This window comes from Nocardia sp. NPDC059195 (genome assembly GCF_042754695.1).
Lineage (GTDB): Bacteria > Actinomycetota > Actinomycetes > Mycobacteriales > Mycobacteriaceae > Nocardia.
The window spans coordinates 175,652-231,155 of record NZ_JBHZBG010000003.1 but is presented as its reverse complement, the minus strand read 5'-3'; the positions used below and the strand labels follow the sequence as shown (position 1 = coordinate 231,155).

At 67.7% G+C, this 55,504-nt stretch carries 56 protein-coding genes and 1 pseudogene (2 of these 57 cut by a window edge); 24 read left to right on the top strand and 33 right to left on the bottom strand.

What is annotated here, in order from left to right:
* From ACFXKN_RS05840 to ACFXKN_RS05830, 3 genes are all read right to left on the bottom strand, one after another.
* Positions 1 to 160, bottom strand: the 5' portion of a protein-coding gene (locus tag ACFXKN_RS05840) for a ferredoxin family protein (protein ID WP_378950215.1). It extends 68 nt beyond the left edge of the window; 160 of the gene's 228 nt are visible here — the first part of the coding sequence; it begins with the start codon at positions 158 to 160; its stop codon lies off the left edge, out of view.
* The gene (locus ACFXKN_RS05835; RefSeq protein ID WP_378950213.1) at positions 160 to 936 is read right to left on the bottom strand and encodes a GntR family transcriptional regulator; all 777 of its coding nucleotides are present in this window, start codon (positions 934 to 936) and stop codon (positions 160 to 162) included. Before ACFXKN_RS05835 ends, ACFXKN_RS05840 begins: the two co-directional genes overlap by 1 nt.
* Positions 937 to 1,124: 188 nt before the next feature.
* A complete protein-coding gene (locus tag ACFXKN_RS05830) occupies positions 1,125 to 1,799 on the bottom strand; it encodes a PaaI family thioesterase (protein ID WP_378950209.1) in 675 nt (224 codons plus the stop codon).
* Between the two features lie 158 nt (positions 1,800 to 1,957).
* Between ACFXKN_RS05830 and ACFXKN_RS05825 the strand changes: the two genes are divergently transcribed.
* The 5 genes from ACFXKN_RS05825 (at position 1,958) to ACFXKN_RS05805 (ending at position 4,928) form a co-directional block, all read left to right on the top strand.
* Positions 1,958 to 2,614: an HAD family hydrolase gene (locus ACFXKN_RS05825; protein WP_378950207.1), complete on the top strand. Its 657-nt coding sequence runs from the start codon at positions 1,958 to 1,960 to the stop codon at positions 2,612 to 2,614.
* Between the two features lie 81 nt (positions 2,615 to 2,695).
* A complete protein-coding gene (locus tag ACFXKN_RS05820) occupies positions 2,696 to 3,193 on the top strand; it encodes a hypothetical protein (protein WP_378950205.1) in 498 nt (165 codons plus the stop codon).
* Positions 3,177 to 3,707 (top strand): MepB family protein, encoded by a 531-nt coding sequence (locus ACFXKN_RS05815; protein WP_378950203.1) that lies wholly within the window; start codon positions 3,177 to 3,179, stop codon positions 3,705 to 3,707. Before ACFXKN_RS05820 ends, ACFXKN_RS05815 begins: the two co-directional genes overlap by 17 nt.
* 19 nt (positions 3,708 to 3,726) lie before the next feature.
* Positions 3,727 to 3,936 (top strand): hypothetical protein, encoded by a 210-nt coding sequence (locus ACFXKN_RS05810; protein ID WP_378950201.1) that lies wholly within the window; start codon positions 3,727 to 3,729, stop codon positions 3,934 to 3,936.
* 56 nt (positions 3,937 to 3,992) lie between these two features.
* Positions 3,993 to 4,928 carry an ADP-ribosylglycohydrolase family protein gene (locus ACFXKN_RS05805; RefSeq protein ID WP_378950199.1) on the top strand — a complete coding sequence of 312 codons (936 nt, stop codon included), beginning with the start codon at positions 3,993 to 3,995 and terminating at the stop codon, positions 4,926 to 4,928.
* On the opposite strand, the gene ACFXKN_RS05800 is transcribed toward ACFXKN_RS05805, so the two are convergent.
* Complete coding sequence (locus ACFXKN_RS05800) at positions 4,895 to 5,677, bottom strand: ABC transporter ATP-binding protein (RefSeq protein WP_378950197.1); 783 nt, start codon at positions 5,675 to 5,677, stop codon at positions 4,895 to 4,897. The two genes, ACFXKN_RS05805 and ACFXKN_RS05800, sit on opposite strands and share 34 nt — an antisense overlap.
* Positions 5,674 to 6,345 carry a FadR/GntR family transcriptional regulator gene (locus ACFXKN_RS05795; protein WP_378950195.1) on the bottom strand — a complete coding sequence of 224 codons (672 nt, stop codon included), beginning with the start codon at positions 6,343 to 6,345 and terminating at the stop codon, positions 5,674 to 5,676. Before ACFXKN_RS05795 ends, ACFXKN_RS05800 begins: the two co-directional genes overlap by 4 nt.
* Positions 6,346 to 6,609: 264 nt before the next feature.
* On the opposite strand from ACFXKN_RS05795, the gene ACFXKN_RS05790 reads away from it, so the two are divergent.
* Complete coding sequence (locus ACFXKN_RS05790) at positions 6,610 to 8,271, top strand: 2-isopropylmalate synthase (RefSeq protein WP_378950925.1); 1,662 nt, start codon at positions 6,610 to 6,612, stop codon at positions 8,269 to 8,271.
* A gap of 24 nt (positions 8,272 to 8,295) precedes the next feature.
* Here ACFXKN_RS05790 and ACFXKN_RS05785 read toward each other — a convergent pair whose 3' ends face one another.
* Together ACFXKN_RS05785 and ACFXKN_RS05780 are read right to left on the bottom strand one after the other, a co-directional pair.
* Positions 8,296 to 8,556 (bottom strand): hypothetical protein, encoded by a 261-nt coding sequence (locus ACFXKN_RS05785; protein ID WP_378950193.1) that lies wholly within the window; start codon positions 8,554 to 8,556, stop codon positions 8,296 to 8,298.
* 85 nt (positions 8,557 to 8,641) lie between these two features.
* Positions 8,642 to 9,649: a YeiH family protein gene (locus ACFXKN_RS05780; protein WP_378950191.1), complete on the bottom strand. Its 1,008-nt coding sequence runs from the start codon at positions 9,647 to 9,649 to the stop codon at positions 8,642 to 8,644.
* A gap of 107 nt (positions 9,650 to 9,756) precedes the next feature.
* Here ACFXKN_RS05780 and ACFXKN_RS05775 point away from each other — a divergent pair, with 107 nt between their 5' ends.
* Together ACFXKN_RS05775 and ACFXKN_RS05770 are read left to right on the top strand one after the other, a co-directional pair.
* Positions 9,757 to 10,362 carry a YdcF family protein gene (locus ACFXKN_RS05775; protein WP_379432522.1) on the top strand — a complete coding sequence of 202 codons (606 nt, stop codon included), beginning with the start codon at positions 9,757 to 9,759 and terminating at the stop codon, positions 10,360 to 10,362.
* A gap of 36 nt (positions 10,363 to 10,398) precedes the next feature.
* Positions 10,399 to 11,319: a LysR family transcriptional regulator gene (locus tag ACFXKN_RS05770; RefSeq protein ID WP_378950187.1), complete on the top strand. Its 921-nt coding sequence runs from the start codon at positions 10,399 to 10,401 to the stop codon at positions 11,317 to 11,319.
* Between the two features lie 12 nt (positions 11,320 to 11,331).
* Here ACFXKN_RS05770 and ACFXKN_RS05765 read toward each other — a convergent pair whose 3' ends face one another.
* Positions 11,332 to 12,477, bottom strand: coding sequence for a glycosyltransferase (locus ACFXKN_RS05765; protein WP_379432521.1), 1,146 nt, complete (start codon positions 12,475 to 12,477; stop codon positions 11,332 to 11,334).
* Between the two features lie 57 nt (positions 12,478 to 12,534).
* Here ACFXKN_RS05765 and ACFXKN_RS05760 point away from each other — a divergent pair, with 57 nt between their 5' ends.
* Positions 12,535 to 13,128, top strand: a complete 594-nt coding sequence (locus ACFXKN_RS05760) for a TetR/AcrR family transcriptional regulator (protein WP_378950183.1) — start codon at positions 12,535 to 12,537, stop codon at positions 13,126 to 13,128.
* Between the two features lie 155 nt (positions 13,129 to 13,283).
* Here the strand turns inward: ACFXKN_RS05760 and ACFXKN_RS05755 are convergent, their stop codons facing one another.
* The gene (locus ACFXKN_RS05755; RefSeq protein WP_378950181.1) at positions 13,284 to 16,550 is read right to left on the bottom strand and encodes an arabinosyltransferase domain-containing protein; all 3,267 of its coding nucleotides are present in this window, start codon (positions 16,548 to 16,550) and stop codon (positions 13,284 to 13,286) included.
* A 313-nt stretch (positions 16,551 to 16,863) separates the two neighbouring features.
* Here ACFXKN_RS05755 and ACFXKN_RS05750 point away from each other — a divergent pair.
* The 4 genes and pseudogenes from ACFXKN_RS05750 to ACFXKN_RS05735 form a co-directional block, all read left to right on the top strand.
* Positions 16,864 to 16,977: pseudogene (locus tag ACFXKN_RS05750) on the top strand (MerR family DNA-binding transcriptional regulator); the annotation flags it as partial.
* Between the two features lie 94 nt (positions 16,978 to 17,071).
* Complete coding sequence (locus ACFXKN_RS05745) at positions 17,072 to 17,440, top strand: ketosteroid isomerase family protein (RefSeq protein ID WP_378950922.1); 369 nt, start codon at positions 17,072 to 17,074, stop codon at positions 17,438 to 17,440.
* Positions 17,441 to 17,470: 30 nt separating this feature from the next.
* Entirely contained in the window at positions 17,471 to 17,713 is a 243-nt protein-coding gene (locus tag ACFXKN_RS05740) for a hypothetical protein (RefSeq protein WP_378950179.1), read from the top strand.
* 77 nt (positions 17,714 to 17,790) lie between these two features.
* Positions 17,791 to 18,618 (top strand): IclR family transcriptional regulator, encoded by an 828-nt coding sequence (locus ACFXKN_RS05735; RefSeq protein WP_378950177.1) that lies wholly within the window; start codon positions 17,791 to 17,793, stop codon positions 18,616 to 18,618.
* Here the strand turns inward: ACFXKN_RS05735 and ACFXKN_RS05730 are convergent.
* Complete coding sequence (locus tag ACFXKN_RS05730; RefSeq protein WP_378950175.1) at positions 18,615 to 20,303, bottom strand: FAD-binding dehydrogenase; 1,689 nt, start codon at positions 20,301 to 20,303, stop codon at positions 18,615 to 18,617. The two genes, ACFXKN_RS05735 and ACFXKN_RS05730, sit on opposite strands and share 4 nt — an antisense overlap.
* Before the next feature lie 96 nt (positions 20,304 to 20,399).
* Here ACFXKN_RS05730 and ACFXKN_RS05725 point away from each other — a divergent pair, with 96 nt between their 5' ends.
* Together ACFXKN_RS05725 and ACFXKN_RS05720 are read left to right on the top strand one after the other, a co-directional pair.
* A complete protein-coding gene (locus ACFXKN_RS05725) occupies positions 20,400 to 20,612 on the top strand; it encodes a hypothetical protein (protein ID WP_358059451.1) in 213 nt (70 codons plus the stop codon).
* 183 nt (positions 20,613 to 20,795) lie between these two features.
* A complete protein-coding gene (locus ACFXKN_RS05720) occupies positions 20,796 to 21,449 on the top strand; it encodes a cutinase family protein (protein WP_378950173.1) in 654 nt (217 codons plus the stop codon).
* Between the two features lie 6 nt (positions 21,450 to 21,455).
* On the opposite strand, the gene ACFXKN_RS05715 is transcribed toward ACFXKN_RS05720, so the two are convergent.
* Positions 21,456 to 22,058 (bottom strand): TetR family transcriptional regulator, encoded by a 603-nt coding sequence (locus ACFXKN_RS05715; RefSeq protein ID WP_378950171.1) that lies wholly within the window; start codon positions 22,056 to 22,058, stop codon positions 21,456 to 21,458.
* Between the two features lie 149 nt (positions 22,059 to 22,207).
* Here ACFXKN_RS05715 and ACFXKN_RS05710 point away from each other — a divergent pair, with 149 nt between their 5' ends.
* The 5 genes from ACFXKN_RS05710 to ACFXKN_RS05690 all read left to right on the top strand — a co-directional run bounded on the left by ACFXKN_RS05710 (position 22,208) and on the right by ACFXKN_RS05690 (position 25,657).
* Complete coding sequence (locus tag ACFXKN_RS05710; protein ID WP_379432520.1) at positions 22,208 to 23,434, top strand: alkane 1-monooxygenase; 1,227 nt, start codon at positions 22,208 to 22,210, stop codon at positions 23,432 to 23,434.
* A complete protein-coding gene (locus tag ACFXKN_RS05705; RefSeq protein WP_379432644.1) occupies positions 23,431 to 23,607 on the top strand; it encodes a rubredoxin in 177 nt (58 codons plus the stop codon). Before ACFXKN_RS05710 ends, ACFXKN_RS05705 begins: the two co-directional genes overlap by 4 nt.
* Positions 23,604 to 23,786, top strand: coding sequence for a rubredoxin (locus tag ACFXKN_RS05700; RefSeq protein WP_379432519.1), 183 nt, complete (start codon positions 23,604 to 23,606; stop codon positions 23,784 to 23,786). The genes ACFXKN_RS05705 and ACFXKN_RS05700 overlap by 4 nt, the downstream gene beginning before the upstream one ends.
* A complete protein-coding gene (locus ACFXKN_RS05695) occupies positions 23,783 to 24,976 on the top strand; it encodes an NAD(P)/FAD-dependent oxidoreductase (protein WP_379432518.1) in 1,194 nt (397 codons plus the stop codon). Before ACFXKN_RS05700 ends, ACFXKN_RS05695 begins: the two co-directional genes overlap by 4 nt.
* A gap of 180 nt (positions 24,977 to 25,156) precedes the next feature.
* Entirely contained in the window at positions 25,157 to 25,657 is a 501-nt protein-coding gene (locus ACFXKN_RS05690) for a pyridoxamine 5'-phosphate oxidase family protein (protein WP_379432517.1), read from the top strand.
* A gap of 28 nt (positions 25,658 to 25,685) precedes the next feature.
* Here the strand turns inward: ACFXKN_RS05690 and ACFXKN_RS05685 are convergent, their stop codons facing one another.
* Complete coding sequence (locus tag ACFXKN_RS05685) at positions 25,686 to 26,906, bottom strand: globin domain-containing protein (protein WP_379432516.1); 1,221 nt, start codon at positions 26,904 to 26,906, stop codon at positions 25,686 to 25,688.
* Position 26,907: 1 nt separating this feature from the next.
* Entirely contained in the window at positions 26,908 to 27,381 is a 474-nt protein-coding gene (locus tag ACFXKN_RS05680; protein WP_379432515.1) for an RrF2 family transcriptional regulator, read from the bottom strand.
* Positions 27,382 to 27,566: 185 nt separating this feature from the next.
* On the opposite strand from ACFXKN_RS05680, the gene ACFXKN_RS05675 reads away from it, so the two are divergent.
* Positions 27,567 to 28,451 carry an NAD(P)H-binding protein gene (locus tag ACFXKN_RS05675; protein ID WP_379432514.1) on the top strand — a complete coding sequence of 295 codons (885 nt, stop codon included), beginning with the start codon at positions 27,567 to 27,569 and terminating at the stop codon, positions 28,449 to 28,451.
* A gap of 57 nt (positions 28,452 to 28,508) precedes the next feature.
* Here the strand turns inward: ACFXKN_RS05675 and ACFXKN_RS05670 are convergent, their stop codons facing one another.
* From ACFXKN_RS05670 to ACFXKN_RS05620, 11 genes are all read right to left on the bottom strand, one after another.
* Entirely contained in the window at positions 28,509 to 30,521 is a 2,013-nt protein-coding gene (locus ACFXKN_RS05670) for an SDR family oxidoreductase (protein WP_379432513.1), read from the bottom strand.
* A 274-nt stretch (positions 30,522 to 30,795) separates the two neighbouring features.
* The gene (locus ACFXKN_RS05665) at positions 30,796 to 31,908 is read right to left on the bottom strand and encodes a glycosyltransferase (protein WP_379432512.1); all 1,113 of its coding nucleotides are present in this window, start codon (positions 31,906 to 31,908) and stop codon (positions 30,796 to 30,798) included.
* Complete coding sequence (locus ACFXKN_RS05660; RefSeq protein WP_378950149.1) at positions 31,905 to 33,245, bottom strand: glutamate-1-semialdehyde 2,1-aminomutase; 1,341 nt, start codon at positions 33,243 to 33,245, stop codon at positions 31,905 to 31,907. Before ACFXKN_RS05660 ends, ACFXKN_RS05665 begins: the two co-directional genes overlap by 4 nt.
* Complete coding sequence (locus ACFXKN_RS05655; RefSeq protein ID WP_378950147.1) at positions 33,242 to 34,579, bottom strand: GNAT family N-acetyltransferase; 1,338 nt, start codon at positions 34,577 to 34,579, stop codon at positions 33,242 to 33,244. Before ACFXKN_RS05655 ends, ACFXKN_RS05660 begins: the two co-directional genes overlap by 4 nt.
* On the bottom strand, positions 34,576 to 35,934 hold the full coding sequence (locus tag ACFXKN_RS05650; RefSeq protein ID WP_378950145.1) for a glycosyl hydrolase family 28-related protein: 1,359 nt from the start codon (positions 35,932 to 35,934) through the stop codon (positions 34,576 to 34,578). Before ACFXKN_RS05650 ends, ACFXKN_RS05655 begins: the two co-directional genes overlap by 4 nt.
* Entirely contained in the window at positions 35,931 to 37,211 is a 1,281-nt protein-coding gene (locus ACFXKN_RS05645; protein ID WP_378950143.1) for a GNVR domain-containing protein, read from the bottom strand. The genes ACFXKN_RS05650 and ACFXKN_RS05645 overlap by 4 nt, the downstream gene beginning before the upstream one ends.
* On the bottom strand, positions 37,202 to 38,500 hold the full coding sequence (locus ACFXKN_RS05640) for a hypothetical protein (RefSeq protein ID WP_378950919.1): 1,299 nt from the start codon (positions 38,498 to 38,500) through the stop codon (positions 37,202 to 37,204). Before ACFXKN_RS05640 ends, ACFXKN_RS05645 begins: the two co-directional genes overlap by 10 nt.
* 44 nt (positions 38,501 to 38,544) lie before the next feature.
* A complete protein-coding gene (locus tag ACFXKN_RS05635; RefSeq protein ID WP_378950141.1) occupies positions 38,545 to 39,561 on the bottom strand; it encodes a glycosyltransferase in 1,017 nt (338 codons plus the stop codon).
* Entirely contained in the window at positions 39,558 to 40,799 is a 1,242-nt protein-coding gene (locus ACFXKN_RS05630) for an oligosaccharide flippase family protein (protein ID WP_378950916.1), read from the bottom strand. Before ACFXKN_RS05630 ends, ACFXKN_RS05635 begins: the two co-directional genes overlap by 4 nt.
* Positions 40,800 to 40,938: 139 nt before the next feature.
* On the bottom strand, positions 40,939 to 42,075 hold the full coding sequence (locus ACFXKN_RS05625) for a glycosyltransferase family 4 protein (protein WP_379432511.1): 1,137 nt from the start codon (positions 42,073 to 42,075) through the stop codon (positions 40,939 to 40,941).
* Positions 42,072 to 43,133, bottom strand: a complete 1,062-nt coding sequence (locus tag ACFXKN_RS05620; protein ID WP_378950137.1) for a glycosyltransferase family 4 protein — start codon at positions 43,131 to 43,133, stop codon at positions 42,072 to 42,074. Before ACFXKN_RS05620 ends, ACFXKN_RS05625 begins: the two co-directional genes overlap by 4 nt.
* A 221-nt stretch (positions 43,134 to 43,354) precedes the next feature.
* Between ACFXKN_RS05620 and ACFXKN_RS05615 the strand changes: the two genes are divergently transcribed.
* Complete coding sequence (locus ACFXKN_RS05615) at positions 43,355 to 44,191, top strand: glycosyltransferase family 2 protein (RefSeq protein ID WP_379432510.1); 837 nt, start codon at positions 43,355 to 43,357, stop codon at positions 44,189 to 44,191.
* A 65-nt stretch (positions 44,192 to 44,256) separates the two neighbouring features.
* Here the strand turns inward: ACFXKN_RS05615 and ACFXKN_RS05610 are convergent, their stop codons facing one another.
* Entirely contained in the window at positions 44,257 to 44,889 is a 633-nt protein-coding gene (locus tag ACFXKN_RS05610; RefSeq protein WP_379432509.1) for an MspA family porin, read from the bottom strand.
* Positions 44,890 to 45,101: 212 nt separating this feature from the next.
* Positions 45,102 to 46,190 (bottom strand): methyltransferase domain-containing protein, encoded by a 1,089-nt coding sequence (locus ACFXKN_RS05605; protein ID WP_379432508.1) that lies wholly within the window; start codon positions 46,188 to 46,190, stop codon positions 45,102 to 45,104.
* A 14-nt stretch (positions 46,191 to 46,204) separates the two neighbouring features.
* Between ACFXKN_RS05605 and rfbC the strand changes: the two genes are divergently transcribed.
* Positions 46,205 to 46,768 (top strand): dTDP-4-dehydrorhamnose 3,5-epimerase, encoded by a 564-nt coding sequence (rfbC, locus tag ACFXKN_RS05600; RefSeq protein ID WP_379432507.1) that lies wholly within the window; start codon positions 46,205 to 46,207, stop codon positions 46,766 to 46,768.
* Here rfbC and ACFXKN_RS05595 read toward each other — a convergent pair.
* The 4 genes from ACFXKN_RS05595 to ACFXKN_RS05580 are packed head-to-tail and all read right to left on the bottom strand — an operon-like array spanning position 46,746 to position 50,480.
* Positions 46,746 to 47,780, bottom strand: a complete 1,035-nt coding sequence (locus ACFXKN_RS05595; RefSeq protein ID WP_379432643.1) for an NAD-dependent epimerase/dehydratase family protein — start codon at positions 47,778 to 47,780, stop codon at positions 46,746 to 46,748. The genes rfbC and ACFXKN_RS05595 overlap by 23 nt on opposite strands.
* 2 nt (positions 47,781 to 47,782) lie before the next feature.
* A complete protein-coding gene (locus tag ACFXKN_RS05590; protein ID WP_379432506.1) occupies positions 47,783 to 48,445 on the bottom strand; it encodes a PIG-L deacetylase family protein in 663 nt (220 codons plus the stop codon).
* Complete coding sequence (locus ACFXKN_RS05585) at positions 48,430 to 49,206, bottom strand: glucose-1-phosphate cytidylyltransferase (protein WP_379432505.1); 777 nt, start codon at positions 49,204 to 49,206, stop codon at positions 48,430 to 48,432. Before ACFXKN_RS05585 ends, ACFXKN_RS05590 begins: the two co-directional genes overlap by 16 nt.
* Before the next feature lie 8 nt (positions 49,207 to 49,214).
* Positions 49,215 to 50,480, bottom strand: a complete 1,266-nt coding sequence (locus ACFXKN_RS05580; RefSeq protein WP_379432504.1) for a methyltransferase domain-containing protein — start codon at positions 50,478 to 50,480, stop codon at positions 49,215 to 49,217.
* A gap of 487 nt (positions 50,481 to 50,967) precedes the next feature.
* On the opposite strand from ACFXKN_RS05580, the gene ACFXKN_RS05575 reads away from it, so the two are divergent.
* Positions 50,968 to 52,467, top strand: coding sequence for a sugar transferase (locus tag ACFXKN_RS05575; RefSeq protein ID WP_378950121.1), 1,500 nt, complete (start codon positions 50,968 to 50,970; stop codon positions 52,465 to 52,467).
* A 52-nt stretch (positions 52,468 to 52,519) separates the two neighbouring features.
* Here ACFXKN_RS05575 and ACFXKN_RS05570 read toward each other — a convergent pair whose 3' ends face one another.
* The 3 genes in view from ACFXKN_RS05570 to ACFXKN_RS05560 are tightly spaced (at most 3 nt apart) and all read right to left on the bottom strand, a layout consistent with a single transcriptional unit that may run on beyond the window.
* On the bottom strand, positions 52,520 to 54,151 hold the full coding sequence (locus ACFXKN_RS05570) for an ABC transporter permease (protein WP_378950119.1): 1,632 nt from the start codon (positions 54,149 to 54,151) through the stop codon (positions 52,520 to 52,522).
* Positions 54,148 to 55,077 carry an ATP-binding cassette domain-containing protein gene (locus ACFXKN_RS05565; protein WP_378950117.1) on the bottom strand — a complete coding sequence of 310 codons (930 nt, stop codon included), beginning with the start codon at positions 55,075 to 55,077 and terminating at the stop codon, positions 54,148 to 54,150. Before ACFXKN_RS05565 ends, ACFXKN_RS05570 begins: the two co-directional genes overlap by 4 nt.
* Before the next feature lie 3 nt (positions 55,078 to 55,080).
* A protein-coding gene (locus ACFXKN_RS05560; RefSeq protein WP_378950115.1) for a TetR family transcriptional regulator crosses the window boundary here: on the bottom strand, positions 55,081 to 55,504 show its 3' portion. 197 nt of this gene lie beyond the right edge of the window; the window shows 424 of its 621 coding nt (coding positions 198–621); its start codon lies beyond the right edge, outside the window — the gene reads right to left on this strand; the stop codon is at positions 55,081 to 55,083.

Genomic DNA, 55,504 nt, shown 5'->3' with positions numbered 1-55,504 from the left:
AGTACCAGCACTCGTCGACGTGCATGTAGGCCTTGCCCGAATCATTGTGAATGGCAAGGGAATCGAGCGGACACATGTCCACACAGAGAGTGCAGCCGGTGATGCACAGCGATTCGTCGATCGTTACCGGGACGTCGGCGCGCTGGGGGACCAGTGCCATTACAGGACCTTCCATTCGGGGGTGCTGCGGGTGAGGCTGCCGCGCATGGTGATGCGGTCACCGCGCATGCGGATGTATTCGAGGTCGACGGGGCGCCCGTCGTCGAGGTGGGTGAGGCGTTCGAGCATCAGCAGCGGCGCACCGGCCGGGGTATCGAGCGTGGTAGCGGTGTGTGGGTCGGCCGCGACGGCTTCCAGCGCGAGGTCGGCGGCACCCAGCGACTGGCCGGTGACTTGTTCGAGCAGCACGAACACGTCGGTGGTCTCGAGGTCGTGGGTGAGCAGTTCGGTGCCGATATCGGGTGCCAGGTAGGTGAGGTCCAGGCTCAGCGGCAGATCGGCGAGAAACCGCAGGCGTTCGATGTAGACGACCTTGTCGCCCGGGGCCAGCTCGAGCCGGCGCGCGACGGCCGGGGGAGCGGTGATGGTGGTGGCGGCCCGGACCTCGTTGCGGACTGTGCCGTGCCCTTTGAGCGTCTCCTGCAGGCCCAGCAGGGCATCGAGGCCGTGGTCGAACTTGCGGGCGGCGACCCGGGTGCCGAGTTTCGGGGCACGATCGATGAGCCCCTCGTCGCGCAGCAGCGCCAGCGCTTCGCGCACGGTATTGCGGGAGGTGCCGTGCTCGGCGGCGAGTTCCTGCTCGCCGGGCACCGTGCCCTGCACTGCGCCCGCCAGGATCTGGTGGCGCAGGATATCGGCGACCCGGCGTGCCCGATCGGCGCGCTGACCGCGGATCGGGGTGGGCTCCGGCGTCCCTGTTTTCTCGCTGACCTGCATGAACAGCGACGATAGCGGCGATTACGCGGCACTCGGCCCGCCGCGATTCCGGCGTGAATTCAGGGGATGTTTCTACGCCGGGCGGTGGTTCGCGGGACCTGCGGATATCGGCCGGGAAACCGCTATTGCGCCACCTCGGGTCTCGCGGCCGACATTGCGATCACGTCGATCGCAATGTCGGAACGGATTCAGGGCTGGCCGGGCTTGAGCACGATGAACAGTCCGTTCGCCTCGGCGCATAAACGTTCGTCGTCGTGCAATGTCGCACGGAGGTACACCTTGCGGCCCTCGACGCGTTCGGTCCACGCGCGGACCGTCAGTTCGCGATTGAGCGGTGTGATCGACCGGTAGTCGAGGGTGAGCGAGGCCGTGCGGGTCACCGACTTGGTGGACAGCGCGGCGGTCATGCCGATGATGTCGTCGAAAGCGAGCGCGATGTGTCCGCCGTGGGCGGCGCTGTTGCCGCCCAGGTGGAAGGTGCGGAAGGTGACCTTCGCGGTGACACCGTCGCGGTCACCGCTGATCACCGTGTAGGGCGGCAGGGTGATGTTGCCGCGCGCGGGCAGGTCGGTGCGCGACCAGCTGGGCGAGGACCACTCGTCCACCACCGCCTCGCTGAGACGGGCATTGAGCTGCTCGAGGGTGGCGATGGCGTCCTTGGCGAGCTCGTCGGACGGGTTCACCAGCCGTGCCCGGTCCATCAGCACGCGGACCTGTTCGATCAGCTCGCCGTACTGCGGCCCGCCCGCGGTCGACTCGCCGCTGCGATCCTTGCGTGCCTGGATCAGCTCGGCAACCGGCCGGAATCCGCCTTCGTGATGCTTCTCGTCCGGGAGCGAGTTGCCGACCTGTGTATCGTCCATATGCAACACGTTATCGCTGCCGAGCTGGCTGTTCGCGTCGGGGATCGGTGTCAGGTCATCTAGGCTGGGTGCCGATCACCGAGTAAGTCTTCTTGGTACCGGAGCGTCGGCGCACCGTCGGTGGTGCCCCTCCGGGTGAGCGGCGAAAGGCTGAGCGCATGGGTATCGCGGCGGTTGTGTTCGACATGGATGGCGTGCTGATCGATTCCGAACCCATCTGGGAGAAGGTCAGGCACGATTACGTCGTTCTGAATAATGGCCGGTGGCAACCGGATTCGCAGAAGAAGATGATGGGGATGAGCACCGTCGAGTGGTCGTCGTACCTGGCCGACGATCTCGGTGTGGCCGCACCGGCCGACAAGGTGGCTGCCGACATCATCGATCTGATGGCCGACGAATACGCCCACCACGTTCCGCTGCTGCCCGGCGCGGTCGACGCGGTGCGGCGGTGCGCGGGTTCCTGGAAACTCGGCCTGGCCAGCTCATCGCCTGCCGCGTTGATCAATCTGGTCCTCGCGAAGTCCGGGCTGCTCGACTCTTTCGCCGTGGTGCTGTCCACCGAGGAGGTCGGTCGCGGCAAGCCCGCACCCGATGTCTACCTCACCGTCGCGCAGCGCCTCGGCCTGGATCCGAATGTCTGTACAGCCGTGGAGGATTCGACCAACGGCCTGCGCTCCGCCCACAGTGCCGGGATGCGTCTGATCGCGGCACCGCGCCCGGAATTCCCGCCGTCGCCCGACGCGCTCGCCCTGGCCGACGCGGTCATCGACGACCTCGACCAGCTCACTTCCGACCTCGTGATCGGTACGACCTGACTCGCGACTCACCCTGAAGATGCGTCACCGATTCATCGGTCCGGCTCTCCGGTGTCCTTTCCGATCCGGCACACTGGCCCGATGGGTGAGCACAGCGACGACCAGCCCGAAGTCGTCGTCCACGTCGGTGACGGCTCGGCGGAGCCACACCCCGTCGATCCGGCCCGGCCCGGCGCCTCCGCCACCGATCCGGCACCGGAGCACCCCTTCCTCCTGCTGACGCGCACCCCGACCGATTACATCCAGGCGCGCTACCTCGACGACGGCACCTACGAACTCGAGCACACCACCGGCGCCGAGCAGCGCCAGTTGTTCACCACCGACGCCCTCCTCGTCCGCGACATCGTCTGGTCCTGGGTCCAACGCGACACCTGGTGGTCCGACACCGTCGCCTGGACCACGGTCGACCCCGACATCGCCGAACTTCACGCCCTGCACACCGAACTCTCCGACATGCTCGACGGCATCTCCGTCATGGACTCCGTCGCCGACGAGCTGGACCAAGCCCTCTCCCGCGCCGACGAACTCCTCAACGACTTCGATCTCGGATTCGGCGGGACCGATGACCGTGCACCCTGACGTTGTCGAGGCACACAATCTCATCCTTGTTCTGGGACTGGACATTTCGGCTGCGGTTCCCGAGGCGGAGAACGCTGACTACGGAGCGTTCGTGTCCGGGATCGGCCGCGGCGCGGTCCGGTTCCGGGTGGGCAAGCAGACCCCGACGAAGGTGGGCCTGTTCGTTTCCGTGTGGCGGCGTGCCCAGGACGGTTCGACGGAGCCTTTCGCCGCCGAAGACTGCGCCGACCTACTGGTGATCACCGCCCGCGCGGGACCGCGTTCCGGGCAGTTCGTGTTCCCGACGAGCGCACTTGTCGAGCACGGGATCGTGTCGGTCGCCGGTCGCGGCGGCAAGCGCGGGTTCCGGGTGTACCCACCGTGGTCGATGGCAGCGAACAAACAGGCGCGACGGTCGCAGGAGTGGCAGTGCGGCTACTTTCTCGATCTCGACAAGATCGATCCGCGGGCCGCGCGGGCTCTCTACGAACCGGTGCGGCCCGCTGGCTCATCGCCCACCGACGAGACACGCTGATATGAATTACAGTGGCGCGGTGGGGATTACCGAATATGGTCCGGGCGACGTCGTGTATTTCCCGGCGGGTCCGTTCAGTGGCATCTGCGGGGTTGTCCGGGAAGTCGATGCTCGGCGGGCGGAGTTGCGCATCGAATTCGGGGAGGGGACCGTTCACCGGGAAGGGAATGTCCTGCGGGAGCGGCGGCACAAGCTGACGGTCGGCTTCGACGAGGTCGAGTTGATGTAGCCGTTCGTACTTCGGGTTGCGGCGCCTGCTCCGGCTGGGCAATGATTGTGCCCAGCATGCTGAATTCCGATCCCTCGTTCGACAGCCTCGAAGGCTTATCCGTAGGGGATGCGCTGGGCGCTCAATTCTTCGTCCCCGGGCGCTCCGTCCCTGATCTGCTCGCCGGACGACCACCGGCCGCACCCTGGCAATGGACCGACGACACCGAGATGGCGTGTTCGGTGTACGCCGAAATCCGAGACCGCGGCAGTGTGGATCGCGATGCTCTCGCGGCCGCGTTCGCGCGACGTTGCGAGCCGTATCGCGGCTACGGACCAGGCACAGTGGTTGTGCTGCACGAGATTCGAGACGGGCGTCCGTGGGCGGAAGCCGCGGGTGCGGTGTTCGACGGACGCGGATCGTGGGGAAACGGTGCGGCGATGCGGGTGGCGCCGCTCGGGGCCCATTTCGCCGGAGACCTGGATCGGGCCGCAGCGCAGGCAGCGATGTCCGCGGAGCTGACCCATCGGCACCCGGAAGCGATCGTGGGTGCGATGGCAGTCGCGGTCGCGGCCGCACACGCCGCGATCACCCGTGAAAAGGGCTGTGCGCCTGATGAATTGCTGCAGGCGGTCGATCCGTATCTGGTTGACGGGCGCACCGCGCAGGGTGTCCGTCGCGCCCGGCAACTGCTCGGCCGAACGGTAGCCGAAGCGGCCTACGAACTCGGCAACGGCGCACGGGTCAGCGCTCAGGACACCGTGCCCTTCACGTTGTGGGCGGCCGCCACCTATCTCGACGACTATCCTGCGGCGGTCCTCGCCTGCGTCGAGGCGGGCGGGGACGCCGACACCACGGCCGCGATCGTCGGTGGAATCGTGGCAGCCCACACCGGTACCGGAAACCGGGAGCGCACCCGTGGGATTCCGGCGGAGTGGCTTGCCGCGCGCGAACCGTTGCCCGAATGGGCGCTGGGTCCTCAGCGGGCGCGGGCGCTCCAGCGGCCGTCGTAGCGGACTTCGATCGGGTGGTCGAAGGCGGTGGAGACGTGGTCGGTGGTGATGACTTCGGTGGCGGGGCCAGTGGCGACGGTGTGGCCGTCGGCGATGAGCATGGCGTGGGTGGTGGTGCTCGGGAGTTCCTCGAGGTGATGGGTGACCAGGATCGAGGCGACCTCGGGGTGGGTGTGATCGAGAGTGTCGATGGTGCTGAGGAGTTGTTCGCGGGCGGCCAGGTCGAGGCCGGTGGACGGCTCGTCCAAGAGCAGCACCCGGGGTTCGCTGATCAGTGCGCGGGCGATGAGGGTGCGGCCGCGCTCGCCCTGGGACAGGGTGGGCCAGATGTCGTCGGCCCTGCCGGACAGGCCAAGGGTGTCGATGATCGCGCCGGCCCGGGCGAGGTCCTCGGCGGTGGGTGACCAGCGCATCGGAGTATCGATCGTGCTGGTGACACCGGTGAGGACGACCTCGCGCACCGTGAGCGCGGAGCGCAGGGGGTGACGCGGGTTGACGTGGCCGATCGAGCGGCGCAGCCGGGCCAACTCCACCCGGCCGAACTGTTCGCCGAGCACCCGCACGGTTCCGGTGGTGGGGAAGGTGACCGCGCCGCAGAAGCCGAGCAGCGTGCTCTTGCCCGCGCCGTTGGGGCCGAGCAGTGCCCAGTGCTCACCGGCCCGCACGGTGAGCGAGATGCCGTTGATGATCTTCTTGCCGTCACGCCGGAAGGTCACGTCGTCGAGTTCGATCACGGGGGCGCCGGTCATGTGAAGGCCTCCTTCAAAGCGGCAAGGTGGGTTCGGCTGAATTCCGCTGCGGCAGTGGGGATTCGGTCGGCGATTGCCTGGGCGAGCTGCTCGTGCGCGCAGTGGTCGGCCTGCTCGGAGCGGACCGGGCGCAGCTCGAGCATGTCGATCATGGCCAGGCGCAGGCGCGGGAGGAAGCTGTCGAACAGCTGGGTGAGCACATCGTTGTGGGCGGCGACGATGACCGCGCGATGGAAGGCCATGTCGGCGTCGACGTGATCGGCGACGGTCTGGCCCTCGGCGCGGCGACCAGCCAGGGCGCGCCGGATGGCCCGCAGGTCGGCGGGGGTGCGTCGTTGCGCGGCGAGGGCGGCGGCCTCTGCCTCGATCGCGATGCGCGCCTCGATCACCGCGGCGATGGTGGCGCCACGCAGCACGACATCCCAGTCCTCGGACACGTCGAGAGCGGTGACGAACACCCCGGAACCCTGCCTGCTGTCGAGTAAGCCTTTGCCCGCCAGTTCCCGGATCGCCTCGCGCAGGGTCGAGCGGCCGACGCCGAGTTGGGCGGCGAGCAGCGTCTCACCCGGTAAACGATGGCCCAACGGCCACTCGCCCGCCCGGATCCGCGCGAGCAGAAGTTCGGCCGCTTGTGCGGCCAGCGGCTGACGTCGTACCTGCGATACCACCGGCAAACCTCTCTACTTGTCTGAGGAGTTGTGGTAGAAGTGTACCCATTATGACCTACACCGCGCTTCTTCTCGTCCGCCACGGCGGGGCCTGACCGACCGGCCGCCCCGCCGTGGGGCTCGGTCGTGGCCGGTCGCCGTCGTCTCGTGGCCCGTCGTGGTCAGGAAGCAGAGCAAGTCATGACCGAATTCCCCACCCTGGTAACTCCCACGGGCGCTGTCGCCGACGGTGCGCCCGCGTGGAATCGGCAGCGCCACTCGGCGATGCCGTCGTATCGATACCGCGACATCCATCGACGCGTGAATATCCCTGTCGGACAACGTCACTGGCCGAACGCGCGGATGACCGCCGCACCACTGTGGGTCCCGGTCGACCTGCGCGACGGCAACCAGGCGCTGGCCGAACCGATGGACCCAGCCCGCAAACGCCGATTCTTCGAACTGCTGATCGCCATGGGCTACAAGGAGATCGAGGTCGGCTACCCGTCCGCCTCGCAGACCGACTTCGATTTCGTGCGCCTGCTGGCCGGCACTCCGATCGCCCCGCCGGACGTGGCCGTCGTCGTGTTCACCCCGGCGCGTCGTGACCTGATCGAACGGACCGTCGAGTCGGTGCGCGGCATCACCAACGAGGTCGTGATGCACCTGTACACGGCCACCGCGCCGGTCTGGCGTGAGGTGGTTCTCGGCAAGGATCGCGCGCAACTGCGCGAGCTGATCGTCGCGGGCGCTCGCGATGTCCTCGAGTTGGCGGGTGACCTGCCGAACACGCGCTTCCAATTCTCGCCGGAGGTGTTCAACCTGACCGAACCGGATTTCGCCCTGGAGATCTGCGACGCCGTCACCGAGCTGTGGCAGGCGTCCCCGCGGCGGCCGGTGACGCTGAATCTGCCTGCGACAGTGGAGGTCGCGACCCCGAACGTCTACGCGGACCAGATCGAATACATGCACCGTAACCTGGCGCGCCGCGACGGTGTGATCCTGTCGGTGCACCCGCACAACGACCGGGGGACCGGTATCGCCTGCGCCGAACTGGCCGTCCTGGCCGGCGCGCAACGCGTGGAGGGCTGCGTCTTCGGAAACGGTGAACGCACGGGGAACGTCGACATTGCCACGCTGGCGCTGAACCTGCACGCCCAGGGCGTCGACCCGATGATCGACTTCTCCGATATCGACGAGATCCGTCGCACCGTCGAGCACTGCACCCGCCTGCCCGTCCACGAAAGGCATCCGTACGTAGGCGATCTCGTCCACACCGCCTTCTCCGGCACCCACCAGGACGCGATCCGCAAGGGCATGGCCGAACATCGCGAGCGGGCAGCGGCCGAGGGCATCCCCGAACGCGAATCACACTGGCAGGTGCCGTATCTGCCGATCGACCCCGCCGACCTCGGCCGCTCCTACGACGCCGTGATCCGGGTCAATTCGCAGTCCGGCAAGGGCGGCATCGCCTACCTGCTGCACACCGAATACGGACTGGACCTGCCACGCCGCCTGCAGATCGACCTCGCGAAGCGGGTACAAGAACGCGCCGATGAGACCGGCGCGGAGATCACCGCCAAGGAACTGCGCACGCTGTTCGAGCAGGCCTACACCGCCCCCGATCAACGAATCACGCTGGTGCGGTGGGAGATCGCCGACGGCACCACCGAGATCGTCCTCGACGCCTACGGCACCGAACGGCGCTCGGTACACCACAGCGTCGGCCCGATCGACGCCCTGACAGCCGCCCTCGCCGGGGCGGGCCACTCCATCGAGATCCTCGGCCTGACCGAGCATTCCGTGGACAAGGGCGCCGACAGCGCCGCAGTGAGTTACGTCGAATACCGAGCGGCGGGCCGCACCGGTTGGGCGTTCGGTCGCCACATCTCGGTCGTGGCGGCCGCACTGGCAGCGGTGGTGAACGCCGTCAACGCGACAGGGTAGGTCGATCGGGGCGGTCGCTCCGCATCAGTCCGCGTCGCCCTCGCACCAGTCGTCGAACGCGTCGAACTCCGCTTCGTACTGGGGTGGGACCGAGTCCTCGATCGCATCCTCGATCGGATCCCAGGCACCATTGCACCACTCGGGTGCGGGCGGCCACGACTCGATGTATTCGACCAACGGCGACGAGGGCGGCTCGGCTTCCTGTGCTGTCGCGATACCCGCGGTGGCCAGGGTCAATGCCGCGGCGGCACCCGCGGTGGCGATGATCCGGCAAACGCAGTTCATAAACATCCTCCTGTCCGCGCCGACATGCGATGTCCGGTAATCGTAGCTCCGGGCAACCGCGGGACTGAACGCGACGTTTGCGCTGTCACCACCATCCCGTCAGGTACATCAGGCCGAGGCTGGTGGTGCCGAGGATAAGTCCGAGGGTGCCGCCGAGGATCAGCGGACGGATACCTGCGGTGCGCAGGCGGGCGAGGCTCAGGGAGGTGCCGATGGCGGCGAGGACGGCGGCGATGAGCCAGCTGCTGGTGGTGGCGAGCGGCTCGGTCAGTTCGGTGGGGATGATGTTCAGGCCCGCGATGACGGAGGCGGCCAGGAACAGGACCACGAAGAGGGGGACCGCTTGGCGCAGGGAGGCCTGGGGTAGATCGGTCTGCTCGGCGATGTGGCGGCGGCCGACGTGCAGGCCGAGGCAGAGCGGGATGATGGCGAGGCTGCGGACCATTTTCACGATCACCGCGAAATGGGCCGCACCGGCACCGAAGATGACGCCCGCGGCGAGGACCGACGAGGTGTCGTTGATCGCGGTGCCCGCCCATAGTCCGAACGCCTCCTGTGACAGCCCGAGAGCGCGGCCGAGCGGCGGATACACCAGCACGGCAGTCACATTGAAGATGAAGATGGTGCCGAGGGCATAGGCGACACGTTGCTTGTCGGGTCGCAGGACCGCGGTGGCGGCGGCGATCGCGGACGCGCCACAGATCGTCGTGCCCACGGCTATCAGCGTCGCGGACTCCTTGTCGACCGCCAGCATCCGCCCGACGAAGAACGCCGCCACACCGCCGACGACCAACGTCCCGAGCAGCACGACGGCCGTCTCTCTCCCCACACTCAGGACCGACCCGAGCGGCAGGCCGAGCCCGAGCAGCACGATCGCCAGGCCGAGCAACCGCTGCCGGGCGACGTCGAGCCCCGGGCCGAACGTCGCGCCTGTCACGTCCTTGCGACGCAGCACCATCCCGGCGACAGCGCCCGCACCGAGCGCGAGCACCGGCGCGCCGATCATCGGCAGCGCCTTGCCGACCGGCGTGGCCACGGTGGCCAGGAGCGCGGCGAGGGCCAGACCGGGGGCGAGAGTGGGTACGCGATTCACTCCCTCACCATCGCGTCACCAAGGATTCCGAGGTAGAGGGCGAATTCGCAGGTGCCCATCAATGTGGCTTATGGCCCCGTCGACGGAGCGTGTGGTTTGCTGGAGACGTGCGGAAACGAACCGGGCTGACTGTCGCCACCGGTGTCGGGCTGATGCTATGGGGTGAATGGGCGAATCGGCGCGCCTCCCATCGGGGCGTCGGATCCCCGCGTGCCGGGTCGGAAGCGGTCGTGGTGCTGGGGTACCGCAACGCCGGTTCGCGGGCCAACGGCATGAACCGGTGGCGGGTGCGTGCCGGCCTGCGATCCATCGATCCGCGCGCCACCTCGACCCGCCTCGTCCTGTGCGGGGGCGCCTGCGCCGGTCCGGCGACCGAGGCGGCGCTGATGGGGCGCTACGCCGTGCAAACCTGTGGTTTTGATGGCGAACTCGTGCTGGAGGAGTCGAGCCGATCCACTTGGGAGAACATCGCTTTCGCGATCCCGTACCTTCGGGATGTCGACCGGATCAAGATCGTCTCACTGCCGACGCACGCCGAGACCGCCCGCGCCTATCTCGCGGAACAGAGCCCGGAATTGGCCGTCCGGCTCGTCCCGGGACAGGAGTATCGGTTCGGCGAATGGATGCCACTGAAACCGGTGTTCGCCCTCTACGGTGTGGCGAAGAAGCTGCGCGGCCGATTCGGCCTGGATCACGGCGGCGACGGTGCCTGATGTGGCGTGGCACCCCCTGTCGCCCATAATCGGGCCATGACCCTGCCACCCGGAACACCCGACCTGGAGGTCCTCGACCTCCTCGTGTCGGTGGCCGAGCTGGGCAGCCTGGGCGCCGCCGCCCGCCGACACGGGGTCAGCCAACCCGCCGCGAGCATGCGGGTCAGCGCGCTCGAACGCCGCCTGCACGTGAAGCTGCTCGACCGCGCACCGACCGGCTCCGAACTCACCGACGCGGGTCGCGCCGTCGTCGCCCACGCTCGTACCGTCCTCGCCGCCGTGCACGACCTCGTGGACGACGTCGCCCGGCTCCGCGCCGCACAGGCCCCGCGGCTACGCATCGCCGCCTCCAAAACCATTGCCGACCACCGCATTCCGCATTGGCTCGCCGCCCTGCGTGCTGATCACCCCGAAGTCGTGATCTCCCTCGAAGTCGAGAACTCGACCCAGGTCGCGGGCCTCGTGCGCGACGGCACCGCCGATCTCGGCTTCGTCGAAGGCCCACATCCACCGGCCGGACTCGGCAGTCGGGTACTGGGCGCCGACGACCTCGTCGTAGTCGTGGCACCGAATCATCCATGGGCGCAACGGAAGACCCCGGTCACGCTGACCGAACTGGCAGGCACCGCGCTGCTGTGGCGTGAACCGGGTTCGGGCACCCGCGACACCGTGTGGGACCTGCTCGCCACCGCGGCCCCACCCGCCGGCCCGGCCGCGGAGCTCGGGTCGACCGCGGCGATCGTGGCGGCGGCTCGCACCGGCATGGCACCGGCGGTCCTGAGCCGATTGATCGCCGCACCTGATCTCGTCACCGGCACCCTGGTGGAAGTCGCCTCGGCCGATGCCGCCCGCCTGACCCGCAAATTCCGGGCCATCTGGCGCCGCAACACCCCGCCGACCGGGCCGGGCGAACTGCTCGTGGAGCGGGCCGCGTTGCTCGAGAACGCGCGCGGTTGAGCGTCGCCCGTCCTAGCCGAGCGTCTCGAGCACGGCAACGGCCTTCGCCGCGCCCCCGTAGCCACTGATGGCGACGGCCAGCTGTTTCGCGGCCGACGCGAAGCCGCTGTCGCCGAGGATCTGTGCGGCGGTCCGCGCGATCACCGCACTGCTCGCGTCGGGCATCAGCATCAGGCCCGCGCCGAGGGTTTGGACCTGTTCGGCGTTGAAGAACTGATCGCGGCCCATCGGGGTGCACAGCAGCGGCACACCACGACCGAGCGCGGCCATCGTCGTACCGAGCCCCGCGTGGGTGATCACCAGCGATGCCGACGGAAGGATCTCCGCGTGTGGCGCATACCGCACGACTTGGGTATCCGCCCCCGCACGAACTGTCGCCGGGTCGATCGCCGCTCCGGTCGTGACGATGGCGCGCACCGGCATCTTCGCGACCGCATCGACACTCCGCTGCAACAGCTCGGCCTGACCTTGCTCGCTGGTGCTCAGTGCGACCAGGACCAGCGGCTTCGACCCGTCACCGATCTCGACCTCCTCGATCTCGCGTGACAGCGCGGGTGCATCGAGGACAGGCCCGATGCGCACCACGTTGGCCGCGTCCGGCACGTCGGGCTCGAACTCCTTCGGCGCCGCGACGAGCGCCAGCGCGCACGCGTCGTGGATATCGGCGAGACGCTCGATCGCGGGCAGGCCGAGCTCCGCGCGCGCCGCGTTCGCGATCGCGATACCCGGCGCGAACATCTCGACCAGCGGCCCGCCCCGAAAGATCGTGTACGCCGTGTGGACCAGCGTCGCGGTCGGTGTGCCCGATGCCAGCGCGACGTCGATTGCGGTGATCAGCAGACAATCGACGATCACCGCATCAGCAGGCTCGCGGTCCAGCTCCCGCGCGAGGTCACGCGCGATGGCCGAACTGAAGCACAGCTCCTCGATCATGAGCTTCACCTCGGCTTCGAAGTCGTCCGGGGTAGCCATCGCGTCCCAGCCCTCGCTCTGCGTCAAGGCGAGGAAGCGGGCGCCGACATCGGCGCATCGTTGCGCGATCGTCTCGTGGCCGAGTATTCGGACGTCGTGGCCGCGATCGACCAGGGCACGCGCGATGCCAAGTGTCGGGACCAGGTTCCCCGCGCCGTCCCAGGTGGTGATCAGGTAGCGAGCCATGACGTTCCTCCTCGAGGATTTGCTTGACAGCTTGTAAAGTACGGTATGGTTTACAGCGTGTCAAGTGGCGGACGTCCCCAAACCCGGACTCAGATCCTCGAGTCGGCGCGCGCGATGTTCGAGGAACACGGCTATCACGGCGCCGGCCTCGGAGCTATCGCGAAGGCGGCCGGGGTCTCCCGCCAGGCGATCTACCTCCATTTCCCGTCGAAGGTCGAGTTGCTGACGGCCCTGCATCTGCACATCTACGCCACCGATGTCGTTCCGGCACTCGAACGGCATCCGATCACGGACACGATGACCGCGTGGGAGGCGCTCGACGCGACGATCGCCGCCGATGTCGAGGTCGCGTCCAGGGTGTGGCGGATTCACGAGGCGCTGGTGGTGGCTCGGCGCCAGCATCCGGAAGTCGAGGAGACCTTGCGGGTCCGCGAGGCGGATCGCTACGGCGAGCTGCTAGATCTCGGGCGGCGGCTCGAGCGAGGTGGCGCACTGCCGCCGAAGGTCGCTGCCGATTCGGTGGCCGACATGCTGTGGGGCCTCGTCAACACCGGTACCTACGGGAATCTCGTCAACGACCGAGAGTGGTCACTCGACCGGTACAGGTGTTGGGTACGCGACACCATCCGCCTCCATCTCGCCGCGGACTGATCGCGCAGGAGTCCGCCGGGCACCGAGTCCCATTCCGGTATTTGCTCTTGTCAACGTAATGTCAGGGTGATTGGTCCTATCGACGGAATGTTGTCGTCGGCCTGGTGCCGCGCGTGCCCAACAGTGGACGGGCGCTTGGACAGCGGCGTTCTCTTCTATCGGATGCCAAAGTTGATTGGTCCGGGAGTCCATCGAGCCGATCGATCGACGGTGACTGTGTCGAGTTCTGCGGGTGTCGCGGTTGGCTCGAACGGCACGAGGCGGTGGATCTCGCCCCAGTTACGTTTCCAGTCATCCTTCAAATAGGAAGGCAGGACATCGGTGCGGGTCACGAGATCGGTGTAGCCGAGGGGGCCGCCGGAGGCGTGGCTCTGCCAGTTGCTGGTCATGATCGCCGCCGAAAACTCCGGAAGGATGCGGTATTCGGGAATCTCGGCCACTCCGTAGCGGTGCCGCATCGGCTGCTGGCAGGGGAACTGCAGGCCGACCAGCCAATCCAGGAGCACCGGCCTGGTATGGCCGACCAATTCATCGAGGGTGCGCAGGTCAGGCACACGCGGCGGTGTCACCGCCACCCATTGCTCGGCATCGGAGCTGTTGACGGTGGCAACGATACGAACCGCATCAGCGTGGGACGGCAACTGCTGCAGCGGAACCCGAAGGTTGCGCCAGGAAGGTTGGAGCACGCTGACGTCATCAGGGATAACTCGCCCGAGTGGTACCACCTCGGCCGCGCTCGTGCTTCCGTATTCGATCTCAACACTCTGACCGATCACCGGGAGGCCGTCGAGATCGGTGGTGGCGACGCGTCCAGCAGTTGCGATCGCGAGGATCTGGCCACGGCTACCGCTCGAGTCGGGCGCCGGGAGTCGATACCAGCCGGAGACAAGCGTTTTCGTGACACCAGGGCTGCCGAAACTGCCGAGCACTGGCGTAGCGGCCGGATCCAGCCCGAACGGGAGCGCGAGCGTGCTGCCGTTGATGCCACGCGGGCTGGACCCGCCGAGCCCACCGCCCTCGGTCGAGCCGGATTCGGTAGTGGTTCCCGCACTGCCGAGCGACTGGCCGACCGAAGCCGAGGCTGCGTCGGAAGCATCAGGGACCAAATCGTTGGTGTTGACGCCGTTCGGAGTGAACCCGTCATTGTCTGCGCCCAAGGCAGTAGCTCGGTCGCCGGACAGCGGTTGCAGCATCCCCGCATTCGGATCAGGCTCGACCAGCACCTCGTCGGCCAGCCCGCACGGTTCACCAGCAAGCGCGGAAAAGTTCGACTTCGCCAGCGAATACGCCGGATATTGATCGATTCCGGCCTTGACGAATGATACGACCTCGAAGGCCACTACCAGCCCGACCGTGATGGTCAGAGCCGGAATCCGACGGTGTGTCCGGTGTTCTGCGCTGCGGAATGGTTCGCGGATATGCAACCAGCCTGCGAATGCGAGCAACAGGATCGCGACTATGAGCAGGGCAGTGCCCGCGCTGGTGCCCTTGACCGAGATCGGCTTGTCCCACCAGGGAATTCCGTAGGCGGCGACATACCACCAACTGTTCGAACTGGTGAAGGCCAGCGCTAGCACGGCGGTGACGACGGCCGCGAACAGCGCGCGGTTGCGTGGTGATCTCACGACTCGGGGCCCTGCCGCGACCGCGGCCACGACTGCGACAGCGCCGGCGAGCCCGGCGAAGACGCCGAAGTGGTGGGTGAACTTGGTCGGCGAGAGCGCCATCAGCGGAATCGTGGCAACGGTGGTGCCCAGAATCCGGCGCGTGGGTCCGGCTGCCAGACCGGGGATCCGGCCGCCGTGGCGCACAAGGGCCAGTACCGACACTGCCAAGGTCAGAAATAGCAACAGCATGGCGAATCGGCGCGCCATCGAACCGTCAGGGCCGACCTGGAACAGGGATTGATAGACGAAAGTTTCGTCGTACCACGGCATGTTCGGGCCGACCACGGCGTGCGCGTCGCTCATCGCCGAGACCTCGGAGAACGGCTGACCAATGAACACGAGCGCCAGAATCGACACACCGACCGCCGCAGCCGGAGCCAGCAGTGCCAGGTAACCAACACTGCGCGCCCGTTCGACGATGATCTGCACCAGCGGACGAGCACCGGCCAGCAACGCAGCGAAACAGATCACCCCTGCGGGATTGGTGACCACTGCCAGCGCGGCCGGTATCAACGCAATCGCGGCGGGCGCGAGTCGCCGTGTCGCCAGGGTTCGCTCCATCGACACCCAGACCAGCAAAACGCCGAGGGCGACGGCAGGTTCGGGCCGCAGACCGTTGTTGTACGGAAGCCAGAACGCAAGCAGCGCCAAGCCACCCGCCCAGATCGCTGCCTTCTCTTGACGTGCGGCAATTCCTAGACGCGGCACGACCTCGCGGCTGATCAGGAACCAGCACACGATGCCGAACATCAACTCCGGTAGTCGCACCACGATGCTCGCGGTCGAAATCTGTGCCAGCCAGCCGACAACGAGGTCGTAGGGAATTCCGATCGGTGTTTCGGGCACCCCGAAGTAGGCGAAGTAGTTCGCCAGGTATCCCGCATGTCCGGCTGTTCGTGCCATTCCCAGGATGTAGCCGTCGTCGGCGGTACCGGCACCGATGAAATACCACAGAATCAGGGTGCCGATGACTACGCCGTCGACCCACCGCGGCCGCCACCAACGTTGCGGCAAGACCCGCCGATTGCGGCGCCCGTCGCGGCAGTCGAGGCGGTGCAAGGCGAACAGTGCCACTGCCGCGGCGATGAAGACGCCGATGATCGCGATCAGTTTGAGCGCTGTCGGTGCGGTCGTGAATCGAGAATCGATCTCCACATCGGTCCGCATCCCCGCGGGAACATCGCCGGCCAGATCGGTGAATAACCCGACCAACTGCGGCCGGAAGTCACCTTCGACGATCACGGGCTCAGAACCGCTGACCTCGACAGTGGTTCGGGCGCTGGTGGATACGACCGAAACTCGACAATCGGCGGACAAGTCCACCACCGCGGTATCGACCAGAGTTTTGTCGCGCAGGACGACTTGCAGACGATTTCCGGCGTCAGCTGTCGCGACGAGCACGTTCAGGCCGTAGTGCCAAGCCTGCCCGGATGCTGGTGGCACCGTCGCCATCAGGTACCCACCGCGAGGGCTCAATCCCGAAGTTGCAGCACACGGAATCGTCGCGTCGACGCTGACGGGTGAATATGAGACCAAAGGCGATGTCACGCTGGTTGCGCGACCGTCCTGCGGCCATGAGAACGACGCTTGTTGCTGCTGCACGGGAAGAAACGGCACCGCTAACGCGAGTAGCACGCCGACGATTCCTGCGACAATCGCGACAATTCGCCACAATCGGCCAGAATCTTGCTGCTGGTCCTGGGGATCGAAGGGTTGATCGTCGGACGGCCGCCGTCGGCTGAGCAACAAGGTCACGATTTCCGATCCTAGCCACCCGCCAAAAGTGCATCGGCCGGCACCGAATACCCTCCGCGACAGCATGCTTCGAGTTAGATGAGTTGCCCGAAATGGATATACCACTATGCGTGACCCGATCACACCGACGGCTCGAACCGGTCGCGCCGACGATCTGCTCGCTCGCGCGAGTAGTGTGCCAAGGCCATTCCGCAAGTTCGAGCTGTTGTCGCGAGATTCAGCAGGAAGCTTCGGCTTGCTCCTGACGTAACGTCAGGCTCTAGCGTCGGCGGTACCAGCGCATGGTGCGTCGGTGGAAGTGAGATGGAAGCGGATGGACGAGACCGGAATCGAGCAGGTGTGGAAGGTCGGTGAGCTCGCGGCCGAGGCCGGATTGACGGTTCGGACGTTGCACCACTATGACCGCATCGGGTTGGTGCGCCCAGCGAGGCGCACCAATACCGGTCACAGGCTCTACACCGAAGCCGATGTCGGGCACCTGTATCAGGTATCACTTCCTGGGATTGATCAGGAGGACTGTCATGGTCGACGACACCGTCAAGAAATACTTCACCCGAGAGAATGTCCAGGCTTTCACCGCCCTCTACTTCGCGCAGCTCACGGCCCGCCAGAGCGCACTGGAGCTTTGGTACGCCGAGGACGCGCAACTCACGATCGGGGACACTCGGTACGCGGGCACAACGGCAATCTTTGAGCAGCTCGTCCAATTCCCGCGGGCTGGGTACAACGTCAACACGATTGATGTCCAGTCGGACACCGATGCCTCTGTGCTTGTTCGGGTGACGGGACATCTCATGCTGGACGGAACTCCAGATGCGCGTTCGTTCGAGACATCCTTCGCGCTGAACGGATCCTCGATGATCGCCGACCAGACCTTCCACGGTTTCTAGATCGCGATTGGACGACCCCGCGAGACCTTCGTGTCCCGCGATGCCGCACATTGGCTGCAGCTGAAGCGCGCGTTCTCACTCGACACCCATTTGCCCCGTCATCGGCCGGATCCCGTTCGACCCGGCGGTCCGGCAGGTGATCGGGGCGCTCCGTTCGTCGACACCGACCCCGACTCCGCGCCTGCCAGGGCCATCGGAGAGATCGCGGCAACCATCGCGACGATCGTGCGCCGCCCGTTGCCCGTGACGCCGGTCAGCCCGGCGATGGTCTGAGATCGAGGCGAAATAGTGCGTAAGCGGAGCTAACGGCTCTAGTCTGTTAGCGCTACGCACTGTGGAGGTTGGATCAAATGACGGTCGAGATCGTGACCGAGCCGGCGCCGGAAAGCCTGTGGACCGGATCGGGCCGGGCGACCGGAGCACCGCCGACGTCGATGATCGAGCGGATGACGCTCATTCTGGACGCGTTCGACGCCGCCACACCCACGCTGACGCTGCTCGGGCTCGCCGAACGCACCGGCCTGCCGCGCTCGACCGTGCATCGCATCCTCGACCAGATGATCCGGTTGCGCTGGCTCGCACACACTCCCGGCGGTTACCGGCTGGGCCTGCGGGTGCTCGAACTCGGCGGGCTCGCGGCCGAGCAGAACGAGCTGCGCGAGGTGGTCGGGCCGCTGCTCTACGAACTCAGTCAGCGCACCGGGCTGGTGGGGCACCTCGCGGTGCTCGACGGGCGCGAGGTGTTGTTCCTCGATCGTTCGGGTGGTCGCGGGCGGGTGGTCATCCCGACCCGCGTCGGCGGCAGGCTGCCCGCACACTGCACCGCGGTCGGCAAGGCGCTGCTGGCCACGCTGGAGCCCGGCATCGCGGAGGCCTCGCTGCGTGGCAATGCCGTGGCACGGACCGCGCGCACGATCGTCGACCGGGCCGAACTGCACCGCGAACTCGCCCGCATCCGCAACCGTCAGGGCGTGGCCGTGGACACCGAGGAATCGCTGCCGGGCGTCGGCTGCGTGGCGGTGCCGATCCGTGGCCGCGGTGTCGCGGTGGCGGCGATCTCGCTGTCGGGCACGATCAAGGGTGAGCGCACCGCACTCGACACCGCGCGGCTGGCTCGGGCGCTCGCCGAGGTGGCCAAGGAAGCATCGCGCACCCTGGCCCCCCGGCACCCGCACTAGGGCGTGCGCCGCGCGATCGCCCGACCGGCCGCGCGACCCGAGAAGATGCACCCGCCGAGGAACGTGCCCTCCAGCGCGTTGTAACCGTGCACGCCGCCACCGCCGAACCCGGCGACCTCACCGGCGGCGTAGAGCCCCGCGAACACCGAGCCGTCCGGGCGCAGCACCTGCGAATCGAGGTCGGTCTGCAGCCCGCCGAGGGTCTTGCGGGTCAGTACATTGAGGCGTACCGCGATGAGCGGGCCGTGCGCCGGGTCGAGGATGCGGTGCGGTTTGACGACGCGGACCTTGTCGCCGAGGAACTTTCGGGCGTTGTTGATCGCGGTCACCTGTGCGTCCTTGGAGAACGAGTTCGCGACTTCGCGGTCCCTGCCCACGATCTGGTGTTCGAGGGCGGCCACATCCAGCTTCGGCCCGCGGGCGAGCTCGTTCATGCCGTCGACGAGCTCGGCCAGCGAGTTGGCGACAACGAAGTCGACGCCGTGCTGCTTGAACGCCTCCACCGGGCCCGGCGCGCCCTTGGCCAGCCTGCTGCGCACGGTGAACTTCAAGTCCTTGCCGGTGATATCGGGATTCTGTTCCGAACCCGACAGCGCGAACTCCTTCTCGATGATCGACTGGTTCAGGACGAACCACGAGTAGTCGTAGCCGGTCGACAGAATCTGGCGCATGGTCTCGTTGGTGTCGAAACCGGGGAAACACGGTGCGGGCATACGGTTTCCGTTCGCGTCGAACCACAGCGACGACGGGCCGGGAATGATACGGATGGCGTGGTCGGGCCAGATCGGATCCCAGTTGTTGATGCCCTCGGTGTAGTGCCACATCCGGTCGCGGTTGACCAGCGCCGCCCCTGCCTCCTCGGAGATGCCAAGCATCCGGCCGTCCACATAGGCGGGGACACCGGAGATCATGGTCTCCGGGCACGGGCCGAGACGTTCGGTGGGCCAATTGCGGCGGATGAGGTCGTGGGCGTGACCGATACCGCCCGAACTCACGATCACCGCCGGGGCGTGGAAGGTGAACTCGCCCACCACATCCCGATTCGACGCCTGGCCGCGGTCGGTGTCGGAGGGCGCGAGGACGCTGCCGCGCGCACCGGTGACGGCGCCGTCTTCGACGATCAGCTCGTCGACGCGATGCCGGAACGCGAAGCGCACCAATCCTTTCGCCTCACCGGCCAGGACCGGCTCCAGGAAGACGCGGAGCACTTCGGGCCCGGTGCCCCAGGTGAGATGGAACCGCGGGACCGAGTTGCCGTGCCCGCCGGCCAGACCGCCGCCCCGCTCGGCCCAGCCGACCAGCGGGGTGAAGCGCAAACCCAAGGCCTGCAGGTAGTCCCGCTTCTCGTCGGTGGCGAACCGTACGTAGGCCTTCGCCCATTCGCGGCCCATCCGGTCCTCGTCCTCGCGGTCGAAACCGGCCGAACCCAGCCAATCCTGCAGTGCCAGTTCGTAGGAGTCCTTGATGCCGAGCCTGCGCTGCTCCGGGCTGTCGACGACGAACAACCCACCCAGCGACCAGAACGCCTGCCCGCCGAGGTTGGCGCGATTCTCCTGATCGAGCACCAGTACCTTGCGTCCGGCGAGTACCAACTCGTGCGCGGCGACCAGGCCCGCCAGTCCGGCGCCGACGACAATCGCGTCGGGGGAGAAATCTTCGGTGGGCTCAGGCGCTGTGCTCGACATGCCTGGAACGTAGCATTGGTTCGTCGACGGGTGGGGACAAGTCCTGGAAAACGCCCTGACCAGCGATATTTCATTCTAGGAAAGGCTCGACAACACATGAACGTCCGTACCCGTACCGGCGCTGCCGTCCTCACGCTCGCCGTGGTGGCCGGCCTCGGCGCCACCTCCTGCTCGAAATCGCGTTGGTGTGAGCGTGACCAGGGCGATGTCCACGTCGCGGACTCCTACTGTGAACGTGGTGTCGCGGGCTATGAGTGGGAGCCCGATCACGACAAGCCGAAGTACAAGAAGAAGCCCAAGAAGCACTGAGTTTCGGCAGCGGTGTTGTGCCGCAGGCGATCCGAGATGTAACCGTGGCGCAGCCGATGCCGAGTTCGCGCCATGGAGATGCAGGTCAGCGGGTATTCCACCACTGAGCACACCGAATGCTGTTGGGCAGGAGGTGAATCGCTCTTTCTCTATTTCTCACAACGGCGTGAGTAGGTGGGCACGATGACCTATCGGAAGGCAATTCGTATCGTCGCAAGGCATACAGCGCGAGCGCTGTCGGTGTTGCTACTGGCCGCGGGAATCGGGACAGCGATGTCCCCTGGACTGACAGCATGGGCGCAGAGCTGCGCCACGCTCGACGTCGTGATCGCCCGCGGCACAGCAGAACCCGGCTATCTGGGAGCCGCCATCGGCGACCCGCTCTACGCGGTACTGAGTGCGCAACTACCGGTGGACACCACCGCCCACCGGGTCGAGTACCCAGCCGACCTCCTGGTACCGAGCTCGGTCAGCGACGGCACGCGGGCCATGACCAGCCACCTGATCGATCAGGCCGCCGCCTGCCCTGAGCAGCGCTTCGTTCTCGTGGGCTACTCCCAGGGTGCGGTGGTCGCCCACGGTGTGCTCGGCTCAGCGCCGCTGCCCGGCGTGTGGGTACTGCCGCACGAACTGTCCTCGCGCGTCGTCGCGGTGCTGCTGTTCGGTGACCCACTGCGACTCATCGGCGGCACGGTCACACCGTTGTACGCCGATCGCACCGCGAACTATTGCGCCGCAGGCGATCCGGTGTGCGCGGGCGGGGTGTTCCCGGCCGCGCACGGCAGTTACGAGTGGGCGTTCGCGGCCGCGGCCGGACAGGTGGGCACGCGATTGTGAGCCCGCTCAGACGGCGGGCATGACCCCCGACATCACAGCGCCGATCTGCGCCACCGCGCGATCGACGCTGCCCGTCGGCTGGAACAAGTGACTCAATGTCAGCCGGACCATGATCTCGACGATCGAGGTCAGCTCGTCGTCGGTCAGGTCGGCGAATTCGTACCGCTCACGTGCGGTGGTGGTGAGCGCGGCGACGGCCCGTCCGAGTACCGGTTCCGGGTCGCTCACCAGGGCGGGCAGCAAGGCCGTGTCGGCATCCTGGCGAGCCGATAGCACGGCTTTGATCAGGGTGTTGTCGCCCGCGGTGCGCAGTGTGTACTCGGCGGCCGCCGTCATTCCCGCGCGTGGGTCGGCCGGGTGTTCGGCCAGCGTTTCGGCGATCCCGGCCAGGTAGATGCCGGTCTCGCGCTCGATGAGGGCATCCGCGAGCGCTTGCTTGGTGCCGATCTCCTTGTAGAGGACCGGCCTGCTGATGCCGACCTCCTTGGCCACCCGCGACATGTTGACCGCGCCCCAGCCCTCGGTGACGACCATCGTGCGCGCGGCGTCGATCATCCGGTCGCGCAGCAGCTGGCGCATTTCTGCCTGAAAGTTCGGTGGTTCGGCCACCCGATCATCCTACATGTGCCGGTCGATGTGCTCGATTGCTGACAATCTGCTCACTTGTGTATCTATTCGGAACAACACGAGCTAATGTGTAAACGAAGGCGACTTCGGGCGGGTATGTGTTCGGAGTCTCGGTGATCAGGAGAATGGCAATGACGACATCTCGAAGCATCGACAACGAAGCATCGACCACCCCGCCGCACTGGCGAGATCCCAAGCGCTACCTGTGGCTGTTCGGCCTCGTCGCCCCCAGCGCGACGATGCTGGCAGCCGGATTCGTGTGGGTCTTCAACCAGCTCGGTTGGCAGGTCGTCGCGCCCGTGTGGTGGTGGATCGGACCGATCCTGGTGTACGTCTTGCTGCCGACCCTCGACCGATTCTTCGGGCCCGACGGCAAGAACCCACCCGAGGCGGTGATGGCGCAGTTGGAGAACGACAAGTACTACCGCTACTGCACCTACGCCTACATTCCCCTGCAGCTGTTCAGCCTGGCGTTCGCCTGCTACCTGTGGACCGCGGACAACCTGTCCTGGCTCGGCATCGACGGTGGTCTCGGCCTGATCTCCAAGATCGGCCTGGCCTTCTCCATCGGCGCGGTGGGCGGTGTCGGCATCAACACCGCGCACGAACTCGGCCACAAGAAAGACGAACTCGAGCGCTGGCTGTCGAAGATCACCCTCGCGCAGACGTTCTACGGGCACTTCTACATCGAGCACAACCGTGGCCACCATGTGCGCGTCGCGACGCCGGAGGATCCGGCCAGCGCCCGGTTCGCCGAATCGTTCTGGACCTTCCTGCCGCGCAGCGTGTGGGGCAGCCTGAAGTCCTCGTGGGAGCTCGAGCGCACCCGCATGCAGCGGCTGGGCAAGAGCACCTTCTCGCTGCAGAACGACGTGCTCAACGCCTGGCTCATGTCGGTCGCGCTGTGGGTGGTGCTGGTCGCGGTGTTCGGTCCGTCCATCCTGCCGTTCCTGGTGATCCAGGCGATCTACGGCTTCTCGCTGCTGGAGACGGTGAACTACCTCGAGCACTACGGTCTGCTCCGGCAGAAGACCGCGTCGGGTCGCTACGAGCGCTGCACGCCCGAACACAGCTGGAACTCCGACCACATCGTCACCAACATCTTCCTCTACCACCTGCAACGGCACAGCGACCATCACGCCAACCCCACCCGCCGCTACCAGATCCTGCGGCACATGGACGGCGCGCCCGAGCTGCCCAGCGGCTACGCGAGCCTGATCGGCCTGGCGTACCTGACTCCGTTGTGGCGCAAGGTGATGGACCATCGCGTCCTCGCCCACTACAACGGCGACATCACCCGGGTGAACATCCAGCCGAGTAAGCGGGCGAAGGTCCTGGCGAAATATGGAGCGAACTGATGGCCTACGTCTGCCCTGTGTGCGACTACGTCTACGACGAGCGATCCGGCGCTCCCCGTGAGGGTTTCGCCGCAGGCACGGCGTGGTCGGAGATTCCCGACGACTGGTGCTGCCCCGACTGCGGTGTCCGCGAGAAGCTCGACTTCGAACCGAAGGAAGGCGTGTCCCGATGAACGACTACCGATTGTTCCAGTGCGTCCAGTGCGGTTTCGAGTACGACGAGGCGCTGGGCTGGCCCGAGGACGGCATCGAACCCGGCACCCGCTGGGACGACATCCCCGACGACTGGTCCTGCCCCGACTGCGGCGCCGCCAAGACCGATTTCGACATGCGGGAGGTGAGCCGCGGATGAGCGGGCGGATCGTCATCGTCGGCACCGGTGTCGCCGGTGCCACCGCGGCGCAGACCTTGCGCCGCGAAGGGTATGCCGGCGAGATCGTGCTCGTCGGCGCGGAGCCCAACCTGCCGTATCGACGGCCCGCGGTGTCCAAGGAACTGCTCGCGGGTACCACATCGTTCGACCGAGCGATGCTGAAACCGGCCAAGTTCTGGGCCGACAACGCGATCGACCTGCGGCAGGCAACCCTGGTGCGTGCGGTCGATACCGACAGCGCGACAGTGCAATTGAGTACCGGAGAGGTGCTCGGCTACGACAGTCTGCTGCTGGCCACCGGAGCCAAAGCGCGCACTATCGATACCGCGTCCACCCGCGTGCACACTCTGCGAACGCAGTCCGACGTCACAGCGCTACAGAATGCGATCGATGTCGGCGGCTCGCTGCTCATCATCGGCGGCGGATTGATCGGCTGTGAAGTCGCCGCCACCGCCCGCGGTCTCGGCGCCGAAGTGACCCTGTTGAACGCGGGCCCGGCATTGCTCGATCGGATCGTGCCGCGGACCGTTTCGGACCTGGTCCGCGACATCCATGTCGAGCACGGCGTCGTTGTCGAAAACAGTGTCGCCACAACACAGCTCGTCGACAACGCCGACGGTGTCACGGCCACAACCGCCGACGGCCGCGCCTTCACCGCGGCCGCCGCCCTGGTCGCCATAGGTTCGGTCCCCGACACCGCCTTGGCCGAAGCAGCGGGCATCGCGGTGAACGACGGCATCGTCATCGACCAGCACCACCGCACCTCGGCCCCGGCCGTCTTCGCCGCGGGCGACGCCACCACCGGATTCAACCCCCGCCGTGGCGAATTCGAACGCGGCCAACACTGGAACACAGCGATGTCCGACGGCGCCGCCGCCGCGAAGGCGATCCTCGGCCACCCCGCTACCCCCGCCGAAATCCCCTGGGGCTGGACCGACCAACACGGCCTGTCGATGCAATTCGCAGGCTGGATCCACCCCCACGCCGAACTGGTCGTCGACGGCGACCTGCATTCCCGAGACTTCCTCGCGATCGCCCTGCACAACGGATGCCCCGTCGGCGCCGTCGCCATGGCAAGACCGAGAGAACTCCGCGCCACCCGGACTCTCATCGCCGAAGGAGACCCGTGGTCGCCGAGCGCTTCCCTCGACCTCGTTCGATCACGCTGAACTGTGGGCCGACCGACTGAACCACAGCCCGGAACAGGTTGTCCCGGCCCGGCCGCGAGATCGCCGACTACGCGATCGCGCGGGGCGTCGGCTCGGGTGAGGTTCTCGTGTTCGGATTCGGTGGGGGAGGCGACTGAGTAGGGTCGGCGGAAAGGCATCAGGGATGGAAGGTGGACAGTAGTGGGAGTCAATCAGCGGGCGGCGGTGCCGATGAGCATGGACGAGATCGCACAGTTTCTCGATCGCACCCGGGTGCTCACGCTGGCCACGCTCGACAGAGCCGGGAAACCGCATCTCACCGCGATGTGGTTCGGGCATGTCGACGGGGTGATCTACTTCGAGACCAAGGCGAAGTCGCAGAAGTCGGTGAACCTGCGCCGCGACCCCACCATCACCTGTATGGCCGAAGCCGGCGACACCTACGACCAACTGCGCGGCGTCTCGATCGAGGGCACCGCACACCTGATCGAGGACACCGACAACGAGGAGTACTGGCGGGCCGCCATCGACATCTACGAGCGTTACGTCGGCCCGTACAGCCCCGAGGTCCGGCCGTTCGTCGAGACCATGATGAACAAGCGCATCGTGATCCGGGTCGACCAGACCAGGTTCAGGTCATGGGACCACCGCAAGCTGGGCCTGCCCCCCATGCCACTGTCGGGCAGCACCGCCGGGGCCTGAGCGATGGGCCGCGGTAGTGCCCGGAAGCCTACGGCGCCGGTGCCAAGCGGTCCGGTCCGAAGACCTCGTAGTGGATGTTCTCGGACGCGACCCCCTTGTCCAGCAGCGCCTCTCGCACGCCGAGCATGAAGGGAAGTGGCCCGCACAGGTACGCGCGGGTGCCCTCGGCGATGGTGATCTCGCCGAGGTCGGCGCGGCCTTCCCGGAGTCCGTCCTCGGGACGGCGGGCGCCCAGATCCTCGTACCAGCGGTGCATGACCGCGAACGGCAGCCGGTCGACGAGCTCGGCCAGTTCGGCACGATGGGCATGGCTGCTCGGCGCGCGATCTGCGTGGATCACCGAGATCGGGCGCAGGTCGGCGGTCTCGGCGAGGTGGCCGAGCATGCCCATGATCGGGGTGCATCCGATGCCCGCGGAGATCAGCAGCAGCGGTGCGTCGTCGTCCTGGAGCACGAGATCGCCGAACGGGGTGGTCACATCGAGCACATCGCCTTCGAAGGCGTTGCGGTACAGGAAGTTCGACACTTCGCCGGCCGGAGTCGTCGAACCGTCCGGCCGGGCATGGGCATCGACCCGCTTGACGGTGATGCGCCAGTCCTCGCCCGACGGTGCCGAGGACAGGCTGTATTGGCGGATCTGGCGCGCGCCGTCTTCGAGGTGAACGCCCACCGAGAGGTATTGCCCCGGTGAGAAGGACGGTAGGGGAGCACCGTCGAGCGACGTGAGGACGAAGGAGACGGCGTCGTCGGATTCGTGACGTCGCTCGCGCACGCGCACCTGTCGCCAGACGTCACCGTCGACGACACCCGCCCCCCGGTACAGTCCCCGCTCCATCGTGATCAGGGTCTCGGCCATCAGCCAGTACAGCTCGTTCCAGGCTGCGCCGACCTCGGTGGTCACGGCATCGCCGAGCACCTCGGCGATGGCTTCGAAGAGGTACTTGTGGACGATCGGGTACTGCGCGGGCTGAATTCCCAAGGAGGCGTGCTTGTTCGCGATCCGCGACAGGATCAACTCGACCCGTGCCTGATCCGGTTCGAGTTGCAGCGCGGCGAAGGCGGCGATGGCGCCGGCGAGCGCCTTCTGCTGGCCGCCCTGCTGCTGGTTGCCGCGGTTGAACAGGTCGCGTTCGAGTTCGGGCGCAGCGGCGAACATCTTGCGGTAGAACAGGGTGGTTATCTCGCCGATGGCGGCGCCAACGGCGGGCAAGGTGGCGCGGATGGTCTCCTTGGTGGTGGCTGAGAGCATGTCATTCTCCATTCGTTGCATCGATGTCGTAGCCCGTGCCGCCTACTCGAGGTAGCGCGAGTAGCACTGTGCGCGTGGGGTTTCGGGTGAGGTCTTCGATGGCGACGGTGTCCAGGGACGCGAAGAAGGCTTCCTGGGCGCGGCCCAGCGCCGACCGCAGCAGACAGCCCGTCCGCAGCGGGCAAGGGTGGGCTCCCTCGCATTCGACGACTTCGCCCTCGCCTTCGAGGCGCCGCACCAGCCAGCCGACCGAGGCGCTGCGCCCGAGCTCGGTGATGGCCAGACCACCGCGGCGTCCGCGGCGGGCGTCCACGACACCGAGTTCGGCCAGTCGGGTGATCACTTTCGCGACGTGGGCGTAGGACACCGCCAGCTCGTCGGCGACCTCGCGGCTGCCTGGCCGATTACCGTCGCCGACCACCGCGAGCCGCATGACGACGCGAAGCCCGAGGTCGGTGAACCGGGTGAGTTGCATGGCCCGAACCTATAATAATTCGTATTTTGGATACCAGTTTTGTGAGCGGGGTAACCAGCCGGTTCGCGTCGGTATCAACCAACGGCGATCGGCACTCGGCGGGCGTACCGTCGCCGTCTGGGGGTAGCCGGGATTCGTCGTTGTCGCGGTCAGGAACTGGCCGCGATGGGTTCTAGCGTGGGGGTATGGGACTTCGAGAGGGTCAGAAGCGGATTGTTGTGACGACGCCCGTCGGGCATGTGGGTGCCCGAGTGGTGCAGTTGTTGGTGCAGGCGGGAGTTCGGCCGACGGTGCTGATGCGCGATCCTGGGCGGCTCGATCACGCGATGCGCGGGTTGGTCGATGTTGTGCAGGTCGATCAGGGGGATTCGGATGCGGTGGTGCGGGCTACCGTGGGCGCTGATCGGTTGTTCTGGGTTGATCCGCCCTCGCTCGTGGATGGTGATCCGGTGGCGGGGTATGCGCGGATGGGGGCATCGGCGGCGCGCGCTGTGGCGGAGAACGGGATCGAGGCGACGGTGTTCGTCAGTAGTGGGGGTGCCGAGAAGCGGGGTGGGGCCGGGGAGATCGACGGGTTGGCGCGGACCGAGGAGTTGCTCGACGACACCGGAACGAATGTGGTGCACCTGCGGTGCGGCTACTTCTTCACCAATCTGCTGACCCAGCTCGACGAGATCCGGGCAGGCACGCTGTCCACGCCGTGGCCGTTGGACCATGCGATGGCGTGGGTGGACCCGCGCGACATCGGTGAGGTGGCCGCGATCCGGCTGCTGTCGGACGCGTGGTCGGGGCGTGTCGTGCAGGCGGTGCACGGGCCGAGGGATCTGACTTTCACCGAGGTTGCCGAGATCGTGGGTCGGCAGCTGGGGCATGAGGTCACCCCGATCCACCTCGCCGACAACGAGTTCCGGGAAGCACTGCGATCGGCGGGCCTAGGACAGGGGCACATCGATGGCATCGCCGGTATGTCAGCGGGATTGAGTTCCGGTTATGTCGCCGAGAACCCGCGCACGGTGCTCACCACTACTCCGACAACCCTCGCAGCCTGGACAAGCACCTACCTGCGATGAACGGAACCGGCCGGCCGCGACAACGAGCATCGCGACCGGCCGGGTATCAGTGCGAGGTCACCAGTGCACCCCGGGAAGCACCCGGCTCATGCGCGCCGCCGAGTTGGGCATCACCATCAGTGGTGCGAGGACCGGGCCGAGCACGGTGAGGGCGTTGCGTGTCGGTTCGGCAGCTTCGGCGGTCGCCTTAGGAGCCGACTTGCCTTGTGCAGCAGTGGATTCACCGAAGAAACGGAAGCCGGTATGCAGGATCGTGCGCTTGAGCGACGGGAGGAACATCTCGACCGCCTGGGCGAAAGTGCCCACGGGGGTGTCGATGCGGTCGGGGCGTTCCAGCAGCGCACGGACCACGATGTCGGCTGCCCGGTCCGGGTCGGGCAGCGGCAGCGATCGGTAGAGCTCGGTCGGAGCGATCATCGGAGTACGGACCAGTGGCATCCGGATAGAAGTGAAAGTTACTCCGTCGCCACGGTTTTCGACCGCGGCGATATCGCTGAAATTGTCCAGTGCGGACTTGCTCGCCGCGTAGGCGGCGAAGCGGGGGACCTTGGTCTGCACGGCGATGGAGGAGATGTTGACGATATGGCCGAAGTGCCGTTCGCGCATCGACGGGAGCAACCCCAGGATGAGGCGCACGGCACCGAAGTAGTTGACCGCCATGGTGCGCTCGAAGTCGTGCATCCGATCCACGGAGTTGGCTACCGAGCGGCGGATGGAGCGGCCCGCGTTGTTGATCAGGTAGTCGACGTGGTGGTATTCGGTCAGCACGGTCTTCACCAGGAGGTCGACGGACTCCGCGTCGGTGATGTCGCAGGGGTAGGCGAAAGCGGTGCCGCCGTCCGCGCGCACCGATTCCACTGCGGCCGTGAGGTCTTCGACGCCACGGGCGATCATCAACACGATCGCGCCCCGGCGGGCGACGGTGTGCGCGGTGGCCAGGCCGATGCCCGAGGAGGCCCCGGTGATCAGCACCGTGCGCCCCGAGAGCGGCTGCGCGTCGGCGGCGATACGGCCGCGGTGTGGGTCCAGGTTGGTGCGCCAGAAATCCCAGAGCCGGTCCGCGTAGGTGTCGAACGCGGGCACGGTGAGTCCGGGCAGTTGCGCCTGGGTGGAATCGGAGACGAACTCGGCGGCGAAACCGACATGCGGCGCGACCTCGGCCGGGATGCCTGCCTGTTCGAACAGGAAGTCGCGCACCGCGTTGGCGCCGGGGACGTGGCCGAGCCCGTTCAGTGCACGGGCGCTGCCGGGCACGGTGCCGATGCCGACAGGACCGCCCGCGGCGGTGGCCAGCGCACGGTAGATCTCCCCGAACGGCTGCGGCCGCGGGTTGACCAGGTGGAATGTCCGCCCGTCGAGACCCTCGCGCCGTACCAGGCGGACCATCGCCTCGGCGACGTAATCGACCGGCACCACATTGGTCGCGCCCAGGTCGGGCAGCGGCAACGGCAGTTCGGACGGCAGTGTGGCCAGCGTCGAGATGGCGGAGAAGAAGTAGTAGGGGCCGTCGATCTTGTCCATCTCGCCGGTCCGTGAATCACCGACCACGATCGCCGGGCGATACACCCGCCAGCGCACGTCGGTGGTCTCGCGAACGAGTTTCTCCGCCGCGAACTTGGTGCGGTGATACGGCGAGGTCAGGTTCTGGCCGAGGTCGAAATCCTCCTCGAAGAACTTGCCGCGATGATCGCCCGCCACCGCCACCGAGGACACATGGTGCAGGGTGGCATCGAGGCTGCGGGCCAGCTCGATCACCGAGCGGGTACCCGCGACATTGGCCGCGTGGGCGGTCTCCTCGTCGGCGGTCATGTCGTAGACCGCGCCAAGGTGCAGCACGTGATCAGCGCGCGGCGCACCGTCGCCGAGACCGAGGCCCTCGGCGGTCAGGTCGCCGACCAGCGCGAACACGCGGTCGCCGTCGAGATGTTGCGCATTGTGCGCGGTGAACTTGGTCAGCGACTCGGCGCGCACCAGCACGTGCACGATCGCGGTGGGGTCGGCTGCGAGCAGCCCCCGCACCACACGCCGACCCAGAAATCCGGTACCGCCTGTCACGATGTAGGAAACCATCGCCCCTCCTGAAAATCTCGAAACACAGTGTCATGCAACAGTGATCGGCATGCGGCGGTGGATGCGAAATCAACGGTTGAGGTCCAGCAACTGAATGGCTGGAGAGAAACCGGGCACATCGTCGTCTCGGCTACGCCTACCGTACTCGCCAGTAACCTAGGCGGGCAAGCGAATGGCGCGGCATCGCCATGTGGGAATTGTCACCTGTCGTCGCAGGTCAAAGGGTATGTGTGACAGATACTTTCAGTAACCGGGAGTTTCAGGCAACTTGTCGCTACCGCCGTGGCTGGTCCGCCAGGACGTCGCGGACGGTGCTCGCGATCCTGGCTCGGAACACCTCGGGGGCGAAGGTGTTGGCGTGTTCGCGGATCGTCGCGGGATCGTAGGCCGCCGATCGAAATTCGCGCATGCGGTCGGCCAGCGCCGCGACGACGTCGTCATCGGATCCAGCCGGGACGTATTCGCCGGTGACACCGGGGCGCACCGTGTCGAGGGCACCGCCGGCGCCGACCGCGAGCACCGGGGTGCCGCAGGCCATCGCCTCCACCGGGACGATGCCGAAGTCTTCGATGCCGGGCATCAGCAGGGCCTGGCAGCGCCGGTACATGTCCTGCAGCAGCTCGCCGGAGGTGGCGCCGAGGAAGGTCGTCTCCGATCCGGCGATCTCGTCGAGTTGGGCGCGGAACCGGCCATCGCCGAGGACGACCAGGCGAACCCCCGCTCGTTGCGCGGCGCGAATGGCGAGGTCGGCGCGCTTGTACGGCACCAGCCTGCCCGCGCACAGGAAGAAGTCCTCGCGCTCCACCGTGGGGTCGGGGGTGAAACGGCTGACCTGCACGGGCGGGTTGACGACCGAGGCGGGCAGACCCCACCAGTCGGTGACCCGCTCGGCGACCGCGTGCGAGTTGGCGATGACGTGCGTCAGCCGCGGTGCGGCGCGCAGTTCGCCGCGCCGAGCCAGGGTGCCCAGGGCGCCGAGGGCGAGTTGACCGACCCTTCCGCCTGCCTCCTGCGCGCGGAACTCGCGATCCCAGGCCCAGCGGGCGGGGGAGTGCACGTAGGCGACGACGGGCGCGTCGCCGGCCAGGGCGGCCTGGGTGGCGAACGCGTGATGGCTGATCACGACGACATCGAAGTCGCGCAACGGCATTCGACGCAGCGCGCGGGGGACCAGCGGGAGCAAGGGGGCGTGCCTACCGCCGGTGTAGGTGTGCGCCTTGCTGAGCCAGGTGTCGTGCACGGTGCGCACGGGTTCACGCAGGCCGCCCGGCGCGACGATCGGCGCGAAAACCTCGGCATCGGGCCAGGTTTCGACGAATTCGCCGACGACGGCCTCGGAGCCGCCGAACTCGGTGAAGCGTTCGTGGACGATGGCGACACGGGTCATCGCAGGGTGCTCGCTTCGATCTGTCGGGGCGCCGCGGTGCGGCGCAGTGCGGGGGCGACGGGACGGCCGCGCAGCAGTCCGTCGACGGTGCCGCGCTCGATCGCGCGGCGATAGACCTCGGCGGCCTCGGCGCACGCGGCGATCGTGGTGGTGATCGCGTCCGGGTCGTGGGCGGCGGAGGTGACGAACGATTGGCCGAGGACGCCGCGGACCAGCAGTTCCTGGAGGAACAGGGTTCGAAATGCTTGCGAGGGTGCGCCTTCGGCGTCCATGGTGCGATAGATGAGGCAGGACGGCCGACCGCGCACCTGGAGGAAATCGGCGATGCCGAGGTCGGCGGCGATCGCGTTCACCCCGTCGGCGAGTGCGCGGCCCGCCTGTTCCATGCGTCCGACGGGGTCCTCGGCGCGGTAGGCGTGCACCACCGCCCGGAACGCGGCCAGGGAGGAGGTTTCCGGGCCGTGCGTCGTCGAGAGCAGGAATACCCGCTCCTGATCGGTGCGCAGCCCGCCCCGCTCCAGGTATTCGCGCTTGCCCGCTAGCGCGGAGATCGGGAAGCCGTTGCCCATCGCCTTGCCCCAGCACGACAGGTCGGGTGTCACGCCGTAGACGGCCTGGGCGCCGCCCGCCGACCAGCGGAAGCCGGTGATCATCTCGTCGAACACGAGCAGCGTGCCGTGCCGATCACACAGTGCGCGAACACCTTCCAGGTAGCCGGGGAGCGGTTCGGCCATAGCGGTCGCGGCCTCCATGAAGACCGCGGCGACGGCGCCGTCGGCCAGTGTCGCCGCGAGCGCGTCGAGATCGTTGTACGCGAACTTCACGGTGTCGACGGCGGGGATGCCGCCCGCCATCTCGGTGGTGCCGATGAACCAGTCGTCGACAGAGAAGAACGGCTGATCGCAGACAGCGATGGTGGTGCGGCCGGTCACCGCTCTGGCCAGGCGGACCGCGGCGGTGGTGGCATCGGAGCCGTTCTTGGCGAACTTCACCATGTCGGCACCGGGTACCAGCGACAGGAAGTCCTGTGCGGCAAGCAGTTCCAGCTCGGTGGGTCGGCTGAAACTGACACCGTCGACGATCGCCGCCGACACCGCGGCGAGTACGGGGGCGTAGCCGTGGCCGAGAGTTACCGCGCGTAGGCCCATCCCGTACTCGACATAGCGATTGCCATCGGCATCCCAGACGTGAGGGCCGTTGCCGCGCACCAGGATCGGCGCCATGGACTCGGGATACTGGTCGGCGCCGCGGGCGTAGGTGTGCGCGCCGCCGGGAACGAGGTCGTGCAGGCGCGCTTGCAGCGCGTTGCTGCGATCGAAGCCGTGGTGGGCTGTCATGGGTGTTCCCCTCCGGTGCCGGGTACGCACGTCGCGGTGGTGCGTGCGGTGCTGAATGCCCACAGCTCGTGATCGGTCAGTTCGCCGTCGACACCGCGGTAGTGGTGCATGGTGCCCTCGTGGCGCAGACCGGCGTCGAGGGCGATCGCCGCACCCGCGTGGTCGGCGGACGGTACAGCCAGTGCCACTCGCCAGATGCCGAGCCGCTCGGTGGCGTGCGTGATCAGCAGACGTAACGTGCCGACCGCGATCTCCGGGGGATCCTCCGGTGAAACCCACACGGCCACACGGACATTGCGATCGAACATGTCCTGATCGAAGAGACGACACTCGCCGGCGTATCGGCCTGCTTCCTCGATGACGAGGACGACGCCGTACTTGCCGCGAAGCCCCATGCGAGACGACGCCCTGGCCCGCCACCACTCCCGCCTGGTGTGCAGCCGAGCCCAGTCCGCGGGCTGTGCCGTCGGTGCGAGCAGTGGCCTGGCGCGGATCCGCGCGGCGCGGCGGGACCTGAAATCGCCGGTGCGCCAGCGTCGTAACGTTATCGAACCCCGCTCGTCGCGGGGCGTGCCCGCGGTAGCGGCGCGCAAGGGGTCGGCGATGTGGCGCATCCTGCCGAGGCAGTAGCGTGTGCGGGCTCGCAGAACCGTGCGCCTCGATATCGTGGCACCGGTCGTCGAGCCGGGGTGGTCGGGCGGGGTCTCGGCAGTGGGGTGCGTCGCGAGGTAGCCGTCGAGCCAGTCCGCGGCGAACCCGCCCGCGGGTATCCGATCGCTGGTCACCGACCACAGCTCATGGTCGACGCGGCCGCTCCCGACGTCGAAGTACCCGGCCATGACCGCTTCCATCGTCCAGCGCTGCCGGACCGCGCGCCGTGCACCGGCATTGGTGACGGCGATCGGCGCGGTGATCCGCTCCAGACCGACAGTGCCGAAGCCGAAGTCGAGCAGCAGCGACCCGGCGAGCCCACCCGCACCGCGCCGGGCTACCTCGGCGTCGACCCACACGCTGAGCTCGGCGGCACCGGAGTCGATACCGACCAGCTCGAGCTGCCCGGCGAACCTGCCGTCGATCTCGAGCACGGTGCTCACCCGTCGTCCCGCCCTGGCTTCGGCTCGGGCAGTGAGGCATTCGCGCACCCAGCGGGTCGCGGTGTGCCGCTGCTCCCAGGTCAACGGCGAACGAAACCAGAACGGTTCGAGACAGTCGCGATCCCGCAGGCGAATTCGCTGCCACTCGGCGAAATCACCGAAAGCCGGCGGTCGCAGCCGCACCGTGACACCGTGCAGGCGCACCGGTCCCAGCACCACCGAGGCATACGACGAACTCATTGTCGCGGCCGTTGTTTGCCCATGGCCACGGTGCGCAACGCGCCGTCGGTGCCGACGGCCAGCCGCCAGTAGCTACCGGCGGGGTCCTTGAGCACGAGTCCGGCCTCGGCGTGGTCGGATAGCCAAGCGCCGCTGGACAATACGGCCGAGCGGACGGAGCCGTCGTTGCCCTGCGCCTGGAACAGATCGGCGTCGCCGTGCCCGGCGCGGGTGATCACGGTGCCGGTGAACCGTGAGGTGCGCATCCCGCTGCGCCCGATCACCTGCCACCCGTCGGGAAACACTCCGGCCCGCAGATCGTCGGAGGTGCCGGAGATGAGGTTGATCGCGGTGCCCTCCGCGCAGTCGGTGGGGTCGATGCGCAATTCGGCGGCGGGACGGTCGGATTCCTGATCGAAGACCACATTCGCCAGATACGGCTGCCTGCAATACGCGAGATCGATCCCGACCGAGCGGGCCGCCACCTTGCAATTGACCATGCCGAACTGGGCGGGTCCGCCCTTACCGCGTGTCCCGACCGAGACCGCGATATCGGCGCCCTCGAACCAGATATTGGTGAGCCACCAGTCGTTGGCCGCACCGTCGACCATGAGATGGCGATCGGTGGTGCGCGGATCGCGATCGGAGACGAATTCGACGTTGGTCAGCGCCAAGCCGGCATTGTGGTCGTTGCCGGTACCGAGCACGCCGACATAGTTACTCGTGAATTTCGATGAGGTGACGTAGTTCTGGATGCACTGCGTTTCCAGCCCGACCCCGAAATTGTTGATATCGCAGTTGATGAACGCGGTGCCACCGGTATTGCGATCCAGCACGACGCCACGCTGGGCGAGGAAGCGAGGATGGTTGTCGCTGAGGTGATTTCCGCGGATCACGACACTGTCGAAGGAACAGCGGAAGCATTCCGACAGCACGAAACCGGTGGCGCGCGGTCCGGTGAGATAGAAACCGATGCGGGAGAACCGTACCCGGCTGCGCTTCTCCAACCGGATCAGCGTGACATCTTCCTCGCAGAACACGACGCTGGAGTCCCCGCCGTCGCCGAGAACCGTTGCGTAGTCCGGCATTTCGGGCCACGACCGGACGCGATAGGTGCCCGCCGGGAAATACAGCACCACCGGTCGGTCCCTGGCGGCCGCGGCTGCCGCGATAGCCGCCGTATCGTCGGCTTTACCGTCGCCGATCGCCCCGAAATCGCGGACGTTGCGGGCCGCGGGCGTATCGCTGACGTGCGGTGACCGGAACTCGGCACTCGGTTCCGGGTCGGCGGCACACGCCGCGGCCAATGGCAGCACCGCCGCCGCGCCGAAGGTGGCCGCGAGCAGCCGCCGCCGCCCCACTGATTCCTCGTTCACAGGGGCAGCCGTTCCAGGAAACGGGCCAGAGGAGCCGACGGTCTGCTGTACACCACCGCTCCGGTGAGTTTCGCGGCGCCGAGAGTGGCGAGCGCGCCACGCAATCCGGGCCTGGACAGCGCACCGAGTTCGACGATGCCGACGGTCGCGTCGCACAGCGGTGCCACGCCGATCGCGTCGGCGGCGACGGTGACCGGCGCGGTCTCCACGATGACATGGTCGAAACGCGACGTCAGGTCGGTGAGCAGATCGGCGAACCGGGCCGACACGAGCAGATCCGGCGTCTGCTGATCGGCCGCACCGAGCGGCAGGAACGCGATCCCGGTCTCCGACCACGGCGTCAGCGCCTTGGCGACGGGCAGGGTGGCGCGCAGCACCGCCGCCAGCCCCGGGCTGTCGCTGGTGATGAACTCGGTGCTGCCGCCGCCGCTGGTGTCGGCGTCGACGAGCACCACGTGCTGACCGCTGTCGGACAGCGAACGGGCAAGTGCCATCGCCACATCCGGCTCCGACCGCGGCGACAGACTCGTCAGCTGCACGGACTTCGCGGGGTCGTGCTGAAGCAGGCGGCTGCGCAACCGCCGCGTCTCACCCGCGGCACCCGGCCTGCCCGCATCGATCACACCGAGCACCGGAACGGGCAACGCGGCCGCCACGGCATCCGAGGTCCGCAGCGAACGGTCGGTGCGCTCGCGCAGCAGCGCCGCGCCGCCACCGAGAGCGAGACCGGCGATCAGACCCAGGAGCACGATCCGGCTCGGCGGCGGTTCCAGCGGCGTGCTCGGCACCTGCGCCCGGTCGACCACGGCGACCCGCGCTGCCGGTGCCGCGTCGCGCTGGATGGACTCGAGCTCGTCGACCAGCTTGCGGAACTGTGCCACCGCGGCATCGGTGAGATCGCGGGCGCCGGCCGGCGTCGAATCCTGCACCGAGATCACGATCACCGAGGTGGCGGGCGGGGAACTGGCGGTGATCCGCGCGCGCATCTGCTCCGGCGTGAGCTTCAATCCCCTCTCGTCGACCACCCGCGCCGCGACCGTCGTCGAGGCCGCCAGATCGAGGTAGGACCGCACGCGCTGCTGCGCGGCCAGACCACCCTGATAGGAGTCGTTGACCGAGGTGCCCGTCGCCATCGACACATACATCGAACTCGACGCCGCATAGGTGCTCGGCAGTGTTTGCGCGTAAGTCCACGCGGCCGCCGTGCACACCAGCACAACACCCACGATCAACAGCCATCGCTGTCGTACGATGCGCCAGATATCGATCAAACCCATCGCTGGGACTCCATTTCCCCTGATACCACACATGATTCGGTGCGCCGGAACTCCTCGACCACCAGATACACCAGCCACGCCAGCACCGCGGTCTGCACGAATTTGCCGAGATTCTCCATGCTGCCGAGAATCCCGCGCTCGAACAGCGTCGAGGCGCCGGTGATCGCGAAACCGAGCACGACCACCGGAAACCACCGCGAATACAGCGAATACGACCAGGCCAGCAGTAGCGCGAAGGTGAACACCGCGCACACGACGACCCCGGTGTAACCGCCGAGCACATAGCCCTCGTTGAAATTTCCCTCGGCGAGCGAGACCGTCACGGTGCTCATATCCACCGAGGCGCCGCGCACCTCGTTCGCCCACGCCGTCCCGGACTGGAACTTCTCCAGCCCGAGCAGCGGCGCCGGGATGAGGCTCAGACTGGCGTGCTGGGCCACCTCGGTCGGTGTCAGCCAGCCGCCGGGACCGTAGAACAGTGCGTCGGTCGCGGCCTCGAGTAGATCGAACCGGCGCAGGATGCTCAAGAACGGTTGCACGGTTTCCGGGTAGATCGCATCGACCGAGGCCGCATCGCGGGCCGCGGTGCCGGTGGACTTGAACGACTGCAGCCAGCCGAAGCCGATCACACCGATCACGCCGATGCCCGCGACACCGAGGGCGGTGCGCCGATTCCAGCCCATCATCGAGAACCGGATGGCCAGTGCCAGGGCGGCGCCAAGGATCGGGGTCTTGGACTGCACCACCGACGACCACCACAGCTCACCGACCAGGAGACAGCCGAGGATGACGGCGGTGCGGCGCGGGTCGGGTGGTCGCAGGAAGATGATCAGGCCGATCGCGGCGATCGAGGCCGGGACGGCGAGGAACGCCAGCAGCGGGTTGGCGCTGTCGACCTCACCCGCGGTGCCCGCCGACCCGGACGCGGTGCCTGCCGCGCGCCCGAGCATGCCGAGCACGTACAGCGCGATCAGCGCGGGCACGAAATCCGGATCGTCGAGGGCGGCGGCACGGCGCAGGGGCCTGCGGTGCGCCCAGATCGCATAGGCGACAACCAGCGCCGCGTACACCCACAGCCCGAAGACGACATGCTGCAACGCGAGCGCGATCCCGCGGTCGTAGCCGAGATCGGCCAGACGCGGATCGGGCACGTTGTCACCGAAGTGCGGTTCGGGCCGCACCGCGAGCAGCACCAGCGGTCGCGCCACATACGACAGCGACCAGAACACGGCCTGCGCGATGAGGAACACCCGGGCGACGCCGGGCACCCACAGGGCAGCGACCGCGATGACGAGCAGCGCGGCGGCGACGGCGGCGACGGTGGCAGAACCGGTCAGGACCTGACCTCCTGCGCCAGCGCGACGATCTCGCGCGCCCGATCCACATAGCGGTGCCCATCGGCTACGACGCGGCGGTGCCCGGCGGCGGCCACCGCGGCGACGGTGTCGGGTTCGGCCGCGCACCGGTCGAGGATGTCGTGGAGTTCGCCGGTATCGGAGAACAGGAAGCATTCGGTGGTGTCGTCGAGCAGCTCGGCGTGCTCATCGGTGCGTTCGCCGACAAAAAGTCCACCGGCAGCGGGCACTTCGAATGTGCGGCAGGTGTGGGTGTCGCGGTTGTCGGAGTTCAGCAGCACCAGGTTCGCGCCGACCTGGGCGACCGCGGCCGAATACTGGGCACCATAGACGGCCCTGCCCACGTGGGCACCGGTGGCGCGCAGTTCGGGTACCCGGCGCCAGCCGGGCCCACGCACCAGCATGCGCTCGCCGTAGCGCCCGGCCAGTTCGACCATCGCGGCGCGGCGGTCGGGGCGGCACACACCGATGAAGCCGACCAGGTAGTCACGTCCGTCGCGGCGGGCGGTCCGGTGGTGCCAGGCCGGATCGTAGGCGCTGCGAACGAAACCGACGGCCCGGGCGCCGCGCGCCCGCAACTCGGGCACATTGTGGCGCTTGGTGGTGACCACGAGATCCCACTCGGGCTCGTGCGCGAGGTAGGCGGAGGTGAGATTTTCCGGGTTCGCCACATCGTCGGCGCTGTAATGCACATGCAGCGCGGCTGGCAGATCGAGCAATCTGCGCTGGTCGAGATGGATTCCCTTGAACACGAACACCATATCGGGATCGAAGGCCTCAGCGCTACGTTCGATTCGCTCGTGTAATCCGCGCACCTCCCACGGCGCCCGTTCCTTGCGTGCTTTGGCGTAGATCCAGGGCGGCGACAAACGGGTCGGCAAGGTGATCGCGGTCGAGTCGACGACGAGCACATCGTGGCCCGCCTGACGGAAACCGTCGGCCAGCGAGCGGGCATTGCTGCCGATCCAGTCGTCGCCGATGAAGAGGATTTTCATGCGGAGTGGTCCTTGTTACGCCGGTCGCGCAGGACCAGCATCCTGACCCGCGCGAGATACCAGGCAGCGACGGTGTATTCGACCAGCACGCTGCCGTAGACGAGGGTGTGTACCGAGTGGGTGCGGAAGGTCAGCCCGAGCGCGCAGGCCGCGATCACCGTGCCGATCACGGCGCCGGCGAGCACACCGAAGGTGTCCTGGCGGACCGGCAGGATCGCGGTGGTGACGAACGAGGTGACGGTGGTGGCGGGCAGGATCAGGATTTCGATCCGCAGCAGTGATGTCGCGCCGAGGAATTCGGTGCCGAAGATCACCTCGATCAAGAACGGGGCCGTGACCCACACCAGGGCACTCACCAGCGCGGCCAGCGCGACACAGGCCGCGAGCACCCGCACACTGTCACGCCAGAAGTTGCCGTCGCTACTGCGTCGCGCCATGCGCGGCAGTAGGGCGAAACCGATCGGGTCGAGCAGCGATTGCAAGGCCCGAACGAGGCGATCGCCCGCGGAGTACAGGCCGAGGGCGGCCGCGTTCAGTACCACCGAATAGATCGCGGCGGCACCCTGGCCGTAGGTGGTGATCAGCAAGCGGGAGGCGAATACCGGCGCGCCCGTGCGCAACAGCTCACCGACATCGCGCGGCCGCGATGGCCGGCCGTAGCGCCGGGACGTGTCGATCCAGGTGGCCACGACCGTCGGTACCGACGACACCAGCAGGCACAGCACCGCGACCTGCGCACTCGGCATGCGCGGCAGCACGCCGACCAACAGGGCGAGGTAGCCCAGCCGCCCGATGCCCTGATAGACCGTCGACGCGCCGAAACGGCCCTGACCGATCAGCAGCCAGTCCTCCGACATCGACCAGAACCCGCCCGCGAACAGGCCGAGCAGGATCATCTGCACCGGTTCGGGCACCCCGAACACCAGGCCGGCACCGAGTGCCAGCCCGAGTATCAGCAGCAGGCTCAGCCGCACGGCGAGGTAATCGCCGCGCAACTGGTTGATCGCCGCGAACCGTGTTCCGGCACCGTGGTTGTCCTCGGCGTCGGGCACGCGCGCGGCCATGAACGAGGTGATGCCGAGATCGACGATCAGCGAGCCGATGAAATAGGCCGACATCGCCATCGCGAGCAGCCCGAGACCGTGCGCGCCGAGCACCCGGGCGATCAGCGGCACCGTGATGAAGGTGACGAGATACTGCCCGTACTTGCCGAAGCTGACGAACCCGATATCGCGCAGGACCGCGAGCGGGCTGGACTTGTCGTGCTTGCCGGATCCGTGCTCGTCGTCGGGTCGGCGCTGCGCGCCGGTTTCCGGGGGGACCGCCTGTACGTGCGGGAAGACGTCGGTGGTGACGGTGGCCAGGTAGCGATCGTGCTCAGTCACCGCGGGTCACCATGGTGTCGAGGAAGTCGGCGACCGTCCGGGCACTGGTGTGGATGTCGAAGTCGCGCGCGCGGTCGCGACCCGCGATGGCGAGGCGGGCACGGTCGGCGGGGTCGTGGAGGAGGGTTTCCAGCGCGGCGGTGAGGGCGGCGACGTCGCCACCGGGGACGAGCAGGCCGTCGATCCCGGTGCGGATGATCTCGGCGGGACCGCCCGGTGTCGCGGCGACCACCGCGCAGCCCGCGGCCATGCCTTCGACGACGACCTGCCCGAAGGGCTCCGGCAGGACCGAGCAGTGCACGAGAATGTCCGCGGCGGTGAGATATTCGGCGGGGTCGTCGACATGGCCGGTGAATTCCGCGGCCACGCCCAACTCGGCCGCGAGCTTCTCCAGCTGTGCGCGGTACGGTTCCTCGCCGAAGAACGTGCCGCCCACCAGGACCACCCGGCCGGGCCGCACGCGCAGCGCGGCGATCGCGCGCAGGAAGACGTCCTGGCCTTTCCACGGACTGAGCCTGCCGACTACGACGACAACAGCCGCCGCGGCCGGGCGAGTACGCGGAACCGCTGGTGCCGCAGGCAGTTCGACACCCGGATAGGCGATCGCGGTAGCTGGTCCGGCGGGCAGGGTGGCAGCGGTCGCGCGGCTGTTGGCCAGCTGTCCCCGGCACACGAGCCGGGCCAGCACGCGGATCGCCAGCGCGGGAAGCTTGCCGAAGTAGTCAGGGGAGACCCGGTCGTGGACTTGCCACACCAGGGGAACACGCGCGCGGCGCGCGGCGACAGCGCCGAGGACCAGTGCCTTGGTGCTTTCGGCGACGACCACATCGGCGCGGGTCTCGTCGACGACCGCGCCGACGGCCCAGCCCAACCGCAGCAGGGCGATGAAGCCGATGATCAGTCCGAGCGCCCCGGTACCGATACGCATGGCGCGCGAGTCGAATTGTCCCGCTACCACCCGGGTTTCGATGTCACGGGCCCGCATCCGGGCCACCATCGGTCCGTCCTCGGTGTAGATCATGGTGACCTGATAGCGGCCGGTGGCGCGCAAGGCGTCGAGCAGTCGCAGCGTGGCGAGTTCGGCGCCGGACGGTGCCGCGGTGTGTGCGAGGAAGACAGCCCGGGTCATCGCAGGTCCCGATACAGGGCAGCGTGCCGGTCCGCGGCGATGTCCCAGGTGAAGGTCTCCGCGTGCGCGCGGCAGGCGGCCGGGTCGGGGACCGTGCCGTCGAGGGCGGCGACGAGCCGGGCGGCGAGCGCGTCGGGCTCGCCGGCGGGGACGACGAGGGTGGGGTCGAGACCGCGCACGGCATCGGGCAATCCGCCACAGTCGGTGACGATCGGCGCCCGGCCCGCGGCCAGCGATTCCAGGGCGATCAGGCCGAAGCCCTCCAGCGCGACCGTCGGCACAACAGAGACGGCGGCTTCGGCGTACAGCTCGGTGAGCCGGTCGTCGCTGACCCGGCCGGTGAACTCGACGGTGCCCGCGAGCTGCGCCGCCTCGGCGCGCAGATCCGCTTCGGCGGTACCGGTGCCGACGACCACGAGTCGAGCGTCGGGATGCGCGGCCGATACCCGCGGCCAGGCCCGCAACAGCACATCGATACCCATGCGCCGCTCGAGCCTGCGCACGCACAGCACAGTCCGGGTCGTGGCGGTGGTGTCGAGCGGTGCTGCGCGGAATCGGTCCAGGTCGACGCCGGGCGCAATGATCGAGATCCGGTCGGCGGGCACGTGGTAGTCGCGTTCGAGCACGTCACGGAAGTGGCCCGACAGCACGATGAATCGGTCGGCGCCGCGGTAGCGCAGTCGTTCGAACAGGTACTTGGCCCGCACGGCACGGGCCGATTCGCCGGCCATCGCGCTCTCCTGCGCCCACGGCCCGTGGAAGTGGACCACCAGCGGCAGCTTCGTCGTCGCGGTCCGGGCGAGGGGGCCGTACAGGCAGAAGTGCCGGTCCAGGACGGTGCCGGGGGTGAGTTCGGAGCGTGCGAGCAGCGCGGTGCGGGTGCGGTGCAGTGTCGAACCGCCCGTCGGTCCCCATGATCCGGCGCTCGCGTCGTCGGCGGTGCCGAACGCGGACGCGGTCACCGTCATCTCCGGCTGACGCGCGAGTGCTCGATACAGATCGGTGAAATACCGGTTGAGTCCCCCCGGTGTGGAACCGAACCATTCCGATCCGGTCATGTGCACACCAACCATGGCGGTCGCAGTCGTCAACCCCGGCACCCTTCATCATGTGTCCCGCGAAGTGCATCCCGACCGGCGAATTCGCTATCAGCCCACAGTCTAGGGGAGTAACCACGTTCGGGCCTACCGGGCGGCAGACATTAGGGGGGTGGGGTAGATTCGTCGCAGGGGATGGCGGGGGTGCAACAGGGCATACCCCGGTGACAGGGAGTGCGACGATGGTTTCCGCGTTGACGGTGTGTGTGCCTGCCTACGACGCCGAGCGGACGCTCGCGGTGACTTTGGAGTCGGTGCTCGCCGAGGACGCCGACTTCGAACTGCTCGTTCTCGACAATGCCAGCGCCGACCGCACCGGCGAGATCGCCCGCTCCACCGGCGATCCCCGGGTGCGGGTGCTGCGCAACGAGTCGGTGCTGCCGATCGGGGCGAACTGGGACCGAGTGATCCGGGCCGCGTCCGGTGATCTGGTGAAAGTGGTGTGCGCCGACGACGTCCTGCGCCCCGGCGGGCTGACCGAACAGTGGGCGCTGATGGCCGATGCGTCGGTCGCGATCTGCGCGGGACGTTTCGATGTGATCGATGAGCAGGGCGGCTTGCTCGAGACCGACCTCGGCCTGCCGGGCTTGCTCGGGCGCCGCACGCCACGGGAACTGGCCAAGGTCATCGTGCGTCGCGGTCCGGCCGAGTTCGGGCCGACGGCCGCGGCGATGTTCCGGCTGGCCGACTACCGGCGCGTCGGCGGCCTGCGCCCCGACCTGGTGTTCCCGATGGATGTCGACCTGTTCGCCCGCGTCGCCACCGGCGGTCACTTCGTCGGGATGGAACGGATCGTCGCCGCCTGGCGCAATTCCTCGTTCAACCTGTGCAGTCGCACTACCACCAGGTCCAAGCTCACCGACATGTACCGCTTCCACCATCGGCTCGTCGTCGACCACCCCGAATTGGTGACGCGCGCGGATGTTCTCACCGGTGACCTGCGCCTGGTCGGCCAGATCATGGAGCGGGTCAGGGTGCGGACACTGGGTGCGGTCGGCGCGGTCCGCCCGGGCGAATGAGCTAGCACCGAGATCTACGGCGTCCCAGTGCCCCGGCGAGTGAATGCCCGCCGGGGCAACTAGGATCAGATCGAGAAGGTCTTGCCGTAGGTGACGACGGTGTCGCCGCCGGACCCGACTATCTTCACGAACGGGCGGACGTTGGTCTGGCCGAGCACGCCGGTGACAGTGCCGTGGAAACCCGAAAGGCGAAGCACGCCTTCGGCTCCCGAGATGTCTCCACCGGCGACCTCGACCTCCTGGATGCCGGGGCCGAAGCCGACGGCGAGTTCGATGCCCGCGCGCGGGATGAGGCCGTCGATGGTGGCGCTCGGGTCGGAGCCGATCTCGACGCTCGAGCCGGGGGTCGACCACTCGAACTTGATTCTGCCGTCGAGGGTGGCGGGGTAGCCGACCTGATAGCCGATAGTGATGCGGCCGGACCAGGCTTCGGCCTCGGGGCCGATGACCAGGTAGGAGGCCGCGCCGCTGTGGAACCACTCACGGGTGAGCGGATTGCCGTCGAGCGGTGCGACGAAGTCGATCCTGGTGTCGGACTGGATCGCTTCGACGGTGCGGTTCTTGCCGTCGAGAACGACACTGCTGCTGTCGATTCCGGCAGCGGCGGAGCCTGCCCCCATGACGAGACCGACGGCGACGGCCGATGCCATCGCCGCGATCCGGAGCGCGCGCGGTACGAGCACGGTAATTCCCCTCATCAGATTTCTTCCCCTGGCTATCCGCCCGCCGAACGGTGCGTTCGACGCCACTTCCCCCTGCGATCCGGGCACCGGCCACCGCGACACTGCGACGGTCCAGCAGTGACCGGAGCTCGATCATGGTGCGGCGCTGGGCAATCCGAGTATCCCACGGGATCCGATCATGCGCCGATCGACGTAACGTCGTCTATGCCACAGCCTGGCGCACGCGACTATCGCCTGCGGGGGCCCGCCGGGTCGTCGATCACCCACCGTCCGGTGAGTTCGGGCAGTCCGTTGCTCACCTCGGCGAGCAGGTCCGGCAGCGTCAACAGCACCACGTCGGGCTCGGCGGCGACGAGTTCGGCGGGGGAGATGATGGGTACATCGGTGCCGGGCATTCGGCGACCCTGTTTGCCGGGCGCGGCGTCGGCGACACCGGCGAGCAGGCCGCGGTGCGCGCCTGCCATGCTCAGCAGGGCTACCGCCCGCGACGCGGCACCGTAGGCGTAGACCCGATCGCATTGTGCGGCAGCAGCTTCCAGCCAGCCGCGGAGAGCACGGACGTGGTGGTCGACCGTCTGCTGCAGTTCGGCGATAGAGCTCAGCGCATCGGCTTCCGTCGCGAGAATTTCTTCGACGCCTGCGTCCGGAGCGTGGTCGCCGTGGCGAACCGCGAGGAGCACGGTGCCGCCGTAGAGGTCGAACTCCCACGCGGTGACCACACTCATTCCCACGGCCCCGAGCAGAGTGCGCAGGGTGGACAGCGAGTAATACGCGAAGTGTCCGTGCCGCAACGCATTCCACTGTCCCTGCGCGACGATGGCGGCCAGGGAGTGGTACTGCACGAGCAGGACACCGTCGGGAGCCGTCGCCGCGGCACGTGCCGCGAAGGCCGCCCGCTGATCGGGTTCGTGCATGATGCCGAAGCAGTCGAGCACCACATCGGCCGGTCCGCCGGTGTTCTCGGTGAAGCCGTGCGCGCCGAGCAGGGGCAGCCAGGTGCCGCCGTGGGGGCTGCCGAATTCGGTCACCGTCGAACCACGCAGCAGCCCAGCGGCGAGCACCAGACGCACCGCCGCGGCGGCCTGCTCGCGCAGGGCCAGCGGTTCGATGCCGCGGGGTTCGGCTGTGACGGTGTCGTCGTCGGCGAGTTGAGCAAGGCCGCACGCCGCGCACTGGTCCATCCGCAACGGATGACCGGATTCGGTGTCGGCGACCGGAGTGTCACGGGGCGGAAAGTGGTCCGCCGCCGGGACCGAGCCCAGGTCGAGAAGGGGAGTGAGCGCGATCTTCGCGCAGCCGCGGCATCGGCGGGTCATGACAAGATGTCCTCGTGCGTATCGAGCGGACCGAATTGGCTGACGTGGTGGTTCTCGTTCCCGAACCGTTCCGCGACGATCGTGGGTTGTTCACCCGCACCTTCGACGCGGGCGAGTTCGACGCCCATCTCGGGGTGCCGGGTGCGGCGGCGGCCTTCGTGCAGGATTCGCAGTCGAGGTCGGTGCGCGGGGTGATCCGCGGCATGCATGGACGCGGCGGGCGCGGCGAGGCCAAGCTGGTGCGCTGCGCGCACGGCGCCGTGCATGACGTACTCGTCGACATTCGCCCCGATTCGCCGACTTTCGGTGCGCGCCAAGCCTTTCGGCTTGACGACGAGCAGTTCCATCACCTGTACGTGCCGCCGGGTTTCCTGCACGGATTCCAGGCGCTCACCGAGATCGCCGACGTCTGCTATCGCATCGACCGTCCGCACGATCCCGCCGAGGACCTCGGGGTCGCCTACGACGACCCCGAGCTGGCCATCGACTGGCCGCTGCCCGTCGGCCCCGTCTCCGCGCGTGACGCGGGAGCCGGGACCTGGCCGGCGCTGCTGGCTACGCTGACGCCGACGCACTGATCCGGCGCAGCTGTGCGTCGAGCACTCCGGAATCGCACAGGCCCTGCAGATGCGGCAGCCGGGTGAACCGGCGGAAGAACGCGTCCGAGGTGAGCCCGCGTGCGGTGTACTCGGTGAACAGCTCGGCCGCACCCGCGGGCACCGTCCACTGTGCCTCGAAGCCGAGAACCTCACGCGCGTAAGAGAAGTCGACCCGGTAGGACCGTGGGTCCGCACCGCTCTCGCCGGTGATCAGCAGTCGTGAGCCGGGCACCGCGTCGACCACCGAGGCGGCGATCTCGGCGACGGTCAGGTTGTTTACCTCGGTGCCGATATTGAACGCCCGGCGCGAGACGTCGGCGGCGGGCGCGGTGAGGCAGGTGGCGAACGCGGCGGCGATGTCGGCGGCGTGTACCAGTGGACGCCACGGGGTGCCGTCGGAGAGCACCTTCACCTCGCCGGTGAGCACCGCGTAGCCGACCAGGTTGTTGAGCACGATATCGGCCCGCAGTCGGGGCGAGAAGCCGAAAGCCGTTGCGTTGCGCAGGAACACCGGGACGAAGTCGTCGTCGGCGAGGGCGGCCACATCGTCCTCGACGCGCACCTTGCTCTCGGCATACGGGGTGATCGGGCGCAGCGGGGCGTCCTCGGTGACGAGGTCGGCACCGGCCGCGCCGTAGACCGAGCAGGTCGACGCGTAGAGGAACCTGGAGACCCCGGCCTCTTTGGCGAGGCGGGCCAGGCGGACCGACGCGTGATGGTTGATGTCGTAGGTGATCTCCGGTGCCAGGGCGCCGAGGGGATCGTTCGACAACGCGGCAAGATGGATCACCGCGTCGAAACCGCGCAGCTGCTCGACGGTCACCTCGCGTAGGTCCACCGCCAAACCTTCTGGGTCGCCGGCGAATTCGCCGAGCAGGCAGTCGGCGAAGTAGCCGATGTCCAGGCCGGTGACCCGGTGGCCCGCCGCCCGCAGCACCGGCACCATCACGGTGCCGAGATAGCCCTGGTGCCCGGTGACCAGTACCCGCATGTTCACGTCTGTTCCCATCTGATGATCGCTTTGTCGAGCACGAACGCCTCGGCATACGGTGCGTGGCACTGCACGCCACGCAGCCGGGCCAGCCCGAGGAAGGCCTGTTCGTCGAACCAGTCGCGGCCCGTCTGCGACGGATAGTGCTTGTGCAGCAGTCGCGACTTCTCTTGTGCGAGTTCATGGCTCAACGGGTGGTACAGCGTGGGAGCCGGGGTGTCGGTCTCCCATTTGAGGATCTCGTAACCCAGGGTCAGGTGATCGCGGAACTCGGTCGGCACCAGTTCGGCGAGCAGGCGGTGGTCCTGGTGGGCGTCGCCACGATGCGGTGCGAACACCACCTCGGGTTCGCCGCCACGGCGAAAGGCCGCCAGTGCGTCCTTGATCCGGTCCCAGTGCGCCGGTGCGCGGCCGTCGGGCACATCGAGAACCCGCAGGTCGGGCTCGGTGCCCGAGCAGAACGCGGTCAGTGCCGCGCGCTCCTCGTCCTCGCGTGCGGTGCCACCGCCGGAGAGCACCAAGGCCCGCACCTCGACGTCGGGATCGGCCCCGGTGAGCGCGAGAAGTGTTGCCCCCATCCCGATCGCGATGTCGTCGCAGTGCGCGCCGAGCACCGCGATCCGGCGCGGTGGGCGGGTGAACAACCCGATCACGGCTGGTCCCACACCATCCACGGCCGGGTGCCGTTGCGGTAGGCGTCGTCGAGCTCGGCGCGTTCCTTGAAGGTGTCGGCGGGCTTCCAGAAGCCCATGTGCTGATACCCGAAGAGCCTGCCCTGCCCGGCGAGTGCGCCGCACGCGTCGGCCACCAGATCGCCGCCCGGCGGCAGGAGATCGAAGATTTCCTGGCTGAGTACGAAGTATCCGCCGTTCTCCCACAGGGGCATCTGCGCCACCGGCACGATGTCCTTCACCTCGCCGGTCGGTGAGATGTCCACGCAGTGGAACGAGGACTGCGGTGGCACCACCATCATCGACGCGGCCGCACCCGAGGCGCGGAAGCGCTCGATCATGGTGTCCAGTGGTGCGTCGGTGAGGACGTCGGCGTAGTTGGCCAGGAAATACTCGTCGCCGTCGAGGTGCTCGCGCACGCGGCGCAGGCGCTCACCGATCGCGGATTCGACGCCGGTGTCGACGAAGGTGATCGACCAGTCGCTGATGTCACTGCCGAGCAGCTCCACCGCACCGTTGCGGATCACGAAGTCGTTGGACGCCGACTCCTGGTAGGTGAGGAAGAAGTTCTTGATGTGTTCGGCGCCGTAGCCCAGACACAGGACGAACTCCTTGTGGCCGTAGTGCGCGTAGTAGCGCATCACGTGCCACAGCAGCGGGCGCGGGCCGACCAACTGCATCGGCTTGGGGACGACGTCGTCGGATCCGCCGCGCATGCGCATGCCGTATCCGCCGCAGAACAGTACGACCTTCATCGGTTCGTTCACTTTCCTTCGGAGTGTGCGCCGGCCGCGACCGGTTCGCTGATCGTGGTGCCGCGATGCAGCACCGGCAGCGGATAGATCAGTTCGCCACCCCACTCAGCGACCTGGCAGAGTTGGGCGGTGATCTCGGTTTCGAGATTCCACGGCAGGACCAGCACCACATCGGGCCGGTCGGCGTCGATGCGCTCCGGCGGATGGATCGGGATCCGGGTGCCGGGGGTGAATCGGCCGTGCTTGTAAGGGTTGCGGTCCACGGTGTACTCGAGCAGGTCGGGCCGGATACCGCAGTAGTTGAGCAGGGTGTTGCCCTTGCCCGGCGCGCCGTAGCCGACTACCCGCTTGCCCGCCGCGCGGCAGTCGAGCAGGAAACGCAGCAGCTCCTGGCGGACCGACTCCGCGCGGGCGCCGAGCGCGGCGTAACCGGCGGGCTCGTGCAGGCCCGCCGCCCGCTCGAGGTCGAGGACCTCGGCGACCCTGGCGCTCGGTTCGGCGACGGCGTCGGGGCGTGCCCACAGCCGGATCGAGCCGCCGTGGGTTGCCAGGAGTTCCACATCGACGACAGTCAGGCCGGCGATCGCCAGCGCGCGCTGCGCCGAATGGACGGTGTAGTACTGGAAATGCTCGTGATAGATGGTGTCGAACTGGCCGAGCTGGACCAGGTTCAGCGCGTGATGCACTTCGATGCTGCACCAGCCCTCGTCGCTGAGCAGGGTGCGCAGCGCGTGGGTGAACCCGCGCAGGTCGGGCACGTGGGCGTAGACGTTGTTGGCGACCACCAGGTCGGCCGGGCCGTGCTCGGCGCGTATCCGTGCGGCCGAATCCTGTTCCAGGAACGCTGTTTCCGTCGGCACGCCGACCTCGCGGGCGGCCAGACCGACGTTGACCGACGGCTCGATGCCGAGGCAGCGGATGCCACGGGCGACCGCGTGCCGCAGCAGATAGCCGTCGTTGCTGGCCACCTCGATGACGAACGAATCGGGGCCGAGGCCGAGTCGCTCGGCGGTGGTGGTGACGAACTGCTCGGCGTGCCGGACCCAGCTGTCGGAGAACGAGGAGAAATACGCGTACTCGGTGAAGGTGTCCTCGGGGGTGATCAGCGCCGGGATCTGCAGCAGCAGGCAGTCCTCGCACAGCCGCAGGTGCAGCGGATACGTCGACTCCGGCAGGTCGAGTTCCGCTACGGCCAGGAAACTCTCGCACGGCGGAGTGGCACCCAGGTCGAGCACGCTCGTGAGCCGTTCGGAATCACAGAGTCGACATTGCACGTGGAGCCCCCACCTTCTTGCACGTTCACCCAAGCTGTCACGGCTCATGCCGGTCATGCCGGAAGTCGGATCGACGGGCCGAGACGTTACAGCCGCGGGCGCTAGGGGGTGCCCCGAAACGTGCGGGGCAGAAAGAGATTCGTGGTATGTTTCGGAGTTCGACCAGGTTGATACGGCACCGGCAAACTGCTGGCGAGCTCGACCGTTCCCCATTCCTTTGTGATGCCGATCACTCCCGAAGGCGATTGTCCTGCATTCATACCGAAAGGCAATGGCGACTCGGTGATAGCTGCCCGATTGCGCTGTGCTGTGGCTAACCGCTGGAATCTGTTGCGGCGGTGAGTCTTCGGCGAGAATGCCTGCTTGGGGTCTGTAACAATCAGCGGGCGGGTATCGAATCGACGGGAAGTAGGACGGCCGCAACGGCCGCGTTCCGGTCTGCGGGGATCGGGAAACGATTCGTCTCCCGAAGGGGAGGTGTGGGTTCATGAGCTACGAGCTCACCGGTACTGGCGACGTCGATGTTGTCAACGGTGTCCAGGCGCTGCGCCGTACGCAGCGCGAGAGTTGGCAGACCGCGTTGGTCCAGCGGTTGGTCGTGACCGATGTGGTCGCGGTATTCGGGGCGGTCGCGGCCGCGCAGGTGATCCGCTTCGGCGGGCCTGCGGCGCCCCCGCTGGCCTGGCCGCTGCCGTATGAGGTCGGCTACTCCGTGGTGTCGCTGGCTTTGGCCGCCGGGTGGCTGGCGCTGCTGCACGGGTACGGCAGCCGGACGCCGCAGGTGGTCGGCACCGGCAGCGAGGAGTTCCGCAGGCTGGTGTCGGCGACGCTGCGGCTGTTCGGTGTGCTCGCGATCCTGGCGCTGCTGTTCCGGGTGGAGGTCGCGCGTGGCTATCTCGCCATCGCGTTGCCCGCCGGGCTGCTCGCACTGGTCGCTGGGCGCTTGGCGTGGCGGTGGCGGCTACGACGGTGGCGCGCGCAAGGCCGGTGTCACACCGCGGTGCTGGTCGTCGGTTCGCCGGAGGCCGCGCACGCGATGGCGTCGGCCTTCACCGGCGATCCCGGCTCGGGCTACCGCGTGGTCGGCGTATGCGTGCCATCGGGATCGATCGGCGCGCAGTTCGATACGACCGACGGGCCGTCGGTGCTCGGGGACGATCGCTCGGTACTCGAGGCGGTCCGCCGCGGTGGGGCCGATTCGGTGGCCGTGGCCGCGACCGATCATCTGGGCCCCGCCGAATTGCGGCGAATGGCATGGGCATTGGATCCACTGGGCGTCGATCTGATCGTGGCCCCCGGTGTCGTCGATATCGCGGGGGGTCGGTTGACCAACCGGATTGTCGCGGGAATGCCGATGCTGCACATCGACCCGCCGCGCTACGGACGCGCGAAGTCGAGTCGTAAAGCGTTGTTCGACTTGTGTTTTGCCGCGATTGTGTTGGTCCTCATCGCGCCGATGCTGGCCGCCATCGCGATCGCGGTGAGGATGACGAGTGCGGGACCGGTGTTCTACCTGTCGGAACGGATCGGTCGTGACGGAATTCCGTTCCGGATGATCAAGTTCCGCAGCATGCTCGTCGATGCCGACAGCGCGGTGGAGGCGCTCATCGACCGCCACGGTGGGAATCCGTTGTTCTTCAAGGTCAAAGACGATCCGCGGGTAACCGCTGTCGGCCGGTTCCTGCGCAAGTACAGCCTCGACGAGTTGCCCCAGTTCTTCAATGTGCTGCGCGGGGACATGAGTGTCGTCGGCCCGCGCCCGCAGGTGCAACGTGAGGTCGACAGCTATGACGGGGAAATGCGACGGCGGCTGCTGGTGAAGCCGGGCGTCACCGGGCTGTGGCAGGTCAGCGGGCGGTCGGATCTGTCGCCCGAGGATTCGGTGCGGCTCGACCTGTCCTATGTCGAGAACTGGTCGATGGTGCTGGATCTGGCGTTGATCGCGCGCACCATCGGGGTGGTCACCCGCGGCGACGGCGCGTACTGAAGCCGCGGTGGTGAGTCGAACTCACCACCCCGGCTTCAGTACACGCCCACCGTCAGCGCAGGTCGCGGCGGCGGAAGGCCATGAGTCCCACAAGGATTCCCGCTCCGGCGAAAACCGTCAGGTAGGCGATCGGTGCGATGTCGAACGCCGCGCCCGGCAGCTTCGGCGGGTGGACGAAGGGGACCAGATCGAGGATCCACTGGGAGAAGCTGCCCAGCGAGCCGAGCAGGAAAATCACGATCATCGCGCTCAGTACGCCCCAGGCAAGCGCCGCGTACTTCGGCAGGGCGCCGAACAGCAGCATCGCGATGGCGGTGATCACCCAGACCGCGGGCAGCTGCACCGCGACCGCGCCCAAGGATTCGCCGACTTTGCCGGGGAGGTCGCCATCTGTCGCACCCCAGACGATTCCGATGGCGAGGCTGGCGGCCAGCAGTGTCACGACGGGTCCGCCGATCGCGAACAGCAGGTGGCTCGACGCATAACGCACGCGCCCCACCGCGGCGGCCAGGACCGTCTCGGCGCGGCCCGAGTTCTCCTCCTCGTGCAGCCGCAGCACCGCCGAGACCGAGTAGGCGGCGGCCGCGGCGGCCAGCATGGTGACGGCGTAGGCGATGAACGACTTCTCCAGATCAGCCGACCCGCCCATTGAGGTGACCACGTCCTGCAGGGTGCCGCTGTCGTCGAGCATGCCGCCGATGCTGTTCACCGCGCCGCCGATGAGTAGGCCGTACAGGGCGAATCCGGTCGTCCAGGCGACGAGCGAACCCCGCTGCAATCGCCAGGCCAGACCCACCGGACCCGTCAGTGACGTGCCCGCGGTGGCCGGTCCGGGGCGCTCGGCCAGCAGGCCCGCACCGATATCGCGGGTCCGCAACAACCGATAGGCGAGCAGGGTCGCGCCGGTACCGAGGGCGGCCAACGGCACGAGCGCCCACCAGCGTTCGTCGGCGAACGGACGGACCTGCAAGCACCAGCCCAGCGGCGAAAACCACGACAGCACACCATTTCCCGCGTCACCGACCGCACGCACCGCGAACGCGGCGCCCAAGCTGCCGAGCGCGATGCCACGGGCGAGCCGGGCGCCGGTGCTGACCTGAGCGGCGACGGCCGCCACCGCACCCCAGACGACACCGGATGCGGCGAGCGCGGCACCGAAGGCGACCGAACCCGCGACAGGCAGATCGGTGGCCATCAGTGAAGCGGCGCAAGCGATTCCGGCGACCGCCGATGCGCCGAAGGTGAGCAGAAGTGCTCCGGTGAGGCCGGCGAACCGGCCGATGCTGGTAGCGCCGACCAGTTCCGCGCGCCCGGTCTCCTCCTCGACCCTGGTGTGACGGATCACCGTGAGTACCGCGGCGATCGCGATCATCGCGTACATCGCGCCGGCCTTCCACGTGCCGATGGAACCCAGTGCCGAGCTGAAAACCGGTCCGTACATGGCGATCAGCGCCGGGCTCGCGGCCGTGGTCGCCGCGAAGTGATCGAGCTGTTGCGGTGTGGTGTAGATGTCCCTGATCGAGACGATCTGCAGCGCGGGCATCAACCCGATCAGCAGCGACCACAGCGGGGCGACCACCCGGTCGCGGCGCAGGTACAGGCGCAGCATCTGGCCGGTGCCCGCGAATTCGCCTGCGGTGCGCGAGGTTCCGGTGAAACGGGGGAGAGCGGCGATAGTGGTCATGCCCGCACCTTCTCGGCGGTCTCGGTGTCGTCGACGTGGTAGTGGCGCAGGAACAGATCCTCCAGCGTCGGCGGCGCGCTGGTCAGGCTGCGAACGCCCGCGTCACCGAGTACCCGGATCAGGGCGCCGAGATGGTCGGCGTCGACCTGGCAGCGCAGCGTCGAGCCGTCCTGTTCGACATCGCCGACACCGGGCATCGCGCTGAGATCGCCGGGATCGCCGATCAGATCGGCGGTGATGGCGGTGCGGCTCAGGTGGCGAAGGTCGTCGAGTGAACCGGATTCGACCGTGCGGCCCGCCCGGATGATCGTTACCCGGTCGCACAGGTGCTCGACCTCGGACAGGATGTGGCTCGACAGCAGTACCGTCGCGCCGCGCGCCGCAGCGTCGCGCACACAGTCCTGGAAGACCTGTTCCATCAGCGGGTCGAGACCCGATGTCGGTTCGTCGAGGATCAACAGGTCCGCGTTCGCCGAAAACGCTGATACCAGTGCGACTTTCTGCCGGTTGCCCTTGGAATAGGTACGCGCCTTCTTGGTCGGGTCCAGCTCGAAGCGTTCGATCAGCTCGTCGCGCCGTGCCTCGTCCAGGCCGCCGCGCATGCGGGCGAGTAGATCGATCGTCTCGCCGCCCGACAGTGACGGCCACAGAGTGACATCGCCTGGGACGTAAGCGATCCGGCGATGCAGCTCGACCGCATCGGTCCACGGGTCACGGCCGAAGACCATGGCTTCGCCGCCGGTCGCGCGCAGGACGCCGAGCAGGATTCGGATGGTGGTGGACTTGCCTGCGCCGTTGGGACCGAGGAAACCGTGGATTTCGCCGGTACCGACATGTAGGTCGAGTCCGTCCAGCGCGGTGAAGCGGCCGAACGTCTTTCGCAGGTCCGCGACATCGATGACCCGGGCGGGGGTGGGTTTGGGCATCGTCTACTCCTCGAAAAGGGTGTCGAGCATGGTGGAATCGGTGAGCAATCCTTGGGTGTAGAGCTCGAGCGCCGGAAAGGTGATCTCGTCGGAGAGCTCACGAATCGCCTTGCGGTAGTCGAGTTTTCCTTCGCGTTGCATGCGCATCTGCAGATAGAGGTTCATGGCGCCGACATGGCAGAGCACGATGTAGCGGGCGCGCGCCGCGTGATTGCGACTCGGCTTGACCTTGCCCGCGTCGACGGCGGTCTGCATGTACTGCTCCGCGTCGGTGATCATGTGCTCGAGCAATGACTCCGAGAGCGCGCCGCCGGCCTGGAAGCTACGCAGCATGTAGGCCACCAGGGGGGCGTACATCTCGATCTCGGCCATCGCGGTGAGCATCCCCGCGGGACCCGGTGCCGCGATCGCACGCAGCTTCTCGTCG

What these genes read in the sequence shown, in the direction of transcription:
- ACFXKN_RS05835 (WP_378950213.1), bottom strand. Translation starts at nt 936, where the DNA reads ATGCAGGTCAGCGAGAAAACAGGGACGCCGGAGCCCACCCCGATCCGC.
- ACFXKN_RS05830 (WP_378950209.1), bottom strand. Translation starts at nt 1,799, where the DNA reads ATGGACGATACACAGGTCGGCAACTCGCTCCCGGACGAGAAGCATCAC.
- ACFXKN_RS05825 (WP_378950207.1), top strand. Translation starts at nt 1,958, where the DNA reads ATGGGTATCGCGGCGGTTGTGTTCGACATGGATGGCGTGCTGATCGAT.
- ACFXKN_RS05820 (WP_378950205.1), top strand. Translation starts at nt 2,696, where the DNA reads ATGGGTGAGCACAGCGACGACCAGCCCGAAGTCGTCGTCCACGTCGGT.
- ACFXKN_RS05815 (WP_378950203.1), top strand. Translation starts at nt 3,177, where the DNA reads ATGACCGTGCACCCTGACGTTGTCGAGGCACACAATCTCATCCTTGTT.
- ACFXKN_RS05805 (WP_378950199.1), top strand. Translation starts at nt 3,993, where the DNA reads ATGCTGAATTCCGATCCCTCGTTCGACAGCCTCGAAGGCTTATCCGTA.
- ACFXKN_RS05800 (WP_378950197.1), bottom strand. Translation starts at nt 5,677, where the DNA reads ATGACCGGCGCCCCCGTGATCGAACTCGACGACGTGACCTTCCGGCGT.
- ACFXKN_RS05790 (WP_378950925.1), top strand. Translation starts at nt 6,610, where the DNA reads ATGCCGTCGTATCGATACCGCGACATCCATCGACGCGTGAATATCCCT.
- ACFXKN_RS05785 (WP_378950193.1), bottom strand. Translation starts at nt 8,556, where the DNA reads ATGAACTGCGTTTGCCGGATCATCGCCACCGCGGGTGCCGCCGCGGCA.
- ACFXKN_RS05770 (WP_378950187.1), top strand. Translation starts at nt 10,399, where the DNA reads ATGACCCTGCCACCCGGAACACCCGACCTGGAGGTCCTCGACCTCCTC.
- ACFXKN_RS05765 (WP_379432521.1), bottom strand. Translation starts at nt 12,477, where the DNA reads ATGGCTCGCTACCTGATCACCACCTGGGACGGCGCGGGGAACCTGGTC.
- ACFXKN_RS05745 (WP_378950922.1), top strand. Translation starts at nt 17,072, where the DNA reads ATGGTCGACGACACCGTCAAGAAATACTTCACCCGAGAGAATGTCCAG.
- ACFXKN_RS05735 (WP_378950177.1), top strand. Translation starts at nt 17,791, where the DNA reads ATGACGGTCGAGATCGTGACCGAGCCGGCGCCGGAAAGCCTGTGGACC.
- ACFXKN_RS05730 (WP_378950175.1), bottom strand. Translation starts at nt 20,303, where the DNA reads ATGTCGAGCACAGCGCCTGAGCCCACCGAAGATTTCTCCCCCGACGCG.
- ACFXKN_RS05725 (WP_358059451.1), top strand. Translation starts at nt 20,400, where the DNA reads ATGAACGTCCGTACCCGTACCGGCGCTGCCGTCCTCACGCTCGCCGTG.
- ACFXKN_RS05720 (WP_378950173.1), top strand. Translation starts at nt 20,796, where the DNA reads ATGACCTATCGGAAGGCAATTCGTATCGTCGCAAGGCATACAGCGCGA.
- ACFXKN_RS05710 (WP_379432520.1), top strand. Translation starts at nt 22,208, where the DNA reads ATGACGACATCTCGAAGCATCGACAACGAAGCATCGACCACCCCGCCG.
- ACFXKN_RS05700 (WP_379432519.1), top strand. Translation starts at nt 23,604, where the DNA reads ATGAACGACTACCGATTGTTCCAGTGCGTCCAGTGCGGTTTCGAGTAC.
- ACFXKN_RS05695 (WP_379432518.1), top strand. Translation starts at nt 23,783, where the DNA reads ATGAGCGGGCGGATCGTCATCGTCGGCACCGGTGTCGCCGGTGCCACC.
- ACFXKN_RS05685 (WP_379432516.1), bottom strand. Translation starts at nt 26,906, where the DNA reads ATGCTCTCAGCCACCACCAAGGAGACCATCCGCGCCACCTTGCCCGCC.
- ACFXKN_RS05680 (WP_379432515.1), bottom strand. Translation starts at nt 27,381, where the DNA reads ATGCAACTCACCCGGTTCACCGACCTCGGGCTTCGCGTCGTCATGCGG.
- ACFXKN_RS05675 (WP_379432514.1), top strand. Translation starts at nt 27,567, where the DNA reads ATGGGACTTCGAGAGGGTCAGAAGCGGATTGTTGTGACGACGCCCGTC.
- ACFXKN_RS05670 (WP_379432513.1), bottom strand. Translation starts at nt 30,521, where the DNA reads ATGGTTTCCTACATCGTGACAGGCGGTACCGGATTTCTGGGTCGGCGT.
- ACFXKN_RS05665 (WP_379432512.1), bottom strand. Translation starts at nt 31,908, where the DNA reads ATGACCCGTGTCGCCATCGTCCACGAACGCTTCACCGAGTTCGGCGGC.
- ACFXKN_RS05660 (WP_378950149.1), bottom strand. Translation starts at nt 33,245, where the DNA reads ATGACAGCCCACCACGGCTTCGATCGCAGCAACGCGCTGCAAGCGCGC.
- ACFXKN_RS05655 (WP_378950147.1), bottom strand. Translation starts at nt 34,579, where the DNA reads ATGAGTTCGTCGTATGCCTCGGTGGTGCTGGGACCGGTGCGCCTGCAC.
- ACFXKN_RS05645 (WP_378950143.1), bottom strand. Translation starts at nt 37,211, where the DNA reads ATGGGTTTGATCGATATCTGGCGCATCGTACGACAGCGATGGCTGTTG.
- ACFXKN_RS05635 (WP_378950141.1), bottom strand. Translation starts at nt 39,561, where the DNA reads ATGAAAATCCTCTTCATCGGCGACGACTGGATCGGCAGCAATGCCCGC.
- ACFXKN_RS05625 (WP_379432511.1), bottom strand. Translation starts at nt 42,075, where the DNA reads ATGACCCGGGCTGTCTTCCTCGCACACACCGCGGCACCGTCCGGCGCC.
- ACFXKN_RS05620 (WP_378950137.1), bottom strand. Translation starts at nt 43,133, where the DNA reads ATGACCGGATCGGAATGGTTCGGTTCCACACCGGGGGGACTCAACCGG.
- ACFXKN_RS05615 (WP_379432510.1), top strand. Translation starts at nt 43,355, where the DNA reads ATGGTTTCCGCGTTGACGGTGTGTGTGCCTGCCTACGACGCCGAGCGG.
- ACFXKN_RS05610 (WP_379432509.1), bottom strand. Translation starts at nt 44,889, where the DNA reads ATGAGGGGAATTACCGTGCTCGTACCGCGCGCGCTCCGGATCGCGGCG.
- ACFXKN_RS05605 (WP_379432508.1), bottom strand. Translation starts at nt 46,190, where the DNA reads ATGACCCGCCGATGCCGCGGCTGCGCGAAGATCGCGCTCACTCCCCTT.
- ACFXKN_RS05595 (WP_379432643.1), bottom strand. Translation starts at nt 47,780, where the DNA reads ATGCGGGTACTGGTCACCGGGCACCAGGGCTATCTCGGCACCGTGATG.
- ACFXKN_RS05585 (WP_379432505.1), bottom strand. Translation starts at nt 49,206, where the DNA reads ATGAAGGTCGTACTGTTCTGCGGCGGATACGGCATGCGCATGCGCGGC.
- ACFXKN_RS05575 (WP_378950121.1), top strand. Translation starts at nt 50,968, where the DNA reads ATGAGCTACGAGCTCACCGGTACTGGCGACGTCGATGTTGTCAACGGT.
- ACFXKN_RS05570 (WP_378950119.1), bottom strand. Translation starts at nt 54,151, where the DNA reads ATGACCACTATCGCCGCTCTCCCCCGTTTCACCGGAACCTCGCGCACC.
- ACFXKN_RS05565 (WP_378950117.1), bottom strand. Translation starts at nt 55,077, where the DNA reads ATGCCCAAACCCACCCCCGCCCGGGTCATCGATGTCGCGGACCTGCGA.